Below are 55,000 nucleotides of genomic sequence, written 5' to 3'. Positions count from 1 at the left end.
GAAGAAGTGCACATGGACATCGCCCGGACGACGGAACAGCGCATATTTGAAATGGTGATGCTCGAGGTTCGCCAGGCTGTGCGACATGTTCGCCTCGCCCGACAGGAACGGCTTTTCCCAGATGGTCTGGCCGTCGCGGGCGATCTTGCTGGTCCCCTCGATATGCTCGGGCACTTCGCCGAGCAGCAGCTCGGCACCGAGCGCGGCCGGACGCAGCTTGGAATGGGCCAGCCACAGATAATTGTGCCGCTCGGTCACATGGTCGGAGAACTCGTTGGCGAGGCACAGGCCCAGGCGATGCGGGGTGCCGTCGGGTCCGATCAGATAGATGCCCGCCAGTTCGGGCTCTTCGCCGCCATCCTGCGCGAAGGCAGGCATTTCCAGCGCCGCGCCGGGACCGACCAGCTGGGTGCCGTCGCCCTTGTAGAACCATTCCGGCTGCTGGCCGACCTGGCCTTCGCCGGGCTTGCCGCCCTCGACGCCTTCCAGGAACATACGCATGGAGTCCGTCTGGTGCGCAGCGGCCGCCGCATCGCGGTGCATCTTGTCGCGCCCCTCGGCCGAGCCGAGATGGGTCAGGCCGGTGCCGGTCATCACGCAGTGTGCGGGGTCTTCATGGTCGACCGGCGCGATCAGATGACCCGCCGCCAGCTCGGCCGCGAGATCGGCACTCTTGCCTTCACCACAGGCCAGCGCGGTTTCGAGCAGCGTCTTGCCCTCGGCGATCGCGCGCTGGGCCAGTGCGACGACGCTCTCGACGCCCGGCACGAACGCGGCCTGGTCGCCCCGCGCCAGAATGACCGAACGGGTTCCATCGGGCGCACGGTGTTGCAACAGACGATCAGCCATCAAATCCTCCCCTATATTCTATCAACAAAAAGGGGCGCGGACCCAGTCGGCCCGCGCCCCCGTCATTCCTTAGCCCGGCTGGCCGTCGACCAGGCGGGGCAGCGTGCCCGCCGCTTCGTCCTTCAGATCCTGCGGCAGCAGCGCCGCGCTGAGGTTCTGATAGGAGACCGGGCGCAGATAGCGGTCGATCGCCATGCTGCCGACCGAGGTCGTGCGCGCGTCCGACGTCGAGGGGAACGGCCCGCCATGCACCATGGCGTGCGCCACCTCGACACCCGTCGGCCAGCCATTGGCGAGGATACGGCCCGCCTTGCGCTCGAGCACCGGCACCAGCCGTGCGGCCATGTCGGTATCGCCCTCGTCCATCTGGATGGTCGCGGTCAGCTGACCCTCGGCGGCCTTGAGCACGGCGGTCAGTTCCGCCTCGTCGCGGCAGCGGACCAGGATCGACGATGCGCCGAACACTTCATGACCCAGCGCCTCGTCCGCCAGGAACGCCTGAGCGGTGGTCTGGAAGAAAGCCGCGCGACCGGCGGTGACGCCCTCGCCCACTTTCCCTTGCGCCACCGTCTCGACCTTGTCGTGACCGGCGAGCGTCTCCGATGCCTTGGTATAGGCGGCATGGATGCCCGGAGTCAGCATGGTCTGCGCCGCAGCGTCGGTCAGCGCGGTGCGGGCCGCCTCGACAAATGCGTCCAGCCCTTCGCCCTCGATGGCGAGCAGCAGGCCCGGATTGGTGCAGAACTGGCCAGCGCCCATGGTCAGCGAGCCGACAAAGGCGGTGCCGAGCGCTTGCCCGCGCGCCTTCAGCGCTTCCGGCATCAGCACGACCGGGTTGATGCTCGACATTTCGGCATAGACGGGAATCGGCACGGGCCGTTCCTGGGCGATCTTGACCAGCGCCAGGCCACCGGCGCGCGAGCCGGTGAAGCCGACCGCCGCGATACGCGGATCACGGACCAGCGCGGCGCCCAGATCGTTGCTGGGGCCGGTCAGGTGGCTGAACACGCCCTTGGGCAGGCCGCACGCTTCGACCGCCCGCTCGATCGCCGCGGCGACGAGCGCGCCGGTCTGCGGATGGGCGGGATGGCCCTTCACCACGACCGGGCAACCGGCGGCCAGCGCCGACGCCGTATCACCACCGGCGGTCGAGAAGGCGAGCGGGAAGTTCGACGCGCCGAACACCGCGACGGGCCCAAGCGGCACCATGCGCAAGCGCAGATCGGGGCGCGGCAGCGGCTGGCGGTCGGGCATGGCGGGGTCGACGCGGACCTGCAGATAGGCCCCGGCGCGCAGCACCTTGGCGAACAGGCCCAGCTGGCCGACGGTACGGCCACGCTCGCCCTCCAGACGCGCGCGCGGCAGGCCGCTCTCGCGCATCGCGGCTTCGATCAGATCATCACCGATGGCCATGATCTCGGCACCGATCTTGTCGAGGAACGCGGCACGGTCCTCACGCGAAGTGGCGCGATAGACGTCGAACGCCTCCTCGGCGGCTGCGCAGGCCGCGTCGACATCGGCCGGTCCGTGCACCGCAAAGGCGTCGCCCACCGGCTGGCCGGTGGCGGCGTCGATCGAACGGAAATCGGTCATAGGGGAAGCTCCTTTATATTACTCCGACATATTAGTTTGACGGAGCGATGGCAATGTTAAAGGTTGTGCGCGAAGATGGGGGCGGAGAGGTAGACGCGATGGATGACAGCATGACGAAGGGCGACCGATCGCCCGAGCCCGTGGCCGATACGCCACCCGAGGAGACGGCACCCAAGGCCAGGCGCGGCACCGGCCGCCGCCTGCACGGTGCGATTGCACACAAGCTGGGCGCGGCGATCGTCTCGGGCGAATATCGCCCCGGCGATACGCTGTCGGGCGAGGTCGCCTTTTCCGAAGCGCTCGACGTGTCGCGCAGCGCCTATCGGGAAGCGGTACAGGTTCTGAGCGCCAAGGGACTGGTCGAAAGCCGCCCCAAGACGGGCACCCGCGTCCTGCCGCGCCACCGCTGGAACCTGCTCGACCCCGATGTCCTCGCCTGGGCCTTTTCGGGCGAGCCGGACATTCATTTCGTTCGCAGCCTGTTCGAGCTGCGCGCGATCGTCGAGCCTGCCGCCGCGCGGCTGGCGGCCGAGCGGCGAGACAAGGCGGACCTGAAGGACATGCGCGAGGCCCTCGCCGCGATGCGCCGCCATACGCTGGCGACCGACGCGGGGCGGACGGCCGACCGGGATTTCCACAATGCGGTGCTGGCCGCGACGCGCAACGACGCGCTGGTCGTGCTGAGCGCCAGCATCGGCGCGGCGGTCGCCTGGACCACCCAGTTCAAGCAGCGGGCGCGCGCGCTGCCCCGCAATCCGGTGCCCGACCATGTGAAGGTCTATGACGCGATCGCCGCGGGCGATGTCGAGGCGGCGGGAGAGGCGATGCGGTTGCTCGTCGACCTGGCGCTGGAAGATACCCGCAGCGCGATGGAGGGATAAGAAGGCCCGCCCCCGTGGAGGGAGCGGGCCACCCGAGACGCCGGGTTCGGGAAAGGAATCGTCCTTCACCCTGTTCCTCCTCTTGCAGGGGAGGAATCAGGAACTGCCTCAGAACGCCGCGCGGTTGAGCGGCTTGGCGGGGACGGTCACGCGGAAGGTGAAGATGTCCCCCGCCTGGACCTGCTCGGCCAGTTGCTCGTCGGACAGCCCCTGCCGCGCCGTCGTGGCATAGGCGGTGCGGCCATCGGGGCCGCCCAGCGCGATCTTGGTGATGTTCGACACGGGGAAGCGAACCTCGTCGGTCATCACCCCGTCCGGGCCATAGCGACGCGCGGCCCAGCCGCCATAAAAGCCCACCCACACGCCGCCTTCGGCATCGCAGATCGCGCCGTCGGGATGGCCGTCCGCATCGCCGAAGCGCGCGAACTCGGTCGCGGGGCCCAGCGTGCCGTCGGCCAGGATCGAATGCGCCAGGATCACCTTGCCCAGCGTATCGACATGATAAAGCGTCGAATCATCGGGCGAGATGGCGGGGCCGTTGGTGATGCACACCGCCGCCGCGCTGGACGGCGAGACCAGCCCGGCGACCCAGCTGAACAGACGCCCCGACTTGGCCGTCTCGTCATTGTCCATCGTGCCGAACCAGATCCGCCCCTGCCCGTCGACGCACGCGTCGTTCAGGCGATTGGCGGGCAGATGCGTATCGACCTCGGCCATGCGCTCGAACGCGCCGGTCGCGGGATCGAAGTGATGCGGCCCGGATTTCAGCCCGGCCACGAAGCCGCCGCGCTGCGCCGGCACGATCCAGCCGACCATTTCGGGCGAGGCCCAGTGATCGAGCGTGCCCGCGACCGGGTCATGGGCATAGACGCGCTGCTGCTTGATATCGACGAACCACAAGGCGTCATCGACCCAGATGGGCCCCTCGCCCAGCGTCGCGCCCACCGTCAGGCAATGTTCGGCCTGCTGCATCACTCTCTCCTATGCTTTCGCGCCGTGTCTTATCGCCAACCGGCGTCGATGAAATAGTCGTGGCCGGTGCACATCTTCGCATCGTCCGACGCCAGGAACAGCACCAAAGCCGCCACGTCCGACGGCTGGATGCGCCCGTCCAGGCATTGCGCCGCGACGATCTCCGCCTCGCCCTCGGGCGTGTACCATTTTTCCTGGCGGGGCGTCTGGACGTTGCCCGGGACGATGGTGTTCACGCGGATATTCTCGCGACCCAGGTCGCGCGCCAGGCTGCGGGTCAGGCCTTCGATCGCGGCCTTGCACGTCTGGTAGAGGACCAGGTCGTTCAGACCCAGATGCCAACTGATCGACCCGAAGTTCAGGATCGCGCCGCCCCCGGCCCGCTTCATCGCGGGGATCACCGCTTGCGCGGCGAAGAACTGGTGACGCAGATTGACGTTCAGCCGCTCATCCCAATAAGCAGGCGTCACGTCCGCGATGCTGTGGCGATCGTCATTGCCCGCATTGTTGACCAGAATGTCGACGCCGCCCAGCGCGGCTTCCAGATTGGCGAAGATCGCCTTCAGGCTGTCCAGGTTGGTCAGGTCGCAGCGACGATGGATCGGCGCATGGCGGGCATCACCCGACAGACGGTCGACCAACGCTTGGCTGGCATCCTCCGCAATGTCGACGAACGCGACGCGGGCGCCCTGCGCCACGAACGCCTCGACCAGCCCCTCACCGATCCCGGAGCCGCCGCCGGTGATGATGACGCGCTTGTCGATCAGGCTGGGATAGCGCGCGACCGTGTCGGCCGCGCTGGTCTTCTGCAACATAGAAATCGTCTCCGTCACAACAGGCCGCGCTTGGCCAGATTGCGCATCAGGTCGCCCAGACCGAAGGTCCATGCGGGGGCGTCGGCCGAGGTCATCACCGGATTGACCAGCGTTCCCAGACGCGGGTTGGTGATGACGACCGTGTCGCCGACCTTGTGGGTGAAGCCGCGGCCCGGCTCGTCGCGGTCCTGGGTCGGCGCGAACAGCGTGCCCAGGAACAGGACCAGCCCGTCCGGATAGTGATGCTCGCTCAGCGCCTGACCGAGCAGGTCCTCCGGATCGCGGCTGATCTGGTCCATCGAGCTTGCACCCTCCAGCACATAGCCGTCGGTGCCGGTGATGGTCAGCTTGACCTCGCTCGACCGGACATCGTCCATGGTGAAACCGTCGTCGAACAGGCGGACCAGCGGACCCAGCGAACAGGACGCGTTATTGTCTTTCGCCTTGCCGAGCAGCAGCGCCGAGCGCCCCTCGAAATCGCGCAGGTTCACGTCGTTGCCCAGCGTCGCGCCGACCGCCTTGCCATGCGCATCGGCGACCAGCACCACTTCGGGCTCCGGATTGTTCCAGGTCGAGTCGGAGCGGACGCCAACCGGCATCCCCCAGCCCACCGTCGACAGCACCGGCGACTTGGTGAAGATCTCGGCATCCGGGCCGATCGCGACCTCCAGATATTGCGACCACAGCCCCTCGGCGATCAGCGCGTCCTTCAACTGCGCGGCTTCGGGCGAACCGGGCACGACCGAGCGGATATTGCCGCCCAGCGCCGCCTCCAGCGTCCCGCGAAGGCCCGCCGCCTTGGCATGGTCGCCGCGCGCCCGCTCCTCGATCACCCGCTCCAGCGCGGACACGGCAAAGGTCACGCCCGCGGCCTTCACGCATTGCAGGTCGATCGGCGACAACAGCCGGTTGCCCGCGCCCACGTCCGGCGACAGGCCCAGCTCGGCCAGCTCGCCCAGCGGCTCGCCCTGCACCGGATCGATCGCGCCACCCGCCAGCAGATCGGCGACGGTCGGGGCGACGCGGCTCATGTCATAAACCTGTCCCTCGACCACCAGGATGGGGCAAGGCCCCTCGCCCCGGTCGATCCGGCCGACAAAACACCCCTCGCGCCAGTCATCCGGCAACGCGCCGATCAGGTCGATCGTATTGCTTGGCATAACATCCTCTCCGCCATTCTTGTTAGCGGTATCGATTGCCGCTGTTCACAGGTCAAGGCCTCGCTCGCGCGGCGCCGGCGAGGCCCCCGCGACGTGTCCGGGCGAGACAGGCATGCGCCGAAGCTCGATTGGCCCGCGGCGATTTTGCCTCTATTCATGGTCAGGATGACATCATCTGACGAAGAAACGCGTTTCGCCGTATGAGAGTGGACGACCCTGACTTCATCATCTGGATGGACGATCACCATATCGTGCAGGTCCGCACCAGCAACCTCTGGACCCAAGAAACCGCCGGGCGTTACTGGGCGGCGTTCCAACCGTTCCTGACCGAGTCGCGGGCCCGGTTGGGCGGTTGGGCCAAGGCACTGATCGATCGACGCGGCGCGCCCGTGATGACACCCGAAATGATCCACCGGATGCGCGACGGCATCGCCGAAAATTACCAGGCGAGCGACCGGCTTGCACTGGTCCTGGATTCCAGCCCGTTGAAATTGCAGGCGCGCCGGAACTATGCGCTGGAGAATTTCGAGGCCTTCCTGTCGTACGAAGCCGCGCTGGCCTGGCTGATCCATCACTGACCCGCCCCCGGTGGACGGCGAATGGCGGGCCGGGCGAAGATGATCCGCCCGGCCCGTCTCACCTTTAGTGGTTGTCGCGCGGCAGGCCCTGGGTCTGGGCGATGCGCTGATACTTCTCCGCACCCTCCAGGATCGCACCCGTCGACATCTGGCCGACGACCGAACGCTGGATTTCCTGCCACGGGGTCTGCGAGGCCGGGTATTTATACCCGCCCGCCGCCGCCAGCACCTTGCGACGCTCGGCCAGTTCCTCGTCCGAGATCAGGATGTTGGCCGTGCCCTTGTTCAGGTCGATGCGCACCCGGTCGCCGGTTTCGATCAGCGCCAGGCCGCCCATCGCCGCCGCTTCCGGGCTGGCGTTCAGGATCGAGGGCGAACCGCTCGTGCCCGACTGGCGGCCGTCACCGATGCAGGGCAGCGCGTGCACGCCCTCGGTGATCAGATAGGCGGGCGGACGCATGTTGACGACTTCGGCCGCGCCCGGATAGCCGATCGGCCCCGCGCCGCGCATGAACAGCAACGTCTCGGGCGTGATGCCGGTCGCGGGATCGTCGATCCGGTGGTGATAGTCCTCCGGCCCGTCGAACACGACCGCAGGCCCCTCGAACGCGTCGGGATCGGCCGGGTTGGACAGATAGCGTTCGCGGAACTCGGGCGAGATCACGCTGGTCTTCATGACGGCCGCGTCGAACAAATTGCCCGACAGGACGATGAAGCCCGCTTCCTCGACCAGCGGCTGGGCAAAGGGGCGGATGACCTTTTCGTCCTCGATCGCCTTGCCGCGGCAGTTCTCGCCCATGGTCTTGCCGTTGACGGTCATCACGTCCTCGTGGATCAGGCCCTGCTCGATCAGCTGGTTGACCACGGCGGGGACGCCGCCAGCGCGGTAATAATCCTCGCCCAGATATTCGCCCGCCGGCTGCAGGTTCACGAGCAGCGGCACCTTGTGCCCCTCGGTCTCCCAGTCCTCGACCGGCAGGTCGACGCCGATGTGGCGCGCGATGGCGCACAGATGGATCGGCGCGTTGGTCGAGCCGCCGATCGCCGAGTTGACCTTGATCGCGTTGTGGAATGCGTCCCTGGTCAGGATGTCGGAGGGCTTCAGGTCTTCATGGACCATCTCGACGATGCGCTTGCCGGTCAGATACGCGACCTCCTGGCGATCGCGATACGGCGCGGGGATCGCGGCCGAACCGGGCAGCGACATGCCCAGCGCTTCGGCCAGCGAATTCATGGTCGTCGCGGTGCCCATCGTGTTGCAATAGCCGGTCGACGGCGCCGACGAGGCGACCAGGCGGATGAACTCCGCATCGTCGATCTCACCCGCCGCCAGCATCTGGCGCGCCTTCCACACGATGGTGCCCGAACCGGTGCGCTCGCCCTTGTGCCAGCCGTTGAGCATCGGCCCGACCGACAGCGCGATCGCGGGGATGTTGACCGTGGCGGCGGCCATCAGCGCGGCCGGGGTCGTCTTGTCGCAACCGATCGTCAGGACGACGGCGTCGAGCGGATAGCCGTACAGCACCTCGACCAGGCCCAGATAGGCCAGGTTGCGGTCCAGGCCCGCAGTCGGGCGCTTGCCGGTTTCCTGGATCGGATGGACCGGGAATTCCAAGACGATGCCGCCCATTTCGCGCACGCCCTCGCGCACGCGCTCGGCCAGCACCAGATGGTGGCGGTTGCAGGGGCTGAGGTCCGAGCCGGTCTGCGCGATGCCGATGATCGGCTTGCCCGACTGAAGCTCCTCCAGGCTGAGGCCGAAGTTCAGATACCGCTCCAGATAGAGCGCGGTCATGTCGATGTTTTCGGGATTGTCGAACCAGGCGCGGCTGCGCAGGCGCTGTGCCGTGGGGTTGGGCGTGTCGGTCATGTCAGGCTTTCGGTCAGCGAGCGGTGGAGAAGCGATAGATCATCGTGTGGCGATACGGCTTGCCCGGATCGACGCGCGGCGAGACGAAGTCGGGCTTGTTGGGCGAGTCCGGGAATTTCTGCGGCTCCAGCGCGATGCCGTCGCCCATGCGGTACAGATGCCCCTTCTTGCCGACATAGGTGCCGTCGAGGAAGTTGCCGGTATAGAATTGCACGCCCGGTTCGGTCGACAACACTTCGAGCACGCGGCCCGAGGCGGGGTCCTCCAGCCGCGCGGCCAGCTGCGGCGTCGCGGTCAGCCCCTTGTCGAGCGCGAAATTGTGATCATAGCCCTGGCCGTAGCGGATCTGCTGGTCGTTGCCGTCGCGAATGCCGTCGGCGACCACGCGGGGCTGGCGGAAGTCGAACACGGTGCCCTGCACCGGCTTGCGCTCGCCCGTCGGGATCAGCTTGGCGTCGACCGGCGTATAGGCGGCGGCCGGGATGGTCAGCTTGTGATAGGTCGCGCCGAGCGGCGACCCCTCGCCGTTCAGGTTGAAGATCGCGTGGTTCGTCATGTTGACGATGGTCGGCTTGTCGGTCTTCGCCTCGAACGCGATGGTCAGCGACCCCGCCTCGTCCAGCGAATAGGTGACGGTCGCATCGACCTTGCCGGGATAGCCCTGATCGCCGTCCGGGCTGGTCAGCGCCATCACCACGCTGGCGGTGGGGCCGTCCTTCATCGACACGATCCGCCAAAGATGCTTGTCGAAGCCCTTGGTCCCGCCGTGCAACGAGTTGACCTTGTCGTTCAGCGTCAGTTGATAGGGCTTGCCGTCGAGCGTGAAGCGCCCCCCGCCGATGCGGTTGGCGAAGCGGCCCACGGTCACGCCGAAGAAATTGGGATGGTTCACATAATCTTCGGACTTGTCATAGCCCAGCAGGACGTCGGCGAGCCGGCCGTTGCGGTCGGGCGCCATCACCGCCTGGAGCGTCGCGCCATAGGTCAGGACGCGCGCCGACAGCCCGGCCTTGTTGGTCAGGGTCACCGCCTCGATCGCCGCACCATCCGACGACTGGCCGGCGGGGGCACGCTTTGCCTCGCTCGCCAGAGCGGCCGTGGATGTCATTGCGGAGGTTACCGCTACCAATGTAAGAAGGCTCTTGATTGACGCCACCGACATGCCTCACCCTTTCGTCGCCAGACGCCATTGACGCGCCTTTTGCGTCACTATAGTCAGACAAAATATTAGGAGCAAGCCGGTCAACGAACATCTTTTGACGATGTTTCCCGGCGCGAAGGAGAGGAATGCAATGGCCGTACCCGTTACGTCACGCGCCACCGGCGCATCGGTCGGGGGAGGAGGCGCGACCAGCTACGGCCCGGCACTGGCCCTGCTCGCCAGTCTTTTCTTCATGTGGGGCTTCATCACCGTCCTCAACGACATTCTGATTCCCCATCTGAAAGCCGTTTTCGATCTCAACTATACCCAGTCGCTTCTTATCCAGTTCGTCTGGTTCATCGCTTACGGCGTTGCCTCTTTCCCAGCGGCCAAGTTGATCGAACGGATCGGCTACAAGCGCTCGATGGTTGTCGGCCTGATCATCATGGCGGTTGGCGCGGTGGGTTTCTTGCCCGCATCGCAATTCGCCTCCTACGGCTTCTTCCTGACCGCTCTGTTCGTCCTCGCCTGCGGGATCACCCTGCTTCAGGTTGCCGCTAACCCCTATGTGGCCGTGATCGGACCGCCCAGCACGGCCTCGTTCCGACTCAATCTGGTGCAGGCCTTTAATTCGCTCGGCACCTTCGTTGCCCCGACCTTCGGCGCGATGCTCATTCTGTCGCGTTCGGCCTCGGGCACGGCCGAAGGCGGCGAGGTAAAACTCAGCGCCGCGCAGAAGCTGGCCGATGCGCAGTCCGTGCAGATCCCCTATCTGCTGATCGCCGCCGTCCTGGTCATCATCGCGGTCATCATAGGCCGGTTCAAGCTTCCCAACCTCGGTTCGGCGACCAGCCGGATGGCGGCAACCGAACGGCATCAGCATTCGCTCTGGAAACACCGGAACCTGGTATTCGGCGTGCCCGCGATCGGGCTGTACGTGCTGGCGGAAATCTGCGTCGGGTCACTGCTCATCAGCTTCATCCAGCAGCCGAACATCGCAAATCTCAGCGCGTCGGAAGCCAGCCACTATCTCACCCTGCTGTGGGGCGGCATGATGGTGGGTCGCTTTATCGGCGCGTTCATCATGCGGTATGTCGCCCCCGCCCGTCTGCTGGCCTTCAACGCCTTGGTCGCGGCCGTTCTGGTGATGACGGCGGTACTCGGCAGCGGCCATCTGGCTATGTGGGCGCTGGTCTTGGTCGGCTTGTTCCATTCGATCATGTTCCCGACCATCTTCACCCTGGGCATCAAGGGTCTTGGCCCCTTGACCGAGGAGGGCTCGGGTCTCCTGGTCATGGCGATCGCTGGCGGCGCGCTGGCAACGGTTCAGGCATGGATTGCCGATCACCATGGCCTGAGCATCTCGTTTCTCATTCCAGCGGCATGTGAACTCTACATCCTGTTCTACGCGATCTGGGGATCGAAGCCGACCAACGCTTTCCCGGACGAAGAGGTCGCATAAGCCACCTGTCCACAACGACAAAAAAGGGGGCGGCGCCGCAAGGTGCCGCCCCCTTTTGCATGGGGAAAAGGCACGGACTTTGCGGAAGGAATATAATGTTGTACCATTACATTCCAAAATCATGTGGAGCCCTGTGCCCGTGTCCTCCGATGTTGCCCCGTTGCTCGATCCTGACGCCATCGCCCTGCCCAATCATGTTGCGTTCAACACACAAGCGACGATCCTGGCGGCGATCGACGATCCGGCGGTGACGCTGGCGGTCTGGCAACGGCCCACGCCGCTCGACCGGCCCGATATCGGCGCCCTTTCTCCGATCCGCTTTGCGGCCCCCGCGCCAGCGGTCGAGCGAACATTGTCCGACCTGCTTGCGGATGATGGTCCGGCGCATGATTGGCATCCGGTGCTGGCGCAGGATGCCGGGCGACTGGCGACACTGTTCGCGTCCCTGTCGGGCGAAGAGCGGGTCGAGGTGCGGCTGGAGCGGGTGACCGGCAACGGGTGCTGGAAATTCCATGCCGACTATGTCGCGATGCGGCTGATCTGCACCTATGCGGGCCAGGCGACGCAGTGGCTGCCGCTCGGTGCCGATGCCGACACGCCGCCGCGCGCGCTGGCGACCGGCGATGTCGGGCTGTTCAAGGGGCGCGCGCTGGCGGGCGACCGGGCGATCATCCACCGCTCGCCGCCGATCGCCGGGACGGCCGAGGACCGGCTGCTGCTGGTGATCGACGCCGAATGGCTGGAGCGCGACTGACTGCTTCCAGGCGGCACCGGCCCGCTCCCCCACCCGGCCTCCCATCCAGAATATTCTGTGGGAGGCCGGGTGGGGGAGCGGGCTGGTGCCGCCAAATGCGCTTCCAGCGCATTTTTGAACAGCCATTCAGAACCAGGTGCGGATGCCCAGCGCCAACGCCGCGCCGCTGCCCCCGGCCGGGCCATAGCGCCGTTCCCAGGTCACCCCGACATAGGGGGCGAACTCGCGGGCGATCTCGTACCGCAGGCGCAGGCCCAGCTCGATATTGGACACGCCCGCCGCGATCCTCTGTTCGGGTACGTCCTGCGCGGCCAGATTCACCTCCAGCCGCGGTTGCAGGATCGCCCGCTGGGTCAGGCGCTGGTCGACCCAGGCCTCGGCGCGGGCCAGGACCTCGCCCTTGTCGGACAGGAACAGCGCGCCCTCGACATCGAACCAATAGGGGGCCAGCCCCTCGATGCCGATCACCGCATAGGTGCGCCGCGCGCCCGACCCGACATCCTGGCGCAGGCCCGCCTGGAGGTTCCAATAAGGGTCGATCGCGCGGGCATAAAGTGCCTGCACCTCGGCCGCGCCGACCGATCGGCCGAACGTCCCCTCGCCCTCGGTCTTCACGACCAGCCGGTGGATGTCGCCGCCGAACCACCCCTCCCCGTCCCAGCGATAGCCTTCGCGGCCGTCGCGGACCTGGATTTCGGCGAGGTTGAACAGGATCTGCGAGAAGCGCATGCCGCCATGCTCGGCTCGCATCTGCGCGTTCGCGGCGGCCATGACGGCGGGGTCGTAGAACCGGTCCGCCGCCCTGTCGGTCGGGGCCGCCGGGGGCGGGGCATCGCCCACCATTCCCTGCCCCGCCGCCATGCCCGGCATGGCACTGTGGTCCATCACCATCCCCGGCATGGTTGCCGCACCATCCTGCCCCTGGGTGGACACCGCCGAACGACAATGCCCCATCGCTTCATGCTCGGGCGTACAGACGGGTGCGCCGGGCTTGGAGGCCATGCCCGGCATCGTTCCATGATCCATCGCCATGCCCGGCATCCCGCCATGGCCCATCACGGGAGGCTTGCCCTGCTGCTCCTGGGGCGACTCTGCCATGCGGCAGTGCCCCATCGCCTCATGCTCGGTCGTACAGGCGGATGCGCCGGGATTGGAGGCCATGCCGGGCATCGCCCCGTGGTCCATCGCCATGCCCGGCATTCCGCCATGGTCCTTGGCGGCGACGGCACCCTGTGTTTGGACAGCCTTCCCCGCACGGCAATGCCCCATAGCGGCATGTTCAGCCGTACAGCCCGATACGCGACGGGGAGCGCTGCGCGGCTTTGCCTTCTTCACGACGGCCTTGGCGCGCGGCGCGGGTTGCTTGCGCGCCGGGGCCTTGGGCATCGCCATGCCCGGCATCGCCATGCCCGGCATCATGTCATGCCGATACTGGGGTTCGGCGAGCAGGAGCGCGATCAGGATCATGCCGCGGCCTCCGTTTTCGCATCGCGCCGGACCGTCACGACCTGCATCATGCCGGCATGCATGTGATAGAGCATGTGGCAGTGGAACGCCCAGTCGCCCTCCGCATCGGCGGTCAGGTCGAAGGTGACGGTGCCGCCCGGCGCGACATTGACCGTGTGCTTGCGCGGCGCGTGATCGCCGTGCCCGGTTACCAGCTCGAAGAAATGGCCGTGCAGATGGATGGGATGCGCCATCATCGTATCGTTGACCAGGGTGACGCGCACCCGCTCGCCCAGCCGGAACGGGATCGGCGCGGTCACGGCGTTCAGCTTCACCCCGTCGAACGCCCACATATAGCGTTCCATATTCCCGGTCAGGTGGATGGTCAGCGCGCGCGACGGCACCCGGACATCGGGATTGACGGCGATGCTCTTCAGGTCGCGATAGGTCAGGACCCGGTGGCCGACATCGCCGAGCCCCTGGGGCGGCTCGCCGGTGCGGTCGACGGGCATTGGCGCGACCGTCTGCACCACGGGCGTGCGCGGCAGGCCCGGCGCATTGGCGAAGTCCCGCATGGAATGGCTCATGCCGCCATGGTCCATCTGGCCGTGCGCCATCCCCGGCATATCGCCGGACTTACAATGGCCCATCGCGGCGTGTTCGGGCGTACAGCCCGCCGAACCACCGCCGCCGCCATGGTCCATGCCACCCATCCCCATATCCTTCATCGTCGCCAGCGGCCGGGGGCGCAGCGCGGGCACCGGCGCGACCATCCCCATGCGCGGGGCCAGCGTACCGCGCGCCATGCCCGATCGATTCCAGGTCTCGGCGACCAGCGTATAGGCCCGGTCGTCGGTCGGGGTGACGATCACGTCATAGGTCTCGGCCACGGCGATCTGCAGTTCGTCGACCGTCACCGGCTGCACCGCCAGCCCGTCCGCCTGCACGACGCTGAGCGTCAGGCCGGGAATGCGGATGTTGAAGTTGGTCATCGCCGAGGCGTTGATGATGCGCAGCCGCACCCGCTCGCCCGGCGAGAACAGGCCGGTCCAGTTGTCCGCCGGACCATGCCCGTTGACGAGGTAGCGATAGGTCGATCCCGTCACGTCGGACACGTCGCTGGGGTCCATCCGCATCCGGCCCCAGTCCATCCGCTCGGCCAGGGGCTGATCCCGGCCTGCCAGCAACCCCGCCAGAGTCTGCTTCTGATAGTTGAAATAGCCGCCCTGCATCTTCAGTCGCCGAAAGATCGCATGGGGGTGAAGCGGGCTGTGATCGGACAGCACGACCACATGCTCGCGGTCGGACATGATCGGATCGGGCCCGGCGGGGTCGATGACGATCGGGCCGTAATGCCCTTCCTGCTCCTGCAAACCCGAATGGCTGTGATACCAGTAGGTCCCGGACTGGACGATCGGAAACTCATAGGTGAAGCGCCCGCCCGCCGGAATGCCCGGAAAGCTGATCCCCGGCACCCCGTCCATCTGGAAAGGCAGGAGCAGTCCGTGCCAGTGGATCGACGTCTCCTCGTCCAGGGTGTTGACCACGGTGATCCGCGCCCGCTGCCCCTCGCGCAGGCGGATCAGCGGGGCGGGCGTCGACCCGTTGATGCCGATCACGTGATAGGGCTTGCCGTCGATCATCATGTGCTGGCGCGCGACGGTCAGGGTGATGTCGGGCCCGCTCAGTTCGGCGCGCGGCGACAGTCCGGGCGAATGGTGCTGCGCCCAGGCGGGCATGGCGGCCAGCGTCCCCAGGCCGACGCCACCGGCCAGCAGGTCACGGCGGCGCATCAACGTCGTGGAATCGGTCATGCCCCGCTATACGCATGCCGAAGCGCCTCCCCTCACCCCGTTCGTTCGCGCAGCGCGGCGCGGGCCCGGCGGATGCGCAGTTCGACCGCCTTGGCGCTCAGCCCCAGCGCCTCGCCCGCCTCGGCCTGGCTCAGCCCCTCGACCGCGCACAGCAACAGCGGCGCGCGCAGGGCGTCGGGCAGCGCGTCGAGCGCGGCCAGCGTCCGGACCAGCGAATCGCGCTCGATCGCCGCCGCCTCCGCATCGATCCGGTCATCGGCCACCGCCTCGACCGCCTCGACCGGCAGGACGCGCGACAGCATCGCCCGCACCCGCCGCCGCCGCGCCCAGTCCCGGCACTTGTTGAGCGCGATACGGCTGAGCCAGGCGCGAAAGGAGCGCGCCGCATCGAACCGCGCCAGCGCACCATGCGCCGCGACGAAGCTCTCCTGGACCAGGTCCAGCGCCTCGTCGGCATCGCGGACATGCGCCAGGATCAGGCGGTACAGCGCCGCCTTGTGCCGGGTGACAAGCGCGGCATAGGCACCCGGCCGCTCGCCCAGCGCCAGCGCGACCAGATCGCCATCGGCCAGTCCCGCCAGGTCGCGGTCGCCCACGCGCCCGCTTAACCCGCCGTATCGGTCAGCTTGGCCACCACCAGCCGGTCGAAGGTCGCCGCCTGATCGGGGCGAAGCTGGGCGCGCATCGCAAAGACATGCGCCAGCGTCGCCTTTTGCAGGTCGCCCATCGACCGATGCACCGCGTCGATCGCCTGGGCGACGCGCGGGCCGTCGCGATGCTCGGCCTCGATCGCGGCGGCCAGCCGGGCATTGTCCGCCCGCAACCGCGCCTGAAGCCCCGCGCGCGTGACCGCGAACCGCGCCTCCAGCTGGTCGAGTGCACCCTTCTGCCGCGCGTCGAGCGCGATCTCCCGGTGGACCAGCGCGTGCAGATCGCTAGGCGGCGGCGCGGCGGGCATCATCAACCGACATCCGACCCAGACCCCCGCCAGCGCCGCGACAAAGGCGATGACCATGATCAGCAAATGGCGGCGCAACACCCCGCTCACCGGCCGAGCAGCAGGGTGGAGGGCGCAAGGCCGGTTTCCAGCCCGCTATCGAGGGCCGCGACCATAACCGGCGGACGCTCGCGCGCTTCGATCCGGCCCGCCATCACGCCGCCTCCGGCCACCCCCAGCAGCAGCGCCGCCCCGCCCGCCAGCACCAGGCCGCCGGAAAATCCCGTGTCGGCGCGGTCCGGAGCCGCGATCGCGGCGGCGATACGTCGCTCCACATCGTCCAGCGCCGCCGGGGTCGCATGGTGGGCCAGTCGGGCAAGGTCGCGGTCGAGTGGGTCCGTCATGATATAGCCATTACGCAAAAACGATGCCCGCCCCTCATGGCGCGGTTAGGATCAGCATATGGACATCGCCACGCTTCGCAACATCGCCGCCTTCGCCCCCGTCCTGGCCGATCCCGCTTTCGTGGCCGGCGAATGGACCAAGCCGGAATGCTCGGCCGAGGGAGTCATCACCATGGCCTGGTTCCGGCTCTCCGAGCTCGCCTCCGCCTTCGTCGCGGTAATCGCGTCCGAGGATGTCGCGGCTCCCTATCACCGCCCGGTAACGGACGCGGCGCGCGCGACATTGCTACGCCTGACCCAGGATCCCTCCGCGATCGCCAATGCGACGGCCGACCAGATCGGCTGGGTCCTGACCTATCTGCTGCGCGCCGACCGTTTCGTCGAGGGATCGCTGGGCCACGCCTTCGACACCGGCCTGATGCTGGCAATCGCCCGGCGGGCTGCCGTGCTGACACAATAGAACCGTCCGTATATGGCCTCTAAAATTGCCAAAATGGTAATTACGGTCCATATACGGACGATGATGTACGCGCCGAGCGAGATTTCCGCCGAAATCGGCCAGAAGGTCAAGCGCCGCCGACTGGCGATGAACCTGACACAGGTCGATGCCGCATCTCGCGCCGGCGTCTCCTATCGAACTTGGCGGCGCCTTGAGGCCGAGGGCAAGGCGTCGATCGACGATCTCGTCCGCGCGGCCGTGGCGCTGCGGTGCGAGCAGGATCTGTTCGTCCTCTTTCCGGAGCCGGTGGCCAGTTCGATGGATGCCCTGCTGGAGCAAAACCGGATGACCGAACGCACCGCCCCGAAGCGCCGCCGCCTTGCAGTGTCGAGGATCCCATCGTGAAGCTGAGGCCGGGGACACCGCTGGGGCTCGCGCTGGCGTTCGACGATACCATGCCCGCTGCGCCAGCCGGCCGGGTCGTAATGGCCGGTGGCGTCGCCCAGCTCGAATGGTCGCCCGACGTGATCCGCAGCGGCTTGCCCGTCGCCCCGCTGCTCTATCCTCCCGAACCGGGCTTGCACGCCGCGCGGAGCCGGTCGTTCGGCGGGCTGCACGGCTTCCTGGCGGACAGCCTGCCCGATGCCTGGGGACGGCTGCTGCTGCGGCGTCGCCTCGCCAGGATCGACGTCCAGTTCGACACGCTGAACCCCGTCGATAAGCTGGCAATCATCGGCGCCGGTGGCCGTGGCGCGCTGGTCTATCAGCCAGCCACCACGCCTGACGAAGCGATCGGGACGATCGACCTCGATGCCTTGGCCGAGGAATCACGGTTGCTCCTCGCGGGAGACGAGGGCGCGCTGGTCGACACGCTGGCGGCGCTGGGGGGCGCCTCGGGCGGCGCTCGTCCCAAGGTTCATGTCGGCTTCGCCCCCGACGGTGCGATCAGCGTCGGCGAGGCCGCGGACGGCCATGACGCCTGGATCGTCAAGTTCCGCGCGACCGGCGATCCCGTCGATATCGGCCCGGTCGAGGAAGCCTATGCGCGCATGGCCCGGACCGCCGGACTGACGATCGCGGAATCCTGCGTTCTGCCCGAGCGCGATGGACCGGGCTATTTCGCGACGCGCCGCTTCGATCGACCGGCCCCCGGGCGCCGGCTGCACATGGTATCCCTCGCCGGGGCAGCGGAAGCCCCGTCCGAGATGCCGAGCCTCGACTATGACGGATTCCTGCGTGCGACCATGGCGATCACCCGCCATGCCGGCGACGTCGAACAAGCGTTCCGCCGCATGGTCTTCAACGTCCTGGCGCATAATCGCGACGACCATACCCGTCAGCATAGCTATCTGATGGGACCGAGCGGTGAGTGGCGCCTCGCCCCGGCCTATGATCTGACCTTCTCGGTCGGCCCGGGCGGCGAACACTATCTCGCTGTCGAAGGCGAAGGCCGCACCCCAACCCGCGCCCACGTCCTCGCGCTGGGCCGCCGCCATGGCCTGTCGGATCGCGTCATCGCGCAGATCATCGACCGAACGCGCGGCGCGCTGGCCGAATGGCCGGTCATCGCCGCCGATGTCGGCGTCACTGTCTCGCGACGCGAGATCGCGGATCGCCTGAAGGTCACCGACGACCACTTCGGGTGAGAAGAAGGCCCTGCACGTGGGGGGTTACCCACGTCAGGAAGGAAAAGACATGATGAGCATCGACGCGGACGCCGGCGGCACCGTCGCGATGACGCCGGGGACCGGCCCGATCCTCCCCCAGGACATGATCGACGCGGCAACCGCCGACGCCATCCTGCGGCTCGACCGCAAGATCGCCCGTGCGATCCAGACGGACCGGGGCATCAACCTCAAGTCGGAGGATCTCGACCTCCTCACCCTGGTGGGTGCAGTGAACCTGCTTGGAAAGGCGCGAAGCGAAATCCTGAAGGAAAAAGCGCAGTGCCGGCACCGAAAGTTTTCTACCGCCGGGGTGAATTCCACCTCGATCACCTCCGGGGCAAGGGCGGCGAGGTCGTCAGCCCGAACCTCTACATCTGCTGGTACGACCCGACCTCCGGCCGAATGCAGCGACGCAGCACGGGCACGGCTGATCTTTGCGTAGCAACCGAGGTGCTCGACCGTCACTATCTGGCGTTCCACCAGCCTGCCGATGACGACAAGGCGTCCTACACGGTCCATCAGGCGATGACGGACTATTGGACGCTGCACGGCGCCGGTCAGGTCAGCGCCGACGCGATCCGTGCCCGGCTGAAACTGGTGAACCGGTTCATCGATCATGAAATCGCGATCGGTGTACTGCGTGAACCCGTGCTGCCGACGGTGCTGGACGTCGAATGGCTGACGCGATTCCGAAAGTGGGGGACCGAGATCGATCCCGTGACCCAGCGGCGGCGTGACCCGGAGACCGGCGATTGGACCATATCGACCCGCAAACGGGCGAGGTCGACGGTCGAGGAGAGCATCATCCAGCTGAAGGCAGCCTTGCGGTTCAACGTGAAACGTATGGAGGCGGTGCCCGAACTGAAACACCTGCCTCGCGCCGCCGTGACGCCGGAGCGCAACTTCCGCCTCTCGCTCGAGCAGATCGCCGAGATGCTCGACTATACGGCGGAAGGAGACCCGGAGCTCAGCCCGGCGCATCCGGCACGACTGATGCCACTGCGCCGCTACCTGATCGGTGCGATCTGCACGCTAGCGCGGCCGGACGCGCTCTACGATATCTCGGTGCGGCCCAACCGACAGCAATGGCACCGCGACGCTGGCGTGCTCGACCTCAACCCGGCGGGGCGGATCCAGACGCGCAAAAACCGGCCTGCGCTCTCCGTCACATCGCTCTTGGCGAACTGGCTGGAGGCGACGGACGACCGGCTGGTCTGTCACGAGAGCGTGGCAGAGGAGGATGAGGACCGTTGGGTGGTTCAGCGACCCGTGGCGGACGTCAAAAAGGCGTGGAGCGTCATGGCAAGGCGGTTCGGGGTGCCGATCGGCTTCGGCCCCAAGCTGATGCGCCACAGCATGGCGACCCTGATCGCGCAGCGCGGCGTCTCGCAGCAGGAGATCCCGCTGGCGCTCGGCCATGTGGTGCTGCCCACATCGACGCGGCGCTACGTGATCTTCAGCCCGGCTTATCTCTCCGAGACCCGACAGGGGCTGGAGGACATTGCGTCCGAGCTGGCGCGGAAGATGGCGACGCCGCTTCACGCAAAACCCACGCAAGTCGGTCCCGATGGACGGCGGCGGCAGGTATGATGGCCAGTCGTTTTGACGCGATCGCTGCCGCTCCCAATCCGCTGGCGCAGCCGCCCTAGTGCCCTCGAGGCCCCCGTGAGCCCGAATGTTCCACTCGGCATGACACGCAAAAGGCACGCAAAACCGTGACGCGCAACTCGGGGGCCTGAAAACCAAAAACCCCGCTAAGCCGTTGGCCTAGCGGGGTTTTCGATGGTGGGCGTGGCAAGGATTGAACTTGCGACCCCTGCGATGTCAACACAGTGCTCTACCACTGAGCTACACGCCCGCCGGAGGCCGGGCAATTAGCAGTTTGGACGGGTCTGGCAAGCCCTAAATCGCGCCATCGACCGAATCCGGCAAAAAAAGTCGATCCACCTCCATCACCAGGTCGCGCAGGTGGAAGGGCTTGGACAGCACGCGGGCGTTGGGCACCGCCTGTCCTGCCTTCAGCGTGACGGCGGCGAAGCCGGTGATGAACATCACGCGCAGGTCGGGCACCATCGCGGCGGCGCGCTGGGCCAGTTCGATGCCGTCCATCTCGGGCATGACGATATCGGTGAGCAACAGGTCGAAGCGTTCGCTCTCCAGGAGCGGGATCGCCGCCGTGCCCCGGTCGACCGCCGACACCCGGTAACCCGACCGCGTCAGCGCCCGTGTGAGATATTCGCGCATGACCTCGTCGTCTTCGGCCAGCAGGATATGAAACATTGTTTGATCCCGATTCATCGTTCGGTCCGGTGTACCGGCGGGGCCGTTAAGAATTCCAGACCAGAAGCGCGACTTCCCTCGCCCTTTCGGTCGGATTAGGGTCGGTCGCATGGCTCACCCGAACCCCGGCGCGTCCTTCTACAGCCTCGATGGCGACGGGCCGGTCGTGATCTCGGTCCCGCATGGCGGGCGTGCCTATCCCACTGGCATGACGGACGATCTGCGCGTGCCGCTGTCGGCGGTCATGACGCTGGAGGACCGGCTGGTCGATCTGGTCGCAGAGGGCGCGCGCACCGCCCAGCCGATGCTGGTGCAGACCGTGCCGCGCGCGTGGATCGACCTGAACCGCGACGAGCGCGAGCGTGACGCCTTGATCGACGAAGGGGCCCGGATGGCGCCACGCTCCTCCGCCAAGCTGCGCAGCGGGTTGGGCCTCGTGCCGCGCCGGGTGGCGGGGCATGGCGATATCTGGAACCGGCGGTTCAGCGATGCCGAGATGCTCGCCCGGATCGCGGCCGACCACCGCCCCTATCATCAGGCGCTGGCGGAACGGCTGGCCGAGGCGCGCGCGCGATACGGCCTAGCGGTGTTGCTGGACCTGCATTCCATGCCGCCACTGGGCGCACCGGGGGTCGTGCCCCGGCTGGTGATCGGCGACCGCCACGGCACCACCGCCGCGACCCGCTTCGTCCGCCGCATCGAGACGGAAGTACGCGCCAGCGGTTTCGCGGTCACGCGCAACGCGCCCTATGCCGGGGGTCATATCGTCGAGCGGCAGGGCGATCCCCGGCGCGGCATCCACGCGGTCCAACTGGAACTCGACCGTTCGCTCTATCTCGATGCCGCGCTGGAAGCGCCGGGGCCCGGCTTCGACGCGACCGTGCTGCTCGTCCGTCGCATCCTGTCGGCACTGGCCGCCGAAGCGCTGGGCCAGGCCCACGCACTCGCCGCCGAATAAAAAACCACCTCGCGCAAGGGGGAGAGCGCGAGGTGGCCAAGGTTCAGGGAGGAAACACGCTGAAAGCGTGTCGCACGACACCGCGAAAGGGGGGGACACGATGTCGTACTGGTATAAATAGGAAAGGGCCTATTTGGTTCAACCCTCCGCCCCACAATTCGTCATTTTTTCGTAACGGGTGGTGGCGGGACGGCTGAGCGCCCTTCGGCAGGGCCTGTGGCGATGGGCTGGTTCGCTCCACACGACAACCGATTGCGATGGCCCGGTTGGAATACTGGCGATCTTCGCGCTCGTATTATTCTGCAACGCCGCGATGTCTGTAGGCCAGTGGCTCCTGCACCTTCTGGACGTTTCTGATGCGGACGACTGGTCGTTCCTGCTGATACTTCCGACCGTGACTGCCGGATGGATCATCGCAGAGCGTCATAGCTAGGATTGACCGACGTTCAGGCCGGGACACCCCTCCGTCAGGCCTTCGGCCTGCCACCTCCCCTTGCAGGGGAGGAATAAAATGAAGGTCGACCGACCTTGGGCAGTCAAGTCCCAAGCGCACGAATCGCTGCTCTCCACCCATTCCGGCCGTCCGCGCCGATTCCGCAGCGCCAGTCCATCACCGGGGCAATCGGGAGTTCGTAAGGGAGTCCTGCGAACGCGCTCAGCGTGCGCGAAAACCCATCCGCGCGAGCAGGCCATCGCGTAGCAGGAAATGATGGCGCAACGCCGCCGCGACGTGGATCACGACCAGCGCCAGCATGACCCAGCCAAGAATCTCATGCGCTTCGTGCCCGAACCGGCCGGCGGCCTTGCCGATCGGCAGGGGCGGCACGTCGAACAGGCCGAACCAGCTGACGGGACGTGGCACGTCGCGGCCCGATCCCATCGCCCAGCCGGTCATCGGCATGACGATCATCAAGGCGTAAAGCATGGCATGAAGCGCATGGGCGCTGCTACGGGCCCAGGCCGGGACTTCGGCGGGAAGCGGCGGCGGGCGGTGCCCCAGACGCCAGACGATCCGCGCGGCGGTCAGCGCCAGCACGGTCAGGCCGATCGATTTGTGCAGCGGGATGGTTCCGGGCAACAGGCTCTCATGGAGCAGCCCGATGGCCAGATTGGCGACGACCAGGGCCGCGATCGTCCAGTGAAAGACGATCGCGACCTGGCTGTAGCGCGGACCGGAGGCAGCCTGCCCGCGCATCACATCAGCCGAGCGGCTGGAGCTGGGGCTGCGGCATCTTGCCCTGCTGCGCCTGGCGCGCGAAGATGTCGCGCATCAGCGAGAGCGAGAAGAGATGCGCATAGAGCAGCGGGAGCATGCCCGACTGGCTCATCTTGCGCAGCTGGTCGCCACGCAGGTCGACGAGCTTTTCCTCGTTGATCATCTGGAAACCGCGATAGATGAAGGGCTGGTCCGCGCCTTCCGGCTGGATCGAGACTTCGCCGTCCATCAGCAGGCCCATCTCGGCCAGCTCGGTCATGAAGTTCTGGGTGCGGGCACCGGCCTGTTCGAACGATTCGTTGAACTGCAGGATGTTCTTGGTCAGCTCGCTCGGCTGGTTGCCATCGAACAGCGCCTCGCCATCGTCGAACGCGCCGATCGTCGGCGAGGTCGGGTCGAAGCACAGAGAGAGCTCTTCGGCCTCGGGGCGAAGCTTGGCCAGCATGTACGGATAGCGGCGGATATAGGCGGGGACGTAGAAGTTCGTCTCGCTCAGGCGGCCCTCGTCGTCGACGAAGACGTTCACACCCTCGTTCAGGCCCATCAGCGCCAGCGGGATCGGCTGGTCGCCGACCGAGAAGACGATCGGCATGAAACGCTGGACCAGCGGGAATTCATCGACGGTCACGGGGATCGCGTGCTGCCCGACCAGGAACGGTGCCGTCTCCTGCGGACGGACCTTGTAATTGGCATGAGCCTCGCTCGAAAGCGGCTCCAGGCCGTTGTAGAAAAGCGGAAGGGACGGCGCGCTCGCCATGATGTTCTCCAAAAAACCGGAACCATGCGAGCCCCCCGGCCGCATGTTCTGGCCACGTGTCTATGGGCCTAGCGCGTCATGCGCAAGCGACGAGCTTTCCCGGATTGAACAGACCGTGCGGATCGAGCGCCGTCTTGATGGCGCGGATCGCCGCGACCCGCTCCGGGGACAGGCGGGCGAGTTCGTCGCGCTTCATCTGGCCGATGCCGTGCTCGGCCGAAATGGTGCCGCCCGCCGCCATGACCAGGTCGTGGACGAAGCGCGTGATGACGCCCGCCTCCTCGGCATAGAAACGGTCGCGATCGGTGCCGGGGGCGGCGCGGACGTGGAAATGGATATTGCCGTCGCCCAGATGCCCGAAGCCGGAGGCATGGGTGCCGGGGAAGCGCGCGTCGCAGGTTGCCGCCGCCTCGACCATGAAGCGCGGCATCGCATCGACCGGCACCGCGATATCGTGCTGCACCGCCGGGCCCAGTGCGCGCTCGGCATCTGACAGCGAATGGCGAAGCAGCCAGAACGCCTCGCTCTGCGCCTGCGACGCGGCGATCACCGCATCGGCGACGACCCCGTCCTCGATCGCGCGGGCCAGTTGCGCCTCCAGCATCGCGGCCGGGTCCGCCTGCGGATCGCCGGTCACCGCCTCGATCAGGATGTGCCAGGGATGCGTGCCCTCCAGCGGGCGACGCGCGCCGGGCAGGTGCGCGATCGCGGCGGCCAGGCTTTCGGCGGGCATGATCTCGAAACTCTCGATCATGTCGCTTGCCGCCTGCAACCGGCGCAGCAGCGTTAGCCCCGCCGCCGGATCGGACAGCCCGACCCAGGCGGTGGCCGACCGCGCGATGCCCGGCGCCAGCCGCAGCGCGGCGGCGGTGACGATGCCCAGCGTCCCTTCCGCGCCGATCAGCAACTGGCCCAGATCGTAGCCGCGATTGTCCTTCTTCAACGCCGACAGCCCGTCATGGAGCGTGCCGTCGGGCAGCACCGCTTCGACCCCCAGGGTCAGCCCGCGCATCGTGCCGAAGCGCAGCACCTGCGTGCCGCCCGCATTGGTCGAGACGAGCCCGCCGACCGTCGCATTGCCCTTTGCCCCCAGGGTCAGCGGAAAGCGCGCCCCCTCCCCCTCGGCGGCATCCTGAAGATCGGCGAGAATCACGCCCGCCTCGGCCACGACCATCGCCGCATCCGATTCGATTCGCCGGATGCGGTTCATCCGCCGCGTCGACAGGATCAGCGCCGAGCCATCCCCGGGCGGCGTCGCCCCCCCGACCATCGAGCTGTTGCCCCCCTGCGGCACCAGCGGCACCCGGTGCTCCGCCGCTGCGCGCAGCACCGCCTGGACCTGACCCGTGTCGGCGGGCGCCAGGATTGCGGGCGCACGGCCCGAAAAGCGCCGTCGCCAGTCGATTTCCCATGGCGCGATCAGCGCGGGGTCGGTGACGATGCCCTTGTCACCCAGAATGGGCCGAAGCGCGTCCAGCAAGGCGGTCTGTGCGGGGTTCATGACCGGGTCGACTAGGCCAGGTTCATAAAGCGTTCAATCATCGGCGCTATGATGGGAACCCGCTGACATGCTGCGCCGCCATCGAAACCTTGCCGCCATCGCCCTGATGACGCTGACGTCGCCCGCCCTGCTGGGCGCGGCGGATCCGATTCCGATGGTTCGCCATACCCAGGTCATCGTGCGCGAGCATGTCGTGATCCGCGTTCCCCGGTCCGTGCCGCTGCCCGCGCCGACGCGCTGGCGCGAACGCAAAGGGCCGCGCTGCATCCCGGCGCAGCAACTGGCGGGCGCGCTGCCCGCCGAGGAGGGCGCGGTCGATATCGTGCTTGCCGGCGGCAAGCGGGTCCGCGCCCGGCTGGCCCGGGCGTGTCGGCAGATCGACTATTATTCCAGCTTCTATATCCGCCCCGGCCTGGACGGACAGATCTGCGCCCAGCGCGACCCGATCCGCACGCGCGCGGGCCGCACCTGCGAGATCGAACGGTTCCGGTCGCTGGTCCCCGCCCGCTGACAGTCCAGCCGGTGTGTCAATAGCATCTCGACTTCTCCGCAAGCACCCTCCTCCCGCAAGCGGGAGGGGCGCAAACAGGTGACACGGCCTGAAACGGCCCCGCCCGCTACCTCCTTCCATATGTGGAAAACTTGACATTCGCCGCCAAATCCGCAAGCGGCATAGGTTGCTGGGCGCGTGCGGGGCGATTCCCATTCCGCACCAAATTCCGGAAAATTGCATGAGCTTTGCCGATCTCGGCCTCTCCGACGAACTTCTCAAGGCGGTCAACGACGCCGGCTATACCGAGCCGACGCCGATTCAGGCCTCCGCCATTCCTTCCGTGCTGATGATGCGCGACATCATCGGCATCGCCCAGACGGGCACGGGCAAGACCGCTGCCTTCGTGCTGCCGATGATCGACGTCCTGGCGCATGGCCGCAGCCGCGCACGGATGCCACGCAGCCTGATCCTGGAGCCGACGCGCGAACTGGCCGCACAGGTCGCCGAGAATTTCGAGAAGTACGGCGCGGGTCAAAAGCTCTCCATGGCGCTGCTGATCGGCGGCGTCTCGATGGGCGACCAGATCAAGGCGCTGGAAAAGGGCGTCGACGTGCTGATCGCCACTCCGGGCCGGTTGATGGACCTGTTCCAGCGCGGCAACATCCTGCTGACCGGCTGCTCGCTGCTCGTCATCGACGAGGCGGACCGGATGCTCGACATGGGGTTCATCCCCGATATCGAGGAAATCTGCACCAAGCTGCCGACGCAGCGCCAGACCCTGCTGTTTTCCGCGACCATGCCGCCGCCGATCAAGAAGCTGGCCGACAAGTTCCTGCAGAACCCCAAGACGATCGAGGTCGCACGTCCCGCCTCGACCAACATCAACATCGCCCAGTTCGTGGTGCCGGTCGCGCCCCAGTCGTTCGAGAAGCGCAAGCGGCTGCGCCAGTTGCTGGCGCTGGAGGAGGTTCGCAACGCGATCATCTTCTGCAACCGCAAGACGACGGTGCGCGAACTGAACAAGTCGCTCAAGCAGCACGGCTTCCGCTCGGGCGAGATCCACGGCGACATGGAACAGCCGCAGCGCCTGGCCGAGTTGGAGCTGTTCAAGCGTGGCGACATCAACATCCTGGTCGCCTCGGACGTCGCGGCACGCGGGCTGGACATCAAGGGCGTCAGCCATGTGTTCAACTTCGACGCGCCCTGGCACCCGGACGATTATGTCCACCGCATCGGCCGTACCGGCCGTGGCGGCGCGACGGGCATCGCCTATACCTTCGTCACCCCCGATGATGCCGAGAATCTCGAGAATATCGAGAAGCTGACCGGCCAGAAGATCGACCGCCTCGAATTGCCCGCCCCGGCCGAAGAGGAGCGCCCCGCCCGCCGCACGCGCCGCGACCGCACTCCACGCGCGGCGGAAGCCGAGGTCGAGACGACGCCGACCCCGATCGAAGAGGTCGAGGAAGCACCCCGCACCCACGCGCCCCGTGCGCGTCGCGAAGAGACCCGGAGCGAAGAGCCCCGTCGCGAGGAGGCTCGCCGCGAGCAGTCCCGCTTCGCGGAGCCGCGCCCCTCCCGCGCCGACGAGCCGCGTCGCGAACAGGGCCGTGACCAGAATCGCGACCGCGGTCGCGATCGTCGTCGTGGCCAGTCCGACGAACTGCCCGATGATGGCGGCTGGAACGGCCCGATCCCGGACTTCCTGAAAGTCTCGTTCGGCATCTGACGCCCGTCATGTCGCTCGACATCATCAGCTTCGTCGAACCGCAACCGGCCAGCCTCGCCAGCCCGTGTGTCCTTGTGTGCACGATGGACAAGGCCACCGGCTGGTGCCTGGGCTGCGCCCGCACGATCCGCGAGATTTCGAACTGGAGCAGCAAGCCCGCCGAAGAACGCCGCACGATCCTGGCGGCACTCCCGGCGCGGCAGGCCGAGTTGGCCGCCCGCGAGAAATAAGGGCGAATTCTGCGCGGGCCTGAGCTGGCGGCAGAGTGTCGCCGCTGAGGAAGGCGGCCCCCCTGAAGTTTGATCCAGCCAAGCTGAAGCACCACCCTGGCGGAGGCCGGGGTCAAGTTGGGGGTGCGGTTGCGATGATCCAGTGCGCTTCGTCGCTGAAGCCTTCGCAACTGGCCCCCGGCCTTCGCCGGGGTGGCAGGGCAATAGGTCAGGGCAGGTGGATCAAACTCTAGCCGCACGGATTGGGCGTGGCCTTCGACGTCGCTCAGGCCGAACGGAGTTGGGCGCCGGTGTCGATGGCGTCCGACGGACAGTGGCATTCGGCGAAAAGCGCGCAGGTTCAGCACCCATTCCCACCCTCCGTTCGGCCTGAGCGAAGTCGAAGGCCAAGGGTCAACGTCACCCCGGGGATAGCGCCGCCTTACCCCACCGATGCAGGCTTCACTCACATCCAGCGAGCGTTCCAGCCGTCCCCTACCGCCCCACAAACCTACCGGGCCGCCGCTCGGTCACCGCGCGGACTCCTTCGGCGAAATCCTCGGTCCGCATCAACACCGCCTGTTCGGCCAGTTCGTGATCGGTCGCCGCCTCGACCAGCGCACGCAGGTCGCCGCGCAACGTCCGGCGGGTGGCGGTCACGGCCAGCGGCGCGGCGCCTGCGATTTCATGCGCCAGAGACAGCGCGGTCGCCTCCAGCGCGTCGGCCGACACCAGCTGGTCGACCAGCCCCCAGCGCTCCGCCTCTTCGCCCCGGATGCGCCGCCCGGTCAGCAGCATCAACGCGGCGCGCTGACGCCCGATCACCCGCTCCAGCACGGCCGAAATGCCGAAACCGGGATGCAGCCCGAGCTGCACGAAGTTCGCCACGAAGCGCGCATCGGGCGTCGCGATGCGAAAGTCGGCAACGAGCGCCAGCCCCAGGCCCGCCCCCACCGCCGCACCCTGTACCGCCGCGACCACCGGGGTCTGCACGCCGAACAGACGTGCCGCTGCCATGTAGAAGGGACTGCGGGCGCCCGGCGGCAACGGATCGGCGACTGGATTGGCATGGACCAGATCCGCCCCTGCGCAGAACACCCGACCTTCGGACCGAAGCAGGATCGCACGTACCGCAGGATCGGCATCCGCATCGTCGAACGCATCCGCCAGAATCGAAATGGTTCCCGTACCCAGATGATTATTCGGCGGATTCCGTAGCGTCATGATCGCAACCGGGCCGTCGTGATGTATTTCCACTGTCATGCCGCCTTCTTAGACCGGCTATGCTACGGCTGACCAGCCGCCATACCCGTTGCTCGAAAGACACAGGCCGCCAACAAGCGTGCGGCCCTAGGAACGGATGCTTGAGTCTCCCCCGTGCGACACTGTAAGCGGCTGCCATGTCATAATCACCGACCGGACACAGGACGGGGCATGACATCGGGTACGGGCTATCGTTCCGTGTCGGGAGAGGATGCCGGGCGGCCCGGAGGCGGGCCGCCCCATTCCTCCCATCCGCGCCTTCCATCAACGCCACCGCCGAATCGGCACCGTGCCAAGCGTGGTGATTCGCGTCATATCGCGGCGGATCGTGTAACCGGTTACATATATTTGTCCCGGGCCCCAGAATCGCCGAGCCGCAGCGGGGCGGCTTTTCGCCGATATCCATCTGTTATCGCTGCGCTTTTCCGACTTCCCAGTCGCAATAGTCCCCTACCGCCCTGCTCTTCCCCACTGGGGGGCGTTGCGGCTACCCTTGGCGACCAAACCAGGGACGGGATCGAAAGCCCGCCCGGTGCGCAAGGACGCAAGGAGAGAAGATGTACGACCGTCGTCGGGTCCTGAATCTGGGCGGGCTCAGCCTGGCCGCACTGATGACGGGATGTGCCGGGCCGCCGCACGGCCGGATCGCGGCCCCCCGCATCATACCCCAGGTTCAACCCGATCTGATCCGCGACCTTCAGGAGCGGAGTTTCCGCTTTTTCTGGGAGACGACCGACGCCGATACCGGGCTGGCCCCCGATCGCTGGCCGACCCCGTCCTTCGCCTCGATCGCGGCGGTCGGTTTCGCGCTGACCGCCTATCCGGTCGGTGTCGTCAATGGCTGGATCACCCGTGAGGAAGCGCGCGCGCGGACGCTGACCACGCTGACATTCTTCGCCGATGCACCGCAGGGGCCGGGGGAGACGGGCTTCAGCGGCTATAAGGGCTTCTTCTATCACTTCCTGGGCGTGACCAAGGGGCAGCGTTTTGCCCGGTGCGAACTGTCGACCATCGACACCGCGCTGTTGCTGGGCGGCATGTTGTTCGCGCAGAGCTGGTTCGACGGCGATCACCCGGACGAGGTGCGCATCCGTGCCCTGGTCGACCAGGTCTATGGCGCGGTCGACTGGACCTGGATCACCCCGCGCGCGCCGTTCGTCTCGATGGGGTGGCATCCAGAGAGCGGGTTCATCAAGGCCGACTGGGACAGCTATAACGAGGGGATGCTGCTCTATCTGCTGGCGCTGGGCTCCCCCACCCATCCGCTGCCCCAGGGCACATGGCAATCCTGGACCCGGCGGTTCGAGCCGAGCTGGGGCGATCGCTGGGGCGAGCCGCATCTGCAATTCGCGCCGCTGTTCGGCCACCAGTACAGCCATGTCTGGGTCGACTTCAAAGGCATTCGCGACGATTACATGGCGACCAAGGGCATCGATTATTTCGAGAACAGCCGTCGTGCCACCTATGCGCAGCAACGCTATGCGATGGCCAATCCGGGTCGCTGGGCGGGATATGGTGCGGAGGTGTGGGGACTGACCGCCTGTGACGGGCCGGGCGATTTCACGCAGCAAATCGATGGCGTGCGGCGTGAGTTCTTCAGCTATTCGGCGCGCGGGCCGGGCGAACGCGATGACGGGACGCTTGCCCCCACCGCCGCCGCCGGCTCGATCGCCTTTGCCCCCGATATCGTCATGCCCGCGGTCAAGGCGATGCACGATCGCTACGGCGTGGGCATCTATGGCAAATACGGCTTTCTCGATGCGTTCAATCCGACGCTGACCAACGCCGCCGAGCCGTTGAAGCATGGCGAGATCGTCGCCGGGATCGGCTGGGTCGACAAGGATTATCTGGGCATCGACCAGGGACCGATCGTCGCGATGATCGAGAATCACCGCACCGGGCTGATCTGGAAGACGATGCGACGGAACCCGCATCTGCGGCGGGGATTGCAACGGGCAGGATTCACCGGCGGCTGGCTGAACGGATAGCGGCCCGTCGCGGACAGGAGGCGGCCATGCCCGACACCATATTGATCACCGGCGCATCGGCCGGGCTGGGCGCCGATTTCGCCCGGGCGCTCGCCAAGAAACCGGTGACGCTGATCCTGACCGCGCGGCGGACCGACCGCCTGGCCGCACTCGCCCGCGAGCTGGAGCAACGGCCGGGCGTCGAGGTGCATGTCGTTCCCGCCGATCTGGGCCAGCCCGAGGGGGTGAAGACGCTGATCGACGGAGTGCGCGACCAGGGGTTTGCGGTCGACACGTTGATCAACAATGCCGGATTTGGCGCGCTGGGTGACTTTGCCGAGAGCGATCTGGCGACGCAGACGGGGATGATCGACCTGAACATCCGCGCGCTAATGACGCTGACCCATGCGCTGCTGCCGCCGATGCTGGCACGCGGACGAGGGCATGTCCTGAACGTCGCATCGACCGCCGCCTTTCAACCGGGGCCGTATATGGCGGTCTATTATGCCAGCAAGGCGTTCGTGCTCCACTTTTCGGAGGCGCTGCACGAGGAGGTGAAGGGGCGCGGCGTGACCGTGACCGCCCTGTGTCCGGGGCCGACCAAGACCGAGTTCGCCGATGTCGCGGGCATGGCCGAGACGCCGTTTTTCGAGCGATTCGCCGGGACCTCCGAACAGGTGGTGCGCGATGGCCTGGCCGCGCTGGAGCGGGGCCAGGCGGTGATGGTATCGGGGCTGCTCAACCGGCTGACCGCCGTCAGCACGCGGATCGCGCCGCGCGGGGTCCTGCGCCGCGCGGTCGCGAAACTGCAAAGCGGGCGACGTTAGTCGGTCGCGACCTGCGCCCGGCTTCCTCTTATGCTGTCGATGGCATAGAGCGCACACCCGGCCCAGATCAGCGCGAAGGTGACGATGTGGACCGGCTTCAACGGTTCACCGAACAGCAGCACGGCCTGCGCGAATTGCAGGGTCGGTGCGATATATTGCAGCAGACCCAGCGTCGCATAGCGCATCCGCCGGGCCGCCGCCGCGAACATCAGCAGCGGCGCCGCCGTCACCGCGCCCGCCAGGATCAGCAGCATGTCGAGATGCCGATCCACCCCGAACGCCGCCGTGCCGTTGCCGCTCGCCTGGAACAGCACGAACAGCGCAGGCCCCGCGAGCAGCAGCGTCTCGACCGTCAGCCCGCCCAGCGCGTCGATCGCGGCGATCTTGCGCACGAAACCGTAAAAGCCGAACGACAGCGCCAGCGCGAGCGAAATGCCGATCGCCCCGCCGCCGCTGATCGCCAGCACCGCCACGCCGACGCCCGCGATACCGACCGCGATCGCCTGCCCCCGCCGGATCCGCTCGCCCAGCAGCGTGACGCCCAGGATCACGTTGACCAGCGGATTGATGAAATAGCCCAGGCTGGCTTCCAGCACATGGTTGTTCTGGACCGACCAGATATAGATCAGCCAGTTGACCGCGATCAGCGCCGCGCTGGCGCATAGCAGCAACAGGGTGCGCCCACGCGCCGCTGCGGCGATGGCCTTGCCACGCCGCAGGACCAGCACGACGACCGCCAGCAGCAGGAGCGACCACAGGATGCGATGCGCCAGCACCTGAAGCGCGGGCACGCCCGTCAACAATTTTAGATAAAGCGGCAATATGCCCCAGCTGACATAGGCGCCGATGCCCAGCAACAGGCCGGTGCGCGCATGTCGGGCGTCAGGTCGAGCGGTCGTCATGCCGCCCCTGTCGACGCTCCGGGCGTCGATGGCAAGCCGCGCTTCAGCCCGCGACCATGCCCCTCACCTCGACCACACCGCCCAGATTGACGACCCGGCCCGACACCATGCCGGTGATCCGCACCGACGCCCCGCGCTCGACGATGACGTCGCCTGCGATCATGCCCTTGATCGTCGCGTGAACGCCGGGCGTCACGATGACGTCACCGCCGACCATCCCGCGCACCGTCCCGTCCGACGTCATTTCCAGCGATCCGGCCAACATCCCGCGCATGGCATCCTCCTGCTTTGAGTTCAGGACGCGCGGGTGAGGGATAGGTTCACGCGTGCGCTTTGACGTCGCTCAGCGTGAACGGCTGTCAGGATCTTGGCCCCCGCTCCGTTCAGCCTGAGCGAAGTCGAAGGCCAAGGGAATCCCTCAATCCGCGAACAGCATCACCGGCGTCTCGAGCAAGTGCTTCAACGCCTGGACATAGCTTGCCGCATCATAGCCGTCGACGACGCGGTGATCGCAGCTGATCGACAGGTTCATCAGCTTGGCCCGTGCGATCGTCTCGCCGCCGCGCCCGTCCGAACGGAACACCGGCCGCTCGACGATACGGTTGGGCCCGATGATCGCGACCTCGGGCCGGTTGATCACCGGCGTGGTCGCGATCCCACCGAGCGGCCCGAGCGAGGTGATGGTGATCGTGCCGCCGCCCATGTCACCGCCGGCGATGCTGCCCGCGCGGGCGGCTTCGGCCAGGCGGCCGATCTCGGTGGCGAGCTGCCAGACATTGCGGCTTTCGGCGTTGCGGATCACCGGCACCATCAGCCCCGCCGGGGTCTGCGTCGCCATGCCCATATGCACCGCACCCGAACGGTTCACCACGCCCGCTTCGTCGTCATAGCGTGCGTTGAGCATCGGAAAGTCGGGCAGCGTCTTGCAGATGGCGACGATCATCAGCGGCAGCAGCGTCAGCTTGGGCCGATGGCCCCGCCCCGCATTCAGTTGCGCGCGCGTTTCCTCCAGCGCGGTGACGTCGATTTCCTCGACATAGGTGAAGTGCGGGATGGCGCGCTTGGAGGCGGCCATGTTCTCGGCGATGCGGCGGCGCATGCCGATGACGCGCACCGCTTCGTCCGCGCGGGGCGCACGGGCGGGCGTATATCCCTGGCTCGAGCCATAACGCAGGAATGCGTCGAGATCCGAGTGACGGACACGGTCGCCCTCGGCAGGCTTCACGCTGGCGAGATCGACGCCCAGATCCTGCGCCCGCGCACGGACGGCGGGTGAGGCCAACACCTTCTTCTCCTGCTCCCTCTCCCCTTGTGGGAGAGGGTCGGGGTGAGGGGCGGCCACGGGGGACGTCGCTTGCGGCTCCCCCTCAACCCGCCCCTCTCCCACAGGGAGAGAGGGAGTTTGCGCTTCTTCGACGCCGGGGTTTTCGGCTTCGAGCACCGCCTCTTTCGTCGCGGGCGACGCGTCCTCGACCGCATCAGTCTCGATCACCATCAGCGCCGCGCCGATCGGCACCTGGTCGCCGACCTCGCCGGCCAGCTCGACGATCGTGCCCGACACCGGCGACTCCATCTCGACCGTCGCCTTGTCGGTCATCATGTCGGCAACCGACTGGTCCTCCTCGACCCGGTCGCCGAGCTTGACGTGCCACGCGACGATCTCGGCCTCCGAGATGCCTTCGCCGATATCGGGCAGGCGGAAGGTGAAACGAGCCATGTCAGGCGTCCTTCAACAAGGTCTTGAGTGCCTGGCCGATACGGACCGGGCCGGGGAAATAGGCCCATTCCAGGCTGTGGGGATAGGGCGTGTCGAAGCCGGTCACGCGCGCGATCGGCGCTTCGAGGTGATAGAAACAGCGTTCCTGGACCAGCGCGGACAGCTCTGCGCCGAAGCCCGCCGTCCGGGTCGCCTCATGCACGATCATGCAGCGACCGGTCTTCCTGACGGATTTCTCGATCGCCTCGATATCGAGGGGAATCAGCGTGCGAAGGTCGATGATCTCGGCATCAACGCCCATGTCGGCGACGACGGCGGCACAGACATGGACCATCGTGCCGTAGCACAGGATCGTCACCGCCTCGCCCGCACGGACCGTCGCCGCCTTGCCCAGCGGAATCTTGTAATATCCGGTCGGCACCTTGCCGCCGGAATGCTTGGACCAGTTCTCCGCCGGGCGATCCCAATGGCCGTTGAACGGGCCGTTATAGATACGCTTGGGTTCGAAAAAGAGGACGGGGTCATTGTCCTCGATGGCGGCGATCAACAGGCCCTTGGCGTCGTACGGGGTCGCCGGGATCACCGTCTTGATGCCCGAGACATGGGTGAAGATGCCCTCGGGCGACTGGCTGTGCGTCTGGCCGCCGAAGATGCCGCCGCCAAAGGGCGAGCGCACCGTGATCGGTGCGGTGAACTCGCCCGCCGAGCGATAGCGCAACCGCGCCGCCTCGCTGACCAACTGGTCGAGCGCGGGGTAGATATAGTCGGCGAACTGAATCTCGGGCACCGGGCGCAGGCCGTACGCTCCCATGCCAACCGCGACGCCGATGATGCCGCATTCGGTGATCGGCGTGTCGAAGACGCGGGTCTTCCCGTATTTCTTCTGGAGGCCCGCCGTCGCGCGGAAGACGCCGCCGAAATAGCCGACATCCTCGCCCATCACGACCACATCCGGGTCGCGCGCCATGACCACGTCCATGGCGGAGTTGATCGCCTGGATCATGTTCATGCGGGAGGTTTCGCCCGCTTCGGGCGCGGTTTCGGTGTTAAGATCGCTCATCGATTATCTTCCACCCCGGCGAAGGCCGGGGTCCAGTTACGAGACGATGGGAGACGCCCGACAGCCTGCGACCGCAAGGACGTGGCGACTGGACCCCGGCCTTCGCCGGGGTGGTGCAAAACCCCCATCATTTCCGTGCCCATGGCCGTCCGCTCGCCTGTTCCTCGTCCAGCATCTGCTGACGCTGCTCGCGCAGATGCCATGGCATTTCCTCGAAGACGCCATCGAACATGCTGTCGAGCGGCTGGTGCAGGCCGTGGCCCAGAATACCGTTCGCCTCGGCCTCCTTCTGCGCGGCGCGGACCTGTTCGGCGACTTCCCGGTCCTGCGCGGCATGGGCGTCCTCGTCCCATTCGCCCAATGCGATCAGATGGTCCTTCAACCGCCGGATCGGATCGCCCAGCGGCCAGGCCGTCGGCTCTCCTGCCGAGCGATATTGCGTCGGATCGTCGGAGGTCGAGTGGCCTTCGGTGCGATAGGTGAAATGCTCGATCAGCGTCGCGCCCTGGTTGGTGCGCGCCCGCTCGGCCGCCCACTGCGTGGCGGCATAGACGGCCAGCGCGTCATTGCCGTCGACCCGAAGCCCCGCAATGCCATAGCCGATCGCACGCGCGGCAAAGGTGGTCGCCTCCGCGCCCGCGAAGCCGGAGAAGCTCGAAATCGCCCACTGGTTGTTGACGACGTTCATGACAACCGGCGCGCGGTAGACGGCGGCGAAGGTGCAGGCCGAGTGGAAGTCGCCCTCCGCCGTCGAGCCTTCCCCGCACCACACCGCCGCAATCCGGGTGTCGCCCTTGGCGGCCGAGGCCATCGCCCAGCCGACGGCTTGCGGATATTGCGTCGTGAGGTTGCCCGAGATCGAGAAGAACCCCGCTTCCTTCGCCGAGTACATGATGGGCAACTGCTTGCCACCCAGCCGATCCGCGCTGTTGGAATAGATCTGGTTCATCATGTCGACCAGCGACCAGTCGCGCGCGATGAGCAGCCCCTGCTGGCGATAGGAGGGGAAACACATATCCTCGTAATCCAGCGCATGGGCAGCGGCGACGGCGACCGCCTCCTCGCCCAGCGCCTTCATGTAGAAGCTGGTCTTGCCCTGGCGCTGCGCGCGGAACATGCGCTCGTCAAAGGCGCGGAGCAGCACCATGTGGCGGAGCATCCGGCGCAGGCCATCGGGCGAAAGCTTGGGATCCCAGGGGCCGACGGCGCGACCCTCGTCATCCAGCACGCGGATCAGCGTATAGCTGAGTTCGTGGAAGCTGTCGGCAGGCGCGGCGGTGTCGGGGCGGCGTTGCGCACCGGCGGGCGGAACCTCGACACCGGCGAAGTCGACCGCGTCGCCCGGCCGGAATTTCGGCTCGGGCACGTGCAACTGCAACGGGGCCAGGTTGGCGCGCGAAATGCCTTCTGGCGGCACGGCCATGCTCTCTCCTCAACGCTTCGCCCGATTCCGCTCGGGTCGTTTCTATCTTTCAACTGAATGACATTTTATTTCAAGCGCCTTTTGAGGGCGCCGGTCGGGGGAACGGGTCGGGTGGTGGGATTTTTCCGGCTTGGCTGAACGACCCTCACCCTTCCCACCCGCTATTGCGGGCGGGCCCCTTCCCTCTCCCATTGGGAGAGGGAGGGAGGCGCGAAGCGCCGGAAGGGTGAGGGTGTAGCGATCAGTCCCCCGTGATCACCATCTCGAACGGCACCACCGGATGCGGGGCTTCGTCATAGAAATTGACCACCGGTGCATCGGCCCAGGCATAGCGGACACGCACATCGCCGGGGCGCGCATCGGCCAGCCGCACTTCGGCCCCGTTCACCGTCGCATTGGCATAACGGCAGGTGCTGGCATCGCACAGCTCGAACCCGATCGGCGCGGCGGCGCTCCAGGCGTGAAGCGCGCCCTGCACGCCGTTGAAGCGCAGCACCACCTCACCTTGGCCCCGCGTCGCCGAAGCGATCATCGGCCCGGAGGCATTGGCGCGGTCACCCTCCATCAGATGCTGTTCGGCAAAGACCAGCCGCTTGGCCAATTCGTTCTTGTCGGCCGGGTGGATGTCGTTGCGCACGCCGATATCGATCGTCGTCGCCAGCGCGGCATGAGGATCGCGCAGCACCGCCAGCCGCTGCGTCTCGCGCAAGGCCGCCCAGCCGCTATTGTCGATCTTCACCGGCGGCGCGCCGAAATTGGCGAGCTGGACGATCAGGAAAGGCAGGTTCGGGTCGTTGAACTGGCGCCGCCATCCGGTCATCAGCGATGCGAGACGGTCGCCATAATCGGCGCGCCCCACATCCGACTCGCCCTGATACCAGGCGACGCCCTTCAGCCCGATCGGCCCCAGCGGCGCGATCATGCCGTTGTACAGCGTGCCCAGCCCGGCATGGCTCTCCCACGGGCTGCGGGGATAGCTCTGGTCGCCCGCCTTGTAGACCGAATAGCGCCAACCGGTGCCGAGCGGGATCGGCGCGCCGCCCGCAGGGGTGAACTGGATGCGGTCGGCCGGACCGAACATCCCGCCCGGACCATAGGTGTCGCCCAAGCCCACGACGATCTCGTTACGCCCCTTCCTCAGCGCCGAACGCGGCACCGTGTAGCGCCGCCAGTCGCCCCAGCCGAAGGTCGCACCGACGACCACGCCATTGACCCAGACCGTATCGAGCTCGTCGATCCCCGCCAGCTCGATCACCCCGTCGCCGGTCGGCGCGGTGGACAGGTCGAAACCCTGCCGGAACCAGACGAGGCCGTTATAGTCGGCCAGTACGGGGACGCCCCATTCCTCCCACGGGCCGAACTTGGGCACCGGCGTCCAGCTCAGGCGGTCGGGCGCGTTCCACGGCTCCTGCCCGCGCTTCGTGCCGCTGGCCTTGCGCCACCAGTCGCCCCAGCGATCGCCGAACGCACGCAGACCCGCCGCATGGTCGCGCGCATACAGCGCCAGCAAATCGGCATCGGTGGACAGTCCGGGCAGCTTGCGCGAGTCGGTCGCGGCGATCCAGGGCAGGATCTTAGTCCCGCCCCAGCTCGAATCGATCGCGCCCATCGGCACGCCCGACTTGGCGGCGAGGTCCTTGACCATCAGGTAACAGGCGGCCGAGAAATTGGCGACGCTGGCGGGTGAGGCGGCGGCCCAGACGGGGCGTTTTTCCAGCGGCTCGTCGGCGGACAGGCCGACATGATGCGCCACGTCGAGCAGGCGGATACGGTCATTGGCCGCGCCGCCGACCAGCCCTTCGCCGTTCAGCGCCTGCTTGGTCGGATATTCCATGTTCGACTGCCCCGAACATAGCCAGACATCGCCGACCAGCAGGTCGTCCATCGTGTCGGCCGTGCCGTCCTTGCCCGTGGCGGTCAGGGTCAGCGGGGTGGCGGTCGCCGCCATGGCGGGCAGGGTCGCGCGCCAGCGGCCCTTGGCATCGGCGGTCGCGGTCGCGGTGGCCTCGCCCAGCGTCACGGTGACGCCCTCGCCCGCATCCCCGGTGCCCTCGACGATGATCGGGCGGTCCCGTTGCAGGACGGCATGGGCGCTCATCGGGGTCAGGATGTGCGGCCGCGCCTCCGCCATCGCGGGCCAGGCCGCCGCGGTGCCCAGAAACAGTGCCAAACCCAGGCGCCGCCCGGCGCCGGACCGTGAATGCCCCATCCGCATGTCATCCCTCTCCTATGCCCGGCACGCGCACGATTCCGCGCCGCCAAGGGTCATGTCGCGATCATAGGAGGGGCCCAATGATAACGCTATCGGGAAACGATCCTCCCCGGCACGGGAGGGATTTCAGCGCTCGTTCTCGAACGACACCACCGCCTGGATCGGGAAATGGTCGGACGGATAGGTCTTGCCCCGATGATAGGTATCGGTCGCGATCGCGTCCGCCTTGAATCCCCGCAGGAACAGATAGTCGATCCGCCGATCGGGCGTGCCGGTAAAGTCGTGGAAGGTCATCTCCGGCCCTTCGCGCCGCACGGCGGCGGGCCAGGCATCGGTCAGCGCGCCTGCAAAGCGACGATAGGCCGCCGTATCGGGCCGCGCGTTCATGTCGCCCGCGACCACCACCGGCAGGTCCTTCGCCAACGCAGGCAGTCGCGCCAGGATCAGCGCCGCCGCCTTGTCGCGCGCTTCGGCATCCTCGTCGCGGTGCGCCAGATGCGTGTCGAGGAACAGGAAGCGGTGCGGCCTGGCCTCCTTCGTCTCGAACACCGCCCAGTTCGCCATGCGCGGCAGGTCCGTGCCCCAGCTCTGGCTGCCGACGATCTCGGGCGTGTCGGACAGCCAGAAGTCGCCATGCTCGATCAGGGTCAGGCGATCGGGACGATAGAAAATCCCCATATGCTCATTGTCGTGCCCGCCCCGCCGGTCGCGCCCGAACCAGCGATAACCGGGCAGCGCGCGGGTCAGGTCGTCACCCTGGCGCTGGAGCAGTTCCTGCGTCCCGATCACATCGGGTGCAGCCCGGCGGATCAGTTCGACCATCACCGGCCGCCGCACCGCCCAGCGCTCCGCCCCCTCGTCCGAGGCATAGCGAACATTGAAGGTCATGACCTTCAACGGCTCGGCCATCGCTCCCGGCGCGGCGAGCAGACCCGCCGCCAGCACCGCCACCGCTCCGATCGTCCGCCCCAGCACCGTCATTCCGATCACCCTTCCCGCATTCCAGCCCACCCCCATGACGCCACCACATGGCAGGGCCGTGACACCACCCGCACCAATAGCATGCCAGTTTATGATTGAGAGTTATTATCATTATCGATATTGGCTGCGCCGAAATCGATTGGGAGCTCTGAATGGCGAACATGATCTGGCGTGCGATGCTGCTGGCCGGGGTGGCGATGGGCCAGACGGCGGGCGCGCAGACGCTGGCGGCGCCGGCGGAGCAACCGGGCGAACAGACCCAGGCGGATGTCGTCGTCACGGGCCTGCGCGATGCCAATGCCAGCATCACCGGCACCGACACGCCCCCGACCCGCTATCCGCAGTCCCTGCGCGTCATCGACCGCGCGCTGATCGACCGGGTGGGCGCGACTCGGCTGGACGACACGATCGACCTGGCGGGCGGCGTGTCGCGGCAGAACGACTTTGGCGGGCTGTGGGACAAATATGCGATCCGCGGCTTTGCCGGAAACGAGAATAGCGGCCCGGACATCCTCATCAACCGCTTCACCAGCAATCTGGGCTTCAACGCACCGGTAGATGTCGCGACGGTCGAGCGGTTCGAATTCCTGAAGGGCGCCGCCGCCGCGCTGTCGGGACTGGGCGAGCCGGGCGGGTCGCTCAACATCGTCACCAAGGCGCCGACCGCCACGCCACAGGGAGAGGCCTCGCTCAGCTATGGCAGCTGGAACCGGGTGCGCGCGACCGGCGATATCAGCGGTCCGGTGACGAGCACGCTGTCGGCGCGGCTGATCGGCGTGGCGGAGGAGGGCGACAGCTTTCGCGATTATGTCCACACCGACCGGCTGCTGATCGCGCCCTCGCTGTCGTTCACGCCGACCCAGGACCTGCGCTTCCTGTATCAGGGCGAGTTCATGCGCAACCGCGCGCCGCTCGATCGCGGCGTGGCGGCGATCAAGGGCAACGCGCGCGCGATGGACCGCGACACGTTCCTGGGCGAGCCCGCCGATGGCCGCATGACCCAGCGCATGTTGTGGCAGCAGGGCAGCGTCTTTGCCGCACTGAACGACCGCATCTCGTTGGAGGCCGGTTTGTCGAGCCGTGACGGCTTCCTCACCGGCTATGCCACCCAGGTCGATTTCGGGGCGCGCGGCGTTCAGGCCGATGGCCGGACGATCGGCCGGTCGCGGCGCTTCCACGATTTCCGCTGGCAGGACCTGACCGCGCGTGTCGAGCTGACCGCCAAGGCGGACTGGCTGGGCCTGTCGCACGACATCCGCGTCGGGGTAGACCGGGTGCGCCACGGCATGGACTTCCGCATGGACCAGGCGCGCGGGCGGCCGGGCGCGCCGATCCTGACCATCGACGCCTTCGATCCCGTCTATGGCCAGCCGCTGCCGGTGCCGACTCCGTTCCAGGACCGCCATCACTCGTTCCGCAGCGAAAGCATCTATGCGCAGGACCTGATCCGCTTCGGCGACTTCACCGCGCTGATCGGCGCGCGCTGGAACAGCTTCCGCGAGACGATGACCAATTACCTGCGCGGCAATCTGGTGCTGGAGACGGTCGATCGCGGCATCACGCCGCGTGCCGCGCTGACCTGGGCGGCCAGCCCGCAATTCTCGCTCTTCGCCAGCTGGGGCCAGTCGCTGCGCCTCAACCCCTCGGACGGGATCAGCAGCTTCGATGCCGAGCGCAGCAGCTCGACCGAACTGGGTGCGAAGTACAGCCTGTTCGGCGGCGCGCTGACCGGTCAGACGGCGCTGTTCACCATGACGAAGCGCAACGTGCTGAACCCCAATGCCACGGACGTCTTCGTAAAGACGCAGATCGGACGCCAGCGCTCGCGGGGCGTCGAGACGGTGGCCGACCTGCGCCTGACCAGCGGCCTGACCGGCACCGCCACCTATACCTTCACCGACGCGACGGTGCGCAACGACAAGAACGCCGCGCTGATCGGTACGATGCTGTCCAACGTGCCCAAGCATCTGGCGGCGCTCGACCTGCATCAGCGGCTGGGCATGGTGACGGTCGGCGGCGGGGTGACGCATGTGGGCGCACGCAATGGCGATCCCTTCGCCAGCGGCTATCGCCTGCCCGGCTATACGGTGGCGCGGGTGGATGCGACCTGGGCGGTCAATCCGCGCTTCGACGTGCGGCTCGACCTCGATAACCTGTTCGACACCTACTACATCGCCAGCAGCTATGCCGATGTGTGGACGATGCCCGGCGCGCCGCGCAATGTCCGAGTGACGCTGCGCGGACGGTTCTGATCTGATTCCATTCCTCCCCCCTGCAGGGGAGGAATGGTCTTCTAGCCGAGCATCGCCTTGAGCGGCTCCGTCATTACCTCTTCCACCATATCGCCCCGGCGCACCAGGATACGCGCCGCGACCTGCATCGGCGCCAGCGGCGACAGGTCCGGATACGAAACCGCCACCGCCGTCGCCAGCGCATCGGCGAGCATCGCGGTCGACGCGATGACGTGCACGCCGATCACCCCGTTCGTCGGCGGATAGCCGGTGCGGGGGTCGATGCCATGCTCCCCCTTGCGATAGGTGCCGCTGCCCGCCACCGCCATCTGGTGCAGCGCGACGCGCATCGGGGCCAGATCGGCATCCGGCGGGGTTTCGAGATCGACCCACCAGGGATCGCCATCGGGCCGCATGCCCCGCCCGACCAGCTCGCCGCCGACCTCGACCAGGCAATGGCGATGGCCCAGCGCCGCCAACTGGTCGGCGACCGCATCGGCGGCATGGCCCTTGGCGATGCCCGACAGGTCGAGCGCGACGCCCCCCGCCTGCCACAGCCGCGCCGCCCCCGCATCCCAGCGCAGCCGTCGCCAGCCGCTCGCCAGACGGGACCGGTCGACCGCCGCCGCGTCGGGCACCGGCTGCGGCCCTTTCGGCCCATGTCCCCACAGGTCGACCAGCTGTCCGATCGCCGGATCGAATGCCCCGTCGCTCAGCGCCGCGATACGCAGGGCCGCATCGATCACCGCCGCGAAATCGGGCGGCAGGGCGGTCCAGCTATCCGGTGCCGCGCGGTTGAAGCGCGACAGCACGGACAAGGGGGCCCAATGGCTCATCTGCGCGACCAGATCGTCCAGTCGCGCCTGGATAGCCGCACCCACGCCCTGCGCCGCGGGTACATCGCGGGTGGCATAGAGCACCCGCCACATGGTCCCCATCGTCTCGCCACCCAGCGTCACGACCGCCGCCGGGTCGCCGCATGCCACGGCATCTGGGTCGATTCGGGGCGGCAGGATGATCCGCATCGTTACGGCGTCATCACTTCCAGCGTGGTGGTGTAGCTCATCCGCCGCTGCGTCGCGCGCGGCGCGGTGGCCTTGTCGTCCGTCGCGGTCGCGTTCAGCCAATACATGCCCGCCGTCGGCCAGGCATAGCTCAGCACGCCTTGCGCATCGGTCGTCACCTCCTTCGCGCCCTCGGCGTCGCGGTAGCGCTTGCCGCCGGGGACGATGGTGACCTTCAGATTGGCTGCGGGCTTGCCATCGATCAGGAAGCGGAACTTCGCGGCCTCGCCCGCGACCAGTTCGTCCGGGTGGGTGACGGGATCGATCTCCAGCCCCTTGCCCGTGGGTTTCAGGACGGTGCGGGTCGGCTCGCCCGCCGTCACGAAGATCTCGTTGCGCGCGCTCGTCTCGGTCAGCGTCACGTCGGTGGCGTTGGCGGGAATATCGGCGACGGTCAGCGGCGGCTGGCGCACACCGTTGGGGCCCGGCGGGCCGCCGCGTCCGCCGACGCGCTTCTCGACGCCGTCGACCTTGAAGCTGCCCATGATGCCCGACATCTCGCTGCCGATCTTCCAGGTGCCAGGCTTGTCGAGCTGCACGTCGAACACCGAGCGATAGCGGCCCGTCGCGCCGTTCTGGATGCGGCCGGGCGTGCCGTCGGGCTGCCAGACCTTCACCATCTCGATCCGGCCGGGCTGGTGGTCGGCATAGAACAGGTCGTTGGACACGGCGCTGTCGACCGTCACCCAGCTATCGGTGCCCGAAAAGATCGTGCCCGAGGGAAGCAGCCACATGCGATGCGCCGAGGCGAGGCCGGGAATGGCCAGCAGCGCGGCGGCGGCCAGCAGTTTGAGGCGATGGGTCTTCATGTCGGTCCTCCCCTTTTGTCAGCGTGCCGAAACGGTCACGGTGCCGAGTTCATGGCTGCCCGCCCCGCGCCCGTTCGGGTTCGGCACGGTCAGCGGCACCTGCACCAGCTCGCGACCGCCCGTCTCGCGCGCAGCCTCGACGTTCAGGACGTACTGGCCGGGCTTCAGGTCGGCGGGCAGCGGGATGGCGTGGGTGCCGGGCGCACGGGTCGCGCCGCTGACGCCGTTGGCGGGCATCGCCATGCTCCGCCCACCTTTCCGCCACCAGGCGCGCAAGTCGGCCAGCCATTTGGTGCCCGGCTCGCCGCCCGTCTTCTTGACGTCGTACCACACCGCCAGCGTACGCGCCGGACCGCCGGTCGCGGGCTCCAGCCAGACCGCGACATAAGGCTTGTGATATTCGGCGACGTTCAGCCTCGGGATGGTGACATTGACCGTCGCGGCGCTCGCCACCCCCGGCAACGCCACTACGCCCAGCGCGAAAACAGCGGTCGATCGCATCGTGATATTCTCCATCAGTGCAGGAAGAAGACGGCGATCGCCGCCGGAATCAGCAACCCCGCCGCCACCAGCGGCCAGGTCGAGGGACGGTGCCGTGCGTGCATCTGGAGCAGCAGCAGCCCGGTCAGGGTGAAGATGATGCACGCCACCGCGAATACGTCGATGAACCAGAACCAGGCGGCACCCGCATTGCGCCCCTTGTGTAGGTCGTTGAGGTACGAGACCCAGCCGCGATCGGTCCGCTCCGCCGTGATCGCGCCGCTCGTCCGGTCGATGCTGACCCAGGCATCGCCGCCGGGACGCGGCATGGCGACATAGACCTCGCCGTCCGACCATTCGCCGGGACGCCCGGCGGGGTCGAGATCGACGGCACGTTCCACCGCCTCGGCGACACGCGTCGGCAGGGGCGCATCATTCGCCTTGGGATTGGCCAGCAAGGGACGCAGGCCGGGCGCGAGCAGGCCGCTCTTCTGCACCGTCCTGGGGTTCGCGGAAATGCTGGCGGCATGGTTGAGCGTCAGCCCGGTGATCGCGAACAGCATCATGCCGACCAGCGACACCGCCGCGCTGATCCAGTGCCAGGTGTGGAACTGCTTCAACCACCAGCTGCGCCATTTGCGCTTCTTCGGTTTCGCCATGGTCGTGACGGTCATGCGTCGGCCCAGCGGCGCAGCAGGTTATGATACACGCCGGTCAGCTCGACCACCGAGCGATCCCCCTGCCCCTTGTCCGCGCCCACCCGCTGCACCGCGCGGTCCAGGTCGAACAGGATGCGCCGCTCGCCATCGTCGCGCACCATCGACTGGATCCACAGGAAGGAGGCGACTCGGGTGCCCCGCGTGACCGGCTCGACCCGGTGCAGGCTGGAGGCGGGATAGAGGACCGCGCTTCCGGCGGACAGCTTCACCCGCTGTTCGCCGTACAAATCCTCGACCACCAGCTCGCCGCCGTCATAGGCGTCCGGGTCCTCCAGGAAGAGGGTCAGCGACAGGTCGGAGCGCATCCGGAAATCGCTGCCCCGCTTCAGCCGTACGGCATTGTCGACATGGACGTCGAACGCCTGCCCGCCCGCATAGCGGTTGAACAGCGGCGGATAGACCTTCAGCGGCAGGGCGGCGGCCACGAACAGCGGCGACCGGCCCAGCGCATCCAGCACCATCCGCCCCGCCTCGACCGCGGCGCCCGAATCCTCGGGCAATTGCTCGTTGCGCTTGGCGAGCGCCGCCTGCGGGCCGGACGTGGCGTTGCCGTCCGCCCAAGGGCCGCCGTCGATGACGCGGCGGACCTGGGCGACCCCGGCGGGATCGAGGATATCGGGAAGGACGATCAGCATCGACGAAGGCTAACCCGATCAGAAATTGGTGAACAGGCTCAGCGTGGCCTGGCGCCGGTCGCCCGGGATCGCCCAGCCGCCGGTGACTACGCCCGTCGTCGCATTGACGTTGTTGCGCACGCCCGTCGCGTATTTCTCATCGGTGAAGTTCTGGACGTTCAGCTGCAACGTCCAACGCTGCGCGATGGTATAGGCCAGATACGCACGGTGGATCAGGTAATCGTCGACCCGGTACTGGGTGCGGTTGAGCAGCACCGGCGCATTGGTCGCGAACGATCCCTGATAGGTCAGGCCGTATCCGACCTCCAGGCCGAAGGGCAGCTTGTAGGTGGTGAACAGGCTGCCCGAATGCTTCGGCGTCTGGATCAGCTGGCTGCCGGCCTGCGGATCGACCACGCCCGCCGCCTTGTCGCGGTTGGAGATGCTCTGCAGCACCTTGCCGTCGAGATAGGTATAGTTGGCGAAGATGGTCCAGGCCGGGGTGATCGCCCCAGACACGCCCAGCGCGACGCCGTCCACCCGGCTGCGCCCGTCCAGCACCTGGAGCCCGGCGGGCAGCGCGGGGTCGTTGGAGGGGACGCGGTAATTGGTCCGCTCGTTGCGGAAGACCGCCGCCGTCAGCTCCAGCCTACGACCGAGCAGCCCGGCCTTGACCCCCGCCTCGTAATTCTTCGCGGTTTCCGGGGCCACGGCGCACGGGTTCGCGGCGGTCGCGGTCGACGGCACGCCACAGCCAAGCCGGACGGTCGAGGACGACGGCGTCCTGGCATTGCCATAGCTGGCATAGAGGCTGACCGCCTCGACCGGATGGAAGACGCCGCCCGCGCGCCACGAGAACAGCTTTTCACGACTGACCTGCGGTGCGGCCTGGAGCGCGGTCAGCTGGGTCGAGCCGGGCGGCACGATGTTGAGCGGCAGGGCGCGGAAATTCGCCTCCTGATATTCCCAGCGTACGCCGCCGTTCAGCTCGAAGAAGCGGTTCAGCTCCAGCGTGTCGAAGGCATAGACGGCCAGATTGTGCGTCTCGCTGCGCGACTGGGCGGTGATCGTGCTGTTGATCGGGCCGGTATAGTTGGTGTTCGGGCTGGCGATGGCGATCAGCGGCAACGGCGACACCGCGCTGCCATTGGCGTTGCGCAGCAACGAACCCTGGGTCAGCCGGTAATTCTCGATCATCCCCGACATGCCGATATTCAGCACATTGTGGAACCCGCCCTTCGCGCCCGCTTCATGGCGCAGGTCGATCTGGTCGGTCAGCATCTGGTTCTGCTGGTCGCGCACCAGGCCGCGCGGACCCGAGGGGAGGTAGAAACCGGCGGGCATATTAGCCGGGCACGCCGCGCCCCCACTGGCACCCGGCGTCGCGGTGATCGGCTGCAACCCCGTCGAGCCGAGGCAGAAAGTGCCCTGCGGCGCGCTCGTCACGCTGTACTGCGTCACCTGCTGCCAGCGGGTCAGGTTGCGCACGCTCCAATGCTCGTCGATCTGATGGCGGAAGGTCGCGGTCAGGCGATCCACCGTGCTGTCCTGCCGGTCGAGATTGGCGATGCCGAAATAGGCGTCGCGCTTCGCCCCCGGTACGAAGCCGTCGACCACGCCATTGTCGAACCACGGGATGCCATAGACAGGTGTGTTGCGGTCTTCCTGATGGACATAGGCCAGCGTCAGGCTGGTCGGCCCGTCGATGCCGATCGTGACCGAGGGCGCGATGCCCCAGCGCTCCATCTTCTCGACATCGCGGCCGGGCACGTCGTTATGGTGGTAGGCGCCGTTCAGGCGCACCGCGACCAGGTCCGATACGCGGACATTGCTGTCGATCGCGCCGCGATAATAATTGTCCGTGCCCACCGAGCCCTGCACGATGGTCAGCGTCTCGGGCGTCGGCACCTTCGAGACCAGGTTGATCGTACCGCCGACCGATCCCGATCCGTTGAAGACGCTGTTCGCGCCGTTATAGACCTCGACCTGTTGCAGGTTGAACGGGTCGGTGCGGCTGTATTGCGCGCTGTCGCGGATGCCGTCGATGGTGACGTCGTTGTTCGCCGAATAGCCGCGCAGGTTGATCGAATCGCCATAGCCGCCGCCGCCTTCGCCCGCCCCGAAGGTGATGCCCGGTATCGTCTGGAGCACGTCGCGCAGCGTCTGGAGGTTCTGTTTCCGGATGATCTGTTCGCTGACCACGGTGATCGTCTGCGGCGTGTCGAGCAAAGGCGCGGTCGCCTTGGGGCTTTCCAGAGTCGCGGCGGTGGCGCGTTGCCCGGTCACGACGACGGTGTCGCGCTGGCCGGTGGCGTCCTGTCCGCGCGCGGCGGCGCTGTCGGCGCGCGGCGCGGTCTCGGCCAGCGCGGTGCCGGGGGCCGTGGCCAGGAACCCGACGCACGACAGGGCGATAAACGAATGTGACATAAAGCTTCCCCTTCGCCGACGGCCGCTATTGCGAGACAATCGCATTGTCAATGCAAGTGATAATGATTCTCATGGCTTGGCGTCAGCAGGGGGATCGGTCGCTGTTCCGCGACACGAATGCGGGCCACGGCTCGGCCGCAAAAAATAAAATACGCCGCCCAATATGCCCGAAATGGCCAATAATGCCGTTTTACAGCGCGTTATGGCAGCCGCCGGGCCGTGGCGGGCCTTCCGCCGTGCAATCAATATTTTACGGGTCCTGTCCTATCCCAAGTCTATGATAGAGAGGTCTAATCCAGGTCGGTTTCTCCGTATTGCCGGAACCCAGGTGGAGCGGGGCATGTACATCCACACGCTGCATTGCGGGTGGCTGCAGAACCCATTTTGGCGAAAATCCTTCCTGCTGGTGCATGACGCCGATCGCGACAAGATCCGTGCGACCGTCCCGCATGTCACCATCGACTTGACGAAGGGGCGTGGCCTGACGCTGGTCGCCAGCCGCGATCTCCCCGACGAAGCACCCGTTCCGGCTGCGCCTGTCGCCACCATGATCCGTCCCCGGCGCCGCAAGCCCCAGACCGAGACCGAGCGGGCCGCCGACACCGCCAGCCGCGCAGCCGAGGCGATCTCGGCCCTGTTCGGCCAGGCCCGGTTGGGTCGCGCGATCCGTCTCGACGACCTGGCCCCGACGGTCGATGAGATCGCGCTGGCGATCACCCCCGGCCCCGCCGCGATGCTGGCGGTCACCCGGATGAAGGACCAGGACCACTATACCTATATCCACTCGGTCGCGGTCGGTGCGCTGATGATGGGGTTGGCGCGCCATCTCGGGATGAGCGAGGCCGATATTCGCGTGGCGGGCATGGCGGGGCTGCTCCACGACATCGGCAAGATGCAGATCGAGCCGGCCATCCTCGACAAGCCGGGCCGCCTGACCTCCGACGAGCTTGTCCGCATTCGCATGCACCCCGGCCTGGGCCACGGCATCCTGCTCGACAATGACGATCTCGACCCCCGCATCCTGGACGTCTGCCGCCACCATCATGAAAGGATGGACGGTGCGGGTTATCCCGATGGGCTGAAGGACGAGGAGCTCAGCCTGTTCGTCCGCATCTCGGCGGTCTGCGACGTCTATGACGCGGTCACCTCGATCCGCTCGTACAAGCCCGCCTGGTCGCCGCACGAGGCACTGGCCCAGATGCTGCGATGGGAAGGGCATTTCGCGCCCGAGATCCTGCGCGCCTTCATCGCCAGCCTGGAGATTCAACCCTTCGGCGCGCTGGTCCGGCTCCACTCCAACCGGCTGGGCCTTGTGGTACGAGAGGGCGATTGCCCGACGACCCCGATCGTGCGCACCTTTTTCAGCGTGCCCGACCAGCAGCTTATTCCGCCCCAGGATGTCGCCACCCGCGACGATCCGATCCTGCGCTCCGAACGCGGCGAATACTGGTTCGCCGACCGCTGGCCGACGCTCCAGGCCGAGGTAATGGCCGAGGCCGCGATGCCCGCGCCGGCGCTGCCCCGCGCCATGGGGATGTAGCGCTTCGAGGTGGACCAAGCGGGTGATGGCGGGAGCCCGCGCAATTCTATATGGCGCACGGGATGATCCGCCTCAGTGAATTGAAACTGCCTCTCCATCATGCGGACGAGGCCCTGCCCGCCGCCATCTGTCGCCGGTTGCGCGTGACGCCACGCGAACTGGTGCGCTTCGTCATTGCCCGGCGTGGGCATGACGCGCGCGACAAGAACAATATCCAGCTCGTCTATTCGGTCGATGTGAACCTAAAGAACGAGGCCGCCGTGCTGGAGCGGTTCCGCCGCGACCGCGACATCCAGAAGACGCCCGACACCCGCTATCACCTGCCCAGCGCGCCGCCCGCCGGAGCCAAGCGCCCCGTCGTCATCGGTGCGGGCCCTTGCGGCCTGTTCGCCGCCTTGGTGCTGGCGCAGGCGGGATACCGCCCGATCGTCTTGGAGCGCGGCAAGGTGGTGCGCGAACGGACGCAGGACACCTGGGGCCTGTGGCGGCGCAGCGTGCTCAACCCCGAATCCAACGTCCAATATGGCGAGGGCGGCGCGGGCACCTTTTCGGACGGCAAGCTCTATAGCCGGATCAAGGACCCGCGCCACCTGAACCGCAAGGTGCTGACCGAGTTCGTCAAGGCGGGTGCGCCGCCCGAGATCCTGACCGAGGCGCATCCGCATATCGGCACCTTCCGCCTGGTCACCATGGTCGAGAGCATGCGCGCGACGATCGAGGAACTGGGCGGCGAGTACCGCTTCTCCACCCGCGTCGACGGGCTGGACGTCGAAACCGACGGATCGGGCCAGCGCCGGGTGCGCGGGCTGCACCTGAACGGCGGCGGCTATCTGGAGGCCGACCATGTCGTGCTCGCCATCGGCCATAGTGCGCGCGACAGCTTCGCGATGCTGCAGGCGGCGGGCGTGTATGTCGAGGCCAAACCCTTTTCGATCGGCGTGCGCATCGAGCATCCGCAGGGCTGGATCGACCGCGCGCGCTTCGGGCATCAGGCGGGCCATCCGATCCTGGGCGCGGCCGAATATCACATCTCGCACCACTGCCAGAATGGGCGGACGGTCTACAGCTTCTGCATGTGCCCCGGCGGCACGGTGGTCGCCGCCACCTCGGAAGAGGGCCGCGTCGCGACCAACGGCATGAGCCAATATTCGCGCAACGAACGCAACGCCAATTCGGGCTTCGTCGTGGCGATCGACCCGGAGCGCGACTTTCCCGGCGATCCGCTGGCGGGCCTCGCGCTGCAACGTCATTGGGAGGAGCGCGCCTATGTCGCGGGCGGCTCCAACTACAAGGCACCGGCGCAGCGGGTCGGCGACTTCCTGGCCAAGCGCCCCTCGACCAGCCTGGGCTCGGTCACGCCGTCCTATCGCCCCGGCGTGACGCCGACCGACCTGTCCGAGTGCCTGCCCGACTTCGCGATCGACGCGATGCGCGAGGCGATCCCGGTCTTCGGCCGCCAGATCGCCGGATATGACCACCCCGACGTGGTGATGACCGGCGTCGAGACGCGCACCTCGTCCCCGGTCCGCTTCACGCGCGGCGAGGACGGGCACAGCCTGAACACCTATGGCCTCTACCCGGCGGGCGAAGGCGCGGGCTATGCGGGCGGCATCCTGTCGGCGGCGGTCGACGGCATCAAGACCGCCGAGGCGGTCGCGCGCAGCATCGGCGCGGTGTGAAGGTCTTCTTCGACGGCGGCTGTCGCCCCGGCGGGATGGAATATGCGGTGGTGGTTGGCGGACAGGCGCATGTCGAACGCGACCTGGGGCCGGGATCGGCGATGGAGGCCGAATGGCTGGCCCTGATCGCTGCGACCCGCCTGGCGGTCGAGTGCGCCGTCAGCGATGCGATCCTGCTAGGCGATGCCTTGGCCGTCATTTCCCAAGCGAACGGCAAGGTGCGCGTGCCACCGCTCTGCCGCCCCTATTTCGAACACTGGTCCGCCCTGCCCCATCCCGCGCGGTTGCGTCTGCGTTATGTCAAACGGACGCAGAACCTAGCGGGGATCGCGTTGGAGCGATTGCGACAAACAATAGGGAATTGATAGGCCGTGCCCTGATCGCAGCATGTCTGATTAGGGTGGGAAGCGGACATTGCAGCCCCGTCTTCCAATTGATAGCAATTACTTATGACCGAGCACCAGTCGACTTCCGGGGGCGCTATTTACAACCACTTTTTTGAGCACGGCGAGGTGCGATCAGAATTCACAAAGGAATATATCTCGTTGTGGTCGGGTTGGCTCGGAATGGAACGGCTGAACCTGCTAGATGAAGTCTCCGAAGTTGAATGGTTGAGTTTCAACCAAATGTTGCTGGCTACCTTTAAAGCCTTCCGCATGGGGGTTGCCAGCCGTGCAGCGGAAACCGTCGAGTTTCCTGCCGAGCTTGAGCCACTGCTGGACGACTATCAGGCATCCATGCAGAAGGACGGGTCGCAGTTCTCCCAGTTCGTCATCCCGGGGTTGGATTGCGTGTTAACGGAGGAATGGGATTACATCTACATACTGTGGCATCGGAATAATGGGGCGTTAGAAGCCATTGAGCCACTACTTGGTGACGCAAAGCTCAAGCATTTCTCAGATTAGCGCGCACATTGACCGCATGCTCGATCCTGCCTCTTGAACGTCCGCAATTGGGCGATAACGGAACGTCTGCCAGGGAGGACAGACTCACCGCATGCTGCGAAGCTGATCTAAGGTCGATTCAAGCTCTTTGTAGGTCTGGTCACGTATGCCAGTGCAGGTGAAGCAGGGAGCAACCAGCGCAACAAGCGTCGTCAGCATCGAATCAAAGCTGGCGAAGCCTACAGACAGCCCATTGTCCCATACGACCTCACATGGGCCGTCTAAATGCGCTTGGAGCGATAGGCTTGTGCTGTATCCAGTCAAGGCTCCAATATGCGTCCAGCCATCACTCCACCGCTTAGGGTAGGAAGAGGCAAATACTTCATTTTGCCACACAATCGATATAGCCGTTTGCTTCTCCAAATCCAAGCTTCTAGTAATATTCTCTGCAAACCCGAACAGGAAAATGGTCTTATCGTACAGCGTAGCTCCATTTGCCTTAACCAAGAAAGCCCCTAGCTCCTTTGGAAGCGGGCGACCCAAAATCTCTTGGCAACGCTCCCACTCAATTTGATCAAGCGGCCTGTAAAGGCAGTGGAGGAATGCAAGTGGCCCTTGGTCCGGGAGATTCCTTATAAGCCGCGTTCCGTTGGGCAAAGCGTGGGATGAGCCATCCTCACAAACTGAACATGCCGCTAGCAGTTCTTCGTAGACCAATCGATGCACGACATTCTCCCTATGCGGCCGGACATACCACATCGGCAGATGTCAGCTATTGGGCCAGGCCGTGTAAAAACGGCTTCACAGCAGCTGGTCAGTATTTTCGGCGCGGCGCGTTGAAGGTTGAGCGTTGGCGCTCAGCTCTGAATTGCTGCGATCATTGCCCGGACGCCGAGGATGGCAATCAGCCGCTTGAAGTTATAGGCCAGGATATGGAGGCTGGCCTCCGTTCTGACATTCTTGAGCGTTTTCGTTTGGAAGTGCGTCGAGCCCATCCATGCTTTCAGCGTGCCGAACGGATGTTCGACAGTCTGCCGGCGGATCCGCATGGCGTCTGGCGCACGATCGAGGCGCCGCTCCATCGCCTCGACGACCGCCTCATGTTCCCATCTTTTGACCCGGCGTTCCTTGCCGGTCGTGCATCGGTCATGAAGCGCGCATGTCTGGCAGTTCGAGCTCCAGTAGCTATGGAGCGTCATACCGGCCTCGACCGACGTGTACCGATAGATCAGGTCTTCGCCGGCGGGACAGCGATAGACGTTTTCCTGCTCCAGATAGACGAAGTCCTGCTTGCCGAAGCGACCTTGCGCCTTCGCCCCTGAGGTCAGCGGCCTGGGCACGAAGGCGGTAACGCCCATCCCATCGCAGGTCCGGATGTCCTCGCCCTTGAAATAGCCCTTGTCGGCAATGGCATCCAAGGCCTCCACCCCCATGGCGTCCTTGGCTTTCGCCGCCATGGGGGCAAGTTGCCCGCGGTCATAGCCGATGTTCAAAAGCTCGTGCGCGACGATGAGGTGATGCTCGGCATCGACGGCCGCCTGGAGATTGTAGCCGACGATGCTCGTGCCGCGCCCCGCACTCGCCATGGCGCGGGCGTCTGGATCGGTCAGCGACACCTGCTGGTCCGGCGCATTCCGGACTTCCTCCTCGCGTACCGCAAGATCGCGCAACTGCGTGCGCAACCGGGCGATCTTCTCCGTCAATCGCTTCGCCTTCGGCTCGGCAATGTCACTTTCTTCGCGGTCGGCACGATCAAGCGCGTCGAGATACCGGTCGATATTGTCCTGCACCTGCTTCATCCGCGAGGCGACCTTCGCGGCCGTGTAGTTCTTGTCGCGGTTGTTGACCGCCTTCATCTTGCTGCCATCGATGGCGACCACCGCGCGCGTGAACAGCCCCAATTGCCGGCACAGAACGATGAACTGGCTGCACACCGCCCGGATCGCAGCGCCATTGGCCTGGCGGAAGTTGGCGATCGTCTTGAAGTCGGGCGCCAACCGCCCCGTCAGCCACATCAATTCCACGTTGCGCTGCGCTTCACGCTCGAGCCGTCGGCTCGACTGGATCCGGTTCAGATAGCCATAGAGGTAGATCTTGAGCATCGTCGCCGGATGATAGGCGGGCCGTCCCGTCTCAGCCGGCGTCATGCCCGCGAACTCCAGCGCCTTCAGATCCAGCGCATCGATGAACGCCTCGACCGCGCGAACCGGGTTATCTGCCGATACGTAATCATCAAGCGATGCAGGCAGCAGATAGTCCTGCCGACGGTCTTCCCC

52 protein-coding genes and 1 tRNA gene (1 of these 53 cut by a window edge) are annotated in these 55,000 nt (G+C 66.7%); 20 read left to right on the top strand and 33 right to left on the bottom strand.

Annotated features, from left to right (window positions below; genetic code table 11):
• Together araD1 and SOM26_RS16960 are read right to left on the bottom strand one after the other, a co-directional pair.
• Nucleotides 1-849, bottom strand: the 5' portion of a protein-coding gene (araD1, locus tag SOM26_RS16965) for an AraD1 family protein (protein ID WP_320453897.1). The gene continues 144 nt to the left of window position 1, outside the view; 849 of the gene's 993 nt are visible here — the first part of the coding sequence; its start codon is at nt 847-849; its stop codon lies beyond the left edge, outside the window.
• Between the two features lie 69 nt (nt 850-918).
• The gene (locus SOM26_RS16960) at nt 919-2,442 is read right to left on the bottom strand and encodes an aldehyde dehydrogenase (NADP(+)) (protein ID WP_320453896.1); all 1,524 of its coding nucleotides are present in this window, start codon (nt 2,440-2,442) and stop codon (nt 919-921) included.
• A 110-nt stretch (nt 2,443-2,552) separates the two neighbouring features.
• Here SOM26_RS16960 and SOM26_RS16955 point away from each other — a divergent pair, with 110 nt between their 5' ends.
• A complete protein-coding gene (locus SOM26_RS16955) occupies nt 2,553-3,323 on the top strand; it encodes a FadR/GntR family transcriptional regulator (protein WP_320453895.1) in 771 nt (256 codons plus the stop codon).
• Between the two features lie 108 nt (nt 3,324-3,431).
• On the opposite strand, the gene SOM26_RS16950 is transcribed toward SOM26_RS16955, so the two are convergent.
• The 3 genes from SOM26_RS16950 to SOM26_RS16940 are packed head-to-tail and all read right to left on the bottom strand — an operon-like array spanning nt 3,432 to nt 6,270.
• A complete protein-coding gene (locus tag SOM26_RS16950) occupies nt 3,432-4,295 on the bottom strand; it encodes an SMP-30/gluconolactonase/LRE family protein (RefSeq protein ID WP_320453894.1) in 864 nt (287 codons plus the stop codon).
• Nucleotides 4,296-4,324: 29 nt separating this feature from the next.
• Nucleotides 4,325-5,110 (bottom strand): D-xylose 1-dehydrogenase, encoded by a 786-nt coding sequence (gene xylB, locus SOM26_RS16945; RefSeq protein WP_320453893.1) that lies wholly within the window; start codon nt 5,108-5,110, stop codon nt 4,325-4,327.
• Between the two features lie 14 nt (nt 5,111-5,124).
• Complete coding sequence (locus tag SOM26_RS16940) at nt 5,125-6,270, bottom strand: fumarylacetoacetate hydrolase family protein (RefSeq protein WP_320453892.1); 1,146 nt, start codon at nt 6,268-6,270, stop codon at nt 5,125-5,127.
• A gap of 206 nt (nt 6,271-6,476) precedes the next feature.
• Here SOM26_RS16940 and SOM26_RS16935 point away from each other — a divergent pair, with 206 nt between their 5' ends.
• Nucleotides 6,477-6,848: a hypothetical protein gene (locus SOM26_RS16935; protein ID WP_320453891.1), complete on the top strand. Its 372-nt coding sequence runs from the start codon at nt 6,477-6,479 to the stop codon at nt 6,846-6,848.
• Between the two features lie 64 nt (nt 6,849-6,912).
• Here the strand turns inward: SOM26_RS16935 and SOM26_RS16930 are convergent, their stop codons facing one another.
• Both SOM26_RS16930 and SOM26_RS16925 read right to left on the bottom strand, forming a co-directional pair.
• On the bottom strand, nt 6,913-8,718 hold the full coding sequence (locus tag SOM26_RS16930) for an IlvD/Edd family dehydratase (RefSeq protein ID WP_320453890.1): 1,806 nt from the start codon (nt 8,716-8,718) through the stop codon (nt 6,913-6,915).
• A 13-nt stretch (nt 8,719-8,731) separates the two neighbouring features.
• Nucleotides 8,732-9,826 carry an aldose epimerase family protein gene (locus SOM26_RS16925; protein ID WP_320453889.1) on the bottom strand — a complete coding sequence of 365 codons (1,095 nt, stop codon included), beginning with the start codon at nt 9,824-9,826 and terminating at the stop codon, nt 8,732-8,734.
• 184 nt (nt 9,827-10,010) lie between these two features.
• Here SOM26_RS16925 and SOM26_RS16920 point away from each other — a divergent pair, with 184 nt between their 5' ends.
• Nucleotides 10,011-11,321 carry a sugar MFS transporter gene (locus tag SOM26_RS16920; RefSeq protein WP_320453888.1) on the top strand — a complete coding sequence of 437 codons (1,311 nt, stop codon included), beginning with the start codon at nt 10,011-10,013 and terminating at the stop codon, nt 11,319-11,321.
• Nucleotides 11,322-11,481: 160 nt separating this feature from the next.
• Nucleotides 11,482-12,075, top strand: coding sequence for a DUF1826 domain-containing protein (locus tag SOM26_RS16915; protein WP_320453887.1), 594 nt, complete (start codon nt 11,482-11,484; stop codon nt 12,073-12,075).
• Nucleotides 12,076-12,201: 126 nt separating this feature from the next.
• Here the strand turns inward: SOM26_RS16915 and SOM26_RS16910 are convergent, their stop codons facing one another.
• Genes SOM26_RS16910 through SOM26_RS16890 form a run of 5 tightly spaced genes read right to left on the bottom strand, consistent with a single transcriptional unit; the run spans nt 12,202 to nt 16,676 of the window.
• Nucleotides 12,202-13,542 carry a copper resistance protein B gene (locus tag SOM26_RS16910; RefSeq protein ID WP_320453886.1) on the bottom strand — a complete coding sequence of 447 codons (1,341 nt, stop codon included), beginning with the start codon at nt 13,540-13,542 and terminating at the stop codon, nt 12,202-12,204.
• Nucleotides 13,539-15,335: a copper resistance system multicopper oxidase gene (locus SOM26_RS16905; protein ID WP_414712086.1), complete on the bottom strand. Its 1,797-nt coding sequence runs from the start codon at nt 15,333-15,335 to the stop codon at nt 13,539-13,541. Before SOM26_RS16905 ends, SOM26_RS16910 begins: the two co-directional genes overlap by 4 nt.
• Before the next feature lie 32 nt (nt 15,336-15,367).
• A complete protein-coding gene (locus tag SOM26_RS16900; protein WP_320453885.1) occupies nt 15,368-15,931 on the bottom strand; it encodes an RNA polymerase sigma factor in 564 nt (187 codons plus the stop codon).
• Nucleotides 15,932-15,939: 8 nt separating this feature from the next.
• Nucleotides 15,940-16,374: a periplasmic heavy metal sensor gene (locus SOM26_RS16895; protein WP_320453884.1), complete on the bottom strand. Its 435-nt coding sequence runs from the start codon at nt 16,372-16,374 to the stop codon at nt 15,940-15,942.
• Nucleotides 16,375-16,379: 5 nt separating this feature from the next.
• Nucleotides 16,380-16,676, bottom strand: a complete 297-nt coding sequence (locus SOM26_RS16890) for a hypothetical protein (protein WP_320453883.1) — start codon at nt 16,674-16,676, stop codon at nt 16,380-16,382.
• A gap of 58 nt (nt 16,677-16,734) precedes the next feature.
• Between SOM26_RS16890 and SOM26_RS16885 the strand changes: the two genes are divergently transcribed.
• Genes SOM26_RS16885 through SOM26_RS16865 form a run of 5 tightly spaced genes read left to right on the top strand, consistent with a single transcriptional unit; the run spans nt 16,735 to nt 20,372 of the window.
• Nucleotides 16,735-17,136 carry a DUF6508 domain-containing protein gene (locus SOM26_RS16885; protein WP_320453882.1) on the top strand — a complete coding sequence of 134 codons (402 nt, stop codon included), beginning with the start codon at nt 16,735-16,737 and terminating at the stop codon, nt 17,134-17,136.
• Between the two features lie 60 nt (nt 17,137-17,196).
• On the top strand, nt 17,197-17,520 hold the full coding sequence (locus tag SOM26_RS16880; protein WP_320453881.1) for a helix-turn-helix domain-containing protein: 324 nt from the start codon (nt 17,197-17,199) through the stop codon (nt 17,518-17,520).
• A complete protein-coding gene (locus tag SOM26_RS16875; protein WP_320453880.1) occupies nt 17,517-18,761 on the top strand; it encodes a type II toxin-antitoxin system HipA family toxin in 1,245 nt (414 codons plus the stop codon). The genes SOM26_RS16880 and SOM26_RS16875 overlap by 4 nt, the downstream gene beginning before the upstream one ends.
• Nucleotides 18,762-18,810: 49 nt before the next feature.
• Nucleotides 18,811-19,224, top strand: a complete 414-nt coding sequence (locus SOM26_RS16870) for a hypothetical protein (protein ID WP_320453879.1) — start codon at nt 18,811-18,813, stop codon at nt 19,222-19,224.
• An 8-nt stretch (nt 19,225-19,232) separates the two neighbouring features.
• The gene (locus tag SOM26_RS16865; protein WP_320453878.1) at nt 19,233-20,372 is read left to right on the top strand and encodes a hypothetical protein; all 1,140 of its coding nucleotides are present in this window, start codon (nt 19,233-19,235) and stop codon (nt 20,370-20,372) included.
• A gap of 193 nt (nt 20,373-20,565) precedes the next feature.
• Here the strand turns inward: SOM26_RS16865 and SOM26_RS16860 are convergent.
• Together SOM26_RS16860 and cpdR are read right to left on the bottom strand one after the other, a co-directional pair.
• A tRNA-Val gene (locus SOM26_RS16860) sits at nt 20,566-20,640 on the bottom strand.
• Between the two features lie 44 nt (nt 20,641-20,684).
• On the bottom strand, nt 20,685-21,062 hold the full coding sequence (cpdR, locus tag SOM26_RS16855; RefSeq protein ID WP_320453877.1) for a cell cycle two-component system response regulator CpdR: 378 nt from the start codon (nt 21,060-21,062) through the stop codon (nt 20,685-20,687).
• 109 nt (nt 21,063-21,171) lie between these two features.
• Between cpdR and SOM26_RS16850 the strand changes: the two genes are divergently transcribed.
• Nucleotides 21,172-22,020, top strand: coding sequence for an N-formylglutamate amidohydrolase (locus tag SOM26_RS16850; protein ID WP_320453876.1), 849 nt, complete (start codon nt 21,172-21,174; stop codon nt 22,018-22,020).
• Nucleotides 22,021-22,675: 655 nt separating this feature from the next.
• Here the strand turns inward: SOM26_RS16850 and SOM26_RS16845 are convergent.
• The 3 genes from SOM26_RS16845 to SOM26_RS16835 all read right to left on the bottom strand — a co-directional run bounded on the left by SOM26_RS16845 (nt 22,676) and on the right by SOM26_RS16835 (nt 25,494).
• Nucleotides 22,676-23,215 (bottom strand): cytochrome b, encoded by a 540-nt coding sequence (locus tag SOM26_RS16845; protein ID WP_320453875.1) that lies wholly within the window; start codon nt 23,213-23,215, stop codon nt 22,676-22,678.
• 4 nt (nt 23,216-23,219) lie between these two features.
• Nucleotides 23,220-23,993 carry a SapC family protein gene (locus tag SOM26_RS16840; protein WP_320453874.1) on the bottom strand — a complete coding sequence of 258 codons (774 nt, stop codon included), beginning with the start codon at nt 23,991-23,993 and terminating at the stop codon, nt 23,220-23,222.
• Nucleotides 23,994-24,069: 76 nt separating this feature from the next.
• Nucleotides 24,070-25,494 carry an FAD-binding oxidoreductase gene (locus tag SOM26_RS16835; protein ID WP_320453873.1) on the bottom strand — a complete coding sequence of 475 codons (1,425 nt, stop codon included), beginning with the start codon at nt 25,492-25,494 and terminating at the stop codon, nt 24,070-24,072.
• 67 nt (nt 25,495-25,561) lie between these two features.
• Between SOM26_RS16835 and SOM26_RS16830 the strand changes: the two genes are divergently transcribed.
• The 3 genes from SOM26_RS16830 (at nt 25,562) to SOM26_RS16820 (ending at nt 27,946) form a co-directional block, all read left to right on the top strand.
• Nucleotides 25,562-26,005, top strand: coding sequence for a hypothetical protein (locus SOM26_RS16830; protein WP_320453872.1), 444 nt, complete (start codon nt 25,562-25,564; stop codon nt 26,003-26,005).
• Between the two features lie 220 nt (nt 26,006-26,225).
• Nucleotides 26,226-27,716: a DEAD/DEAH box helicase gene (locus tag SOM26_RS16825; protein ID WP_320453871.1), complete on the top strand. Its 1,491-nt coding sequence runs from the start codon at nt 26,226-26,228 to the stop codon at nt 27,714-27,716.
• An 8-nt stretch (nt 27,717-27,724) separates the two neighbouring features.
• The gene (locus tag SOM26_RS16820) at nt 27,725-27,946 is read left to right on the top strand and encodes a DUF1289 domain-containing protein (protein WP_320453870.1); all 222 of its coding nucleotides are present in this window, start codon (nt 27,725-27,727) and stop codon (nt 27,944-27,946) included.
• Between the two features lie 474 nt (nt 27,947-28,420).
• Here SOM26_RS16820 and SOM26_RS16815 read toward each other — a convergent pair whose 3' ends face one another.
• Entirely contained in the window at nt 28,421-29,149 is a 729-nt protein-coding gene (locus tag SOM26_RS16815) for an enoyl-CoA hydratase/isomerase family protein (protein WP_320453869.1), read from the bottom strand.
• A 596-nt stretch (nt 29,150-29,745) separates the two neighbouring features.
• On the opposite strand from SOM26_RS16815, the gene SOM26_RS16810 reads away from it, so the two are divergent.
• Together SOM26_RS16810 and SOM26_RS16805 are read left to right on the top strand one after the other, a co-directional pair.
• Nucleotides 29,746-31,176 (top strand): glucoamylase family protein, encoded by a 1,431-nt coding sequence (locus tag SOM26_RS16810; protein ID WP_320453868.1) that lies wholly within the window; start codon nt 29,746-29,748, stop codon nt 31,174-31,176.
• A 26-nt stretch (nt 31,177-31,202) separates the two neighbouring features.
• Nucleotides 31,203-31,982, top strand: coding sequence for an SDR family NAD(P)-dependent oxidoreductase (locus SOM26_RS16805; protein ID WP_320453867.1), 780 nt, complete (start codon nt 31,203-31,205; stop codon nt 31,980-31,982).
• Here SOM26_RS16805 and rarD read toward each other — a convergent pair.
• The 7 genes from rarD to SOM26_RS16770 form a co-directional block, all read right to left on the bottom strand.
• The gene (gene rarD / locus SOM26_RS16800) at nt 31,979-32,884 is read right to left on the bottom strand and encodes an EamA family transporter RarD (RefSeq protein ID WP_320453866.1); all 906 of its coding nucleotides are present in this window, start codon (nt 32,882-32,884) and stop codon (nt 31,979-31,981) included. The genes SOM26_RS16805 and rarD overlap by 4 nt on opposite strands.
• 43 nt (nt 32,885-32,927) lie before the next feature.
• Nucleotides 32,928-33,158 carry a hypothetical protein gene (locus tag SOM26_RS16795; RefSeq protein WP_320453865.1) on the bottom strand — a complete coding sequence of 77 codons (231 nt, stop codon included), beginning with the start codon at nt 33,156-33,158 and terminating at the stop codon, nt 32,928-32,930.
• Nucleotides 33,159-33,302: 144 nt separating this feature from the next.
• Nucleotides 33,303-34,601, bottom strand: a complete 1,299-nt coding sequence (locus tag SOM26_RS16790; RefSeq protein WP_320453864.1) for a dihydrolipoamide acetyltransferase family protein — start codon at nt 34,599-34,601, stop codon at nt 33,303-33,305.
• 1 nt (nt 34,602) lies between these two features.
• A complete protein-coding gene (locus SOM26_RS16785; protein ID WP_320453899.1) occupies nt 34,603-35,610 on the bottom strand; it encodes an alpha-ketoacid dehydrogenase subunit beta in 1,008 nt (335 codons plus the stop codon).
• Between the two features lie 178 nt (nt 35,611-35,788).
• Nucleotides 35,789-37,084, bottom strand: coding sequence for a 3-methyl-2-oxobutanoate dehydrogenase (2-methylpropanoyl-transferring) subunit alpha (locus SOM26_RS16780; protein ID WP_320453863.1), 1,296 nt, complete (start codon nt 37,082-37,084; stop codon nt 35,789-35,791).
• A 241-nt stretch (nt 37,085-37,325) separates the two neighbouring features.
• The gene (locus tag SOM26_RS16775; RefSeq protein ID WP_320453862.1) at nt 37,326-39,254 is read right to left on the bottom strand and encodes a sialate O-acetylesterase; all 1,929 of its coding nucleotides are present in this window, start codon (nt 39,252-39,254) and stop codon (nt 37,326-37,328) included.
• A 168-nt stretch (nt 39,255-39,422) separates the two neighbouring features.
• Nucleotides 39,423-40,277, bottom strand: coding sequence for an endonuclease/exonuclease/phosphatase family protein (locus SOM26_RS16770; protein WP_320453861.1), 855 nt, complete (start codon nt 40,275-40,277; stop codon nt 39,423-39,425).
• Nucleotides 40,278-40,429: 152 nt separating this feature from the next.
• On the opposite strand from SOM26_RS16770, the gene SOM26_RS16765 reads away from it, so the two are divergent.
• The gene (locus SOM26_RS16765; RefSeq protein WP_320453860.1) at nt 40,430-42,529 is read left to right on the top strand and encodes a TonB-dependent siderophore receptor; all 2,100 of its coding nucleotides are present in this window, start codon (nt 40,430-40,432) and stop codon (nt 42,527-42,529) included.
• Between the two features lie 41 nt (nt 42,530-42,570).
• On the opposite strand, the gene SOM26_RS16760 is transcribed toward SOM26_RS16765, so the two are convergent.
• Genes SOM26_RS16760 through SOM26_RS16735 form a run of 6 tightly spaced genes read right to left on the bottom strand, consistent with a single transcriptional unit; the run spans nt 42,571 to nt 48,621 of the window.
• On the bottom strand, nt 42,571-43,533 hold the full coding sequence (locus tag SOM26_RS16760; RefSeq protein ID WP_320453859.1) for an FAD:protein FMN transferase: 963 nt from the start codon (nt 43,531-43,533) through the stop codon (nt 42,571-42,573).
• Between the two features lie 2 nt (nt 43,534-43,535).
• Nucleotides 43,536-44,381, bottom strand: coding sequence for a DUF4198 domain-containing protein (locus SOM26_RS16755; RefSeq protein ID WP_320453858.1), 846 nt, complete (start codon nt 44,379-44,381; stop codon nt 43,536-43,538).
• Nucleotides 44,382-44,399: 18 nt separating this feature from the next.
• Entirely contained in the window at nt 44,400-44,897 is a 498-nt protein-coding gene (locus SOM26_RS16750) for a DUF2271 domain-containing protein (protein ID WP_414712085.1), read from the bottom strand.
• Nucleotides 44,897-45,535 (bottom strand): PepSY-associated TM helix domain-containing protein, encoded by a 639-nt coding sequence (locus SOM26_RS16745; protein WP_320453857.1) that lies wholly within the window; start codon nt 45,533-45,535, stop codon nt 44,897-44,899. The genes SOM26_RS16750 and SOM26_RS16745 overlap by 1 nt, the downstream gene beginning before the upstream one ends.
• Nucleotides 45,532-46,215 (bottom strand): Fe2+-dependent dioxygenase, encoded by a 684-nt coding sequence (locus SOM26_RS16740; RefSeq protein WP_320453856.1) that lies wholly within the window; start codon nt 46,213-46,215, stop codon nt 45,532-45,534. The genes SOM26_RS16745 and SOM26_RS16740 overlap by 4 nt, the downstream gene beginning before the upstream one ends.
• A gap of 18 nt (nt 46,216-46,233) precedes the next feature.
• Nucleotides 46,234-48,621, bottom strand: coding sequence for a TonB-dependent receptor (locus SOM26_RS16735; protein WP_320453855.1), 2,388 nt, complete (start codon nt 48,619-48,621; stop codon nt 46,234-46,236).
• A gap of 277 nt (nt 48,622-48,898) precedes the next feature.
• On the opposite strand from SOM26_RS16735, the gene SOM26_RS16730 reads away from it, so the two are divergent.
• The 4 genes from SOM26_RS16730 to SOM26_RS16715 all read left to right on the top strand — a co-directional run bounded on the left by SOM26_RS16730 (nt 48,899) and on the right by SOM26_RS16715 (nt 52,745).
• Complete coding sequence (locus SOM26_RS16730; protein WP_320453854.1) at nt 48,899-50,161, top strand: HD-GYP domain-containing protein; 1,263 nt, start codon at nt 48,899-48,901, stop codon at nt 50,159-50,161.
• 62 nt (nt 50,162-50,223) lie between these two features.
• Nucleotides 50,224-51,840, top strand: coding sequence for an NAD(P)/FAD-dependent oxidoreductase (locus tag SOM26_RS16725; RefSeq protein WP_320453853.1), 1,617 nt, complete (start codon nt 50,224-50,226; stop codon nt 51,838-51,840).
• Nucleotides 51,837-52,205: a reverse transcriptase-like protein gene (locus tag SOM26_RS16720; RefSeq protein ID WP_320453852.1), complete on the top strand. Its 369-nt coding sequence runs from the start codon at nt 51,837-51,839 to the stop codon at nt 52,203-52,205. The genes SOM26_RS16725 and SOM26_RS16720 overlap by 4 nt, the downstream gene beginning before the upstream one ends.
• Nucleotides 52,206-52,289: 84 nt before the next feature.
• Nucleotides 52,290-52,745 (top strand): hypothetical protein, encoded by a 456-nt coding sequence (locus tag SOM26_RS16715; RefSeq protein WP_320453851.1) that lies wholly within the window; start codon nt 52,290-52,292, stop codon nt 52,743-52,745.
• 84 nt (nt 52,746-52,829) lie between these two features.
• Here the strand turns inward: SOM26_RS16715 and SOM26_RS16710 are convergent, their stop codons facing one another.
• Entirely contained in the window at nt 52,830-53,231 is a 402-nt protein-coding gene (locus tag SOM26_RS16710; protein ID WP_320453850.1) for a hypothetical protein, read from the bottom strand.
• A 350-nt stretch (nt 53,232-53,581) separates the two neighbouring features.
• Nucleotides 53,582-55,000 (bottom strand): IS1182 family transposase (locus tag SOM26_RS16705; RefSeq protein ID WP_320453849.1); only part of this gene is annotated, 1,419 nt, incomplete at its 5' end.

This window comes from Sphingomonas sp. CFBP8993, from assembly GCF_034044895.1.
Lineage (GTDB): Bacteria > Pseudomonadota > Alphaproteobacteria > Sphingomonadales > Sphingomonadaceae > Sphingomonas.
The sequence above is the reverse complement of the archived record's forward strand: the minus strand, read 5'-3'. Positions and strand labels throughout refer to the sequence as shown.

Coding starts and splice junctions, on each gene's coding strand:
- SOM26_RS16960 (WP_320453896.1), bottom strand. CDS start 2,442: ATGACCGATTTCCGTTCGATCGACGCCGCCACCGGCCAGCCGGTGGGC.
- SOM26_RS16955 (WP_320453895.1), top strand. CDS start 2,553: ATGACGAAGGGCGACCGATCGCCCGAGCCCGTGGCCGATACGCCACCC.
- SOM26_RS16950 (WP_320453894.1), bottom strand. CDS start 4,295: ATGCAGCAGGCCGAACATTGCCTGACGGTGGGCGCGACGCTGGGCGAG.
- xylB (WP_320453893.1), bottom strand. CDS start 5,110: ATGTTGCAGAAGACCAGCGCGGCCGACACGGTCGCGCGCTATCCCAGC.
- SOM26_RS16940 (WP_320453892.1), bottom strand. CDS start 6,270: ATGCCAAGCAATACGATCGACCTGATCGGCGCGTTGCCGGATGACTGG.
- SOM26_RS16930 (WP_320453890.1), bottom strand. CDS start 8,718: ATGACCGACACGCCCAACCCCACGGCACAGCGCCTGCGCAGCCGCGCC.
- SOM26_RS16925 (WP_320453889.1), bottom strand. CDS start 9,826: ATGACATCCACGGCCGCTCTGGCGAGCGAGGCAAAGCGTGCCCCCGCC.
- SOM26_RS16920 (WP_320453888.1), top strand. CDS start 10,011: ATGGCCGTACCCGTTACGTCACGCGCCACCGGCGCATCGGTCGGGGGA.
- SOM26_RS16910 (WP_320453886.1), bottom strand. CDS start 13,542: ATGATCCTGATCGCGCTCCTGCTCGCCGAACCCCAGTATCGGCATGAC.
- SOM26_RS16905 (WP_414712086.1), bottom strand. CDS start 15,335: ATGACCGATTCCACGACGTTGATGCGCCGCCGTGACCTGCTGGCCGGT.
- SOM26_RS16890 (WP_320453883.1), bottom strand. CDS start 16,676: ATGACGGACCCACTCGACCGCGACCTTGCCCGACTGGCCCACCATGCG.
- SOM26_RS16885 (WP_320453882.1), top strand. CDS start 16,735: ATGGACATCGCCACGCTTCGCAACATCGCCGCCTTCGCCCCCGTCCTG.
- SOM26_RS16880 (WP_320453881.1), top strand. CDS start 17,197: ATGATGTACGCGCCGAGCGAGATTTCCGCCGAAATCGGCCAGAAGGTC.
- SOM26_RS16870 (WP_320453879.1), top strand. CDS start 18,811: ATGATGAGCATCGACGCGGACGCCGGCGGCACCGTCGCGATGACGCCG.
- cpdR (WP_320453877.1), bottom strand. CDS start 21,062: ATGTTTCATATCCTGCTGGCCGAAGACGACGAGGTCATGCGCGAATAT.
- SOM26_RS16850 (WP_320453876.1), top strand. CDS start 21,172: ATGGCTCACCCGAACCCCGGCGCGTCCTTCTACAGCCTCGATGGCGAC.
- SOM26_RS16845 (WP_320453875.1), bottom strand. CDS start 23,215: ATGCGCGGGCAGGCTGCCTCCGGTCCGCGCTACAGCCAGGTCGCGATC.
- SOM26_RS16840 (WP_320453874.1), bottom strand. CDS start 23,993: ATGGCGAGCGCGCCGTCCCTTCCGCTTTTCTACAACGGCCTGGAGCCG.
- SOM26_RS16835 (WP_320453873.1), bottom strand. CDS start 25,494: ATGAACCCCGCACAGACCGCCTTGCTGGACGCGCTTCGGCCCATTCTG.
- SOM26_RS16830 (WP_320453872.1), top strand. CDS start 25,562: ATGCTGCGCCGCCATCGAAACCTTGCCGCCATCGCCCTGATGACGCTG.
- SOM26_RS16825 (WP_320453871.1), top strand. CDS start 26,226: ATGAGCTTTGCCGATCTCGGCCTCTCCGACGAACTTCTCAAGGCGGTC.
- SOM26_RS16820 (WP_320453870.1), top strand. CDS start 27,725: ATGTCGCTCGACATCATCAGCTTCGTCGAACCGCAACCGGCCAGCCTC.
- SOM26_RS16815 (WP_320453869.1), bottom strand. CDS start 29,149: ATGACGCTACGGAATCCGCCGAATAATCATCTGGGTACGGGAACCATT.
- SOM26_RS16810 (WP_320453868.1), top strand. CDS start 29,746: ATGTACGACCGTCGTCGGGTCCTGAATCTGGGCGGGCTCAGCCTGGCC.
- SOM26_RS16805 (WP_320453867.1), top strand. CDS start 31,203: ATGCCCGACACCATATTGATCACCGGCGCATCGGCCGGGCTGGGCGCC.
- rarD (WP_320453866.1), bottom strand. CDS start 32,884: ATGACGACCGCTCGACCTGACGCCCGACATGCGCGCACCGGCCTGTTG.
- SOM26_RS16795 (WP_320453865.1), bottom strand. CDS start 33,158: ATGCGCGGGATGTTGGCCGGATCGCTGGAAATGACGTCGGACGGGACG.
- SOM26_RS16790 (WP_320453864.1), bottom strand. CDS start 34,601: ATGGCTCGTTTCACCTTCCGCCTGCCCGATATCGGCGAAGGCATCTCG.
- SOM26_RS16785 (WP_320453899.1), bottom strand. CDS start 35,610: ATGAACATGATCCAGGCGATCAACTCCGCCATGGACGTGGTCATGGCG.
- SOM26_RS16780 (WP_320453863.1), bottom strand. CDS start 37,084: ATGGCCGTGCCGCCAGAAGGCATTTCGCGCGCCAACCTGGCCCCGTTG.
- SOM26_RS16770 (WP_320453861.1), bottom strand. CDS start 40,277: ATGACGGTGCTGGGGCGGACGATCGGAGCGGTGGCGGTGCTGGCGGCG.
- SOM26_RS16765 (WP_320453860.1), top strand. CDS start 40,430: ATGGCGAACATGATCTGGCGTGCGATGCTGCTGGCCGGGGTGGCGATG.
- SOM26_RS16760 (WP_320453859.1), bottom strand. CDS start 43,533: ATGCGGATCATCCTGCCGCCCCGAATCGACCCAGATGCCGTGGCATGC.
- SOM26_RS16755 (WP_320453858.1), bottom strand. CDS start 44,381: ATGAAGACCCATCGCCTCAAACTGCTGGCCGCCGCCGCGCTGCTGGCC.
- SOM26_RS16750 (WP_414712085.1), bottom strand. CDS start 44,897: ATGGAGAATATCACGATGCGATCGACCGCTGTTTTCGCGCTGGGCGTA.
- SOM26_RS16745 (WP_320453857.1), bottom strand. CDS start 45,535: ATGACCGTCACGACCATGGCGAAACCGAAGAAGCGCAAATGGCGCAGC.
- SOM26_RS16740 (WP_320453856.1), bottom strand. CDS start 46,215: ATGCTGATCGTCCTTCCCGATATCCTCGATCCCGCCGGGGTCGCCCAG.
- SOM26_RS16735 (WP_320453855.1), bottom strand. CDS start 48,621: ATGTCACATTCGTTTATCGCCCTGTCGTGCGTCGGGTTCCTGGCCACG.
- SOM26_RS16730 (WP_320453854.1), top strand. CDS start 48,899: ATGATAGAGAGGTCTAATCCAGGTCGGTTTCTCCGTATTGCCGGAACC.
- SOM26_RS16725 (WP_320453853.1), top strand. CDS start 50,224: ATGATCCGCCTCAGTGAATTGAAACTGCCTCTCCATCATGCGGACGAG.
- SOM26_RS16715 (WP_320453851.1), top strand. CDS start 52,290: ATGACCGAGCACCAGTCGACTTCCGGGGGCGCTATTTACAACCACTTT.